Here is a 57,671-nt window from a genome sequence, read left to right on the forward strand (position 1 = left end):
GCCGGACGGCGTACTCGTTAACTCGCTTGACATGCGCTTCGCTAACCGGGACAGCAAACGACAGGATATTGCGAATGGACGCGATGAGCGGATTAGCCACCACAGGCTGTTCAGCGTTGACTAGCTCATGAAACAGGCCGTCTCGCAGACCCGCTCCACTGACCAAATACGCGGAGCCTTGAGCAGCTTCAAAGATCGTTTTCAATATAATGAGACCCGGTACGATAATGTCGGCTCTGTCTTTGGACAGGCCGGCTGTTTTTTTGCGTTTTTCATAGGGGAGATGAGGCAGACTACTATAAAAATAATCGACATCTTCTATTGTCATTTCGTAATGGTGTGTCACAGGAAGCGAGTAATCCTGCCGTTTCTGATTGATTTTAGCCAAAGTACGGAGGGTTCCACCCAGCCCGATAAACGGCAGACCCGGATTGGAGAAGATCCAATCATGGTTTTGCAGTGAAGAACGGACAAAGCTCTCCATTTCTTCAATCTGTCCAGGAGACCATTCGCCATTCTTGACCTCACGTCCAAAGCGCCAATTCATATTGACTGCGCCAAAGGGAAATGAAACTGTATGCAGCCGTGTTCGATCCCGGAACAGCGTAATTTCGGTACTGCCGCCCCCGATGTCAATAATAATGCCGTCACTCACATGCATTGTATTCACTACGCCTAGAAAACCGGCATAGCCCTCTTGCTCCCCGCTCAGGATTTCCAATGTTAAATTTGTCTCTTCCGCAATCCATTGAACAATTTCGTCCGAATTGGCCGCATTGCGGATGGCCGCTGTTGCTGCTGCACGCATACGAACAACCCCGTGCATACGGCAAACTTCCATAAATTGGCGTAGCAATGGAGCGATGCTGCGGATTGCTTCTCGTTCCATACGGCCGTTGGCCCCAACCTTTTCGCTCAGTCGGGCAGCTTCTTTGCATTCCTGCACAATTCGATAAGCACCTGTCTCTGTCATTTCATAGATCACGAGACGTATGGAGTTTGAGCCAATGTCCATGATGCCAATTTTGCTATTCATGAGTTGACCTCCTTGTTGAAAGAAACAATTTGCAGCAAATTTAACTGCTCCGTTCTAAATGGTATTCAGATTATTGTCATTGTACCAGTGTTGTCCGGTGCATGCTACCGTTCGTCATGATCTTGTCGAAATAGACACATGATCCTGACAATCACCCAAGAATAGCACACCTCTATTGAGTATGTATAAGTATAGCTGACGGCGAAAGGAGAGAATTAGATGAGACAACTTGCAAGCAAATGGCTAAAGACGAAGGCGCTCCTCCATCATCCACATACCGCCGTTTATATACCGGAAACCTGTCTATATAGTGAAGAACAATTGCGCATAATGCTACGGCGGCATGCTTTTGTGTTTATAAAACCCGTAAAAGGAGGCGGAGGTGTCGGAGTCATGCGCGTGGCAAAGGAGGGGAACGGCTACACCTGTACGCGTATGGAACAAACATATCGGTTCAGCCATTTTAGAGCGCTTGTGGCCGGAATCAATAAGCTCCGAATCCAACGTCCGTATCTCATTCAGCAAGGTATTCAACTAGCAAGTATCCAAGGTAGACCTGTTGACTATCGAGTCAAAGTCGTAAAGGAAGGGGAAAAATGGGAGTTTCGTGCAGTGGTGGCGCGTCATGCTCGTCCCGGACTGGTCATAACGAATCTGTGCAAAGGAGGAACTTTGCTGAAGGGAACAGAGGCACTTCGAATGATATATCCGCGACGGCTAGCTAGACGAAAGCGGCGGGAGATCGTTGAACTTACACAGCACTGTATTCCTATACTTGAAAGAAGATTTCCCGGGATCGGACAACTGGGATTTGATTACGGGCTTGATTGGAATGGACGGGTATGGATTTTAGAGGTAAACACAAGACCTCAATAAATTCAGGTTTTCTTCAAAAAGTTTCCATTATAATCTATTAACAAGATGCTAAATATAATATATTTGTATAAACATAAAAAAAATTTTTTTGCGTTTAATCGCCAAAATTCTGTGTATAAATATTGTCCACATTATCCCCTGTCACATATAAGGGTTAACGACACTTACCAACAATTTATACACAGGATTTCCACAATTGACTGTGGATAATAGAACGCTTGTTCCGTTTTTGGTATTTTGATAGAATAGATTTTGAAATAAAAGGAAAGGTTGTGTCGAGGATGGCTATGCTGACGGATGAAATGCTTTTGGATTCCTATCAGATGGCAATCGAGCTTAAACTTGAATGTGACTTCATTGCACTGTTGCTGGCTGAAATTCACAAAAGAAATCTAGAGATGAATACAGCCGTAGTCCTTCATTAGACCGGACAAGCTCTCGTACTGCGACTGTAAAGTCATTCAGGGTTCGGATGACTTTACGGACAATCACTGCAACGAATAGGCACACCGTGAAAAAGGGTATTTCACTCCAAAGGTTCAAATCTGGAGTAAAATACCCTTTTTTGTCATAGTCTAAATTAACTACAATTTCATGTTACTGCTGTGTCCGGGAGACAACTTGGCGTCTGGATCTACATAGACCTTGGCGTTGTTGACTGCTGTAGGAGCTTCACCAAAACCAACCGCGATCAGCTTAAGCTTGCCTGGATAGGTAGTGATGTCTCCTGCAGCGAAAATGCCAGGAATATTCGTCTCCTGACGAGAATCGACCACGATGGAGTTACTTTCGATTTCAATTCCCCATTCAGCAATTGGACCAAGTGTGGATACAAATCCAAAGTTAACGATGACATCGTCCACTTCGATTTCCTGAGTTTCTTTGGTTTTTACATGAGCAAGAGTGACCTTTGTAATCGTATCTTCCCCATGCAATTCTGCAATTTCCGTTGGTGTAATCACGTTTACTTTGGAAGCGAGGAGGTTCTCGACACTGTGTTCATGCGCGCGGAATTTGTCACGGCGGTGAATCAATGTAACCTGTTCTGCAATCGGTTCCAGCATAAGGGCCCAGTCTACAGCAGAGTCACCGCCGCCACTGATTAGCACCTTACGACCTGCAAATTTGCTCAGGTCGCTGACAAAGTAATGCAGGTTCGTTTTTTCAAAACGATCGGCACCTGGAAGCTCCAGTCTGCGTGGCTCGAAAGCACCCACGCCAGCGGTAATAATAACCGCTTTACCATGATACTCGCCACCTTTGTCTGTTTTGACAATGAAGTGGCGTTCTTCTTTCTTCTCTAACGATACGACTTTCTCTTCTAGCTGCACCTCTGGATTAAAATGGTTCATTTGTTGAACCAAATTGTTGACCAGTTCCTGTGCAGTCACTTTAGGAAAGCCAGCAACGTCATAAATATATTTTTCAGGATAAAGGGCTGCAAGCTGGCCGCCCAGTTGGGGCATACTTTCAATTAAGGTGACGGATGCCTGACGCATTCCTCCGTAAAAAGCGGCGAAAATACCGGCTGGACCGCCTCCAATTATGATCAGATCGCGGATCTCCGCACCTGTGGATTGAGCTGTCACTCTAAAAACACCTCCGAAAGGGATAGTATGAATTGTAGATATTGAATCAGCCGCATAGAGGTTCAGATAGCCGCCGAACGTATGATTCACTGCTTATCATTATAAACTGCTGGGTTCTTCTTGCAAAGTTAAAGCGATTAATATTTGATGAAGACTTTCCGGTGAGTATAAGTTAACCGTGTTAAGAGAAAAGCTGTGAATATTGAATGATTATGTATATCGGAAGGGGTAGAAGCATGAGCAGTATTCCCAAAATTGTCATTGTGGGCGCCGGATATGGCGGTATATTGACGGCTCAGCAATTGCAAAAAGAGCTCAAGCACAATGAGGCAACTGTCACGCTAATCAACCGTCATGATTACCACTATATTACGACACATCTTCACATGCCTGCGGCAGGCACGGATACGATTGAGCATTCGAGGATTCCGATTGCGCAGCTAATCGATGAGTTCAAGGTGGATTTAGTCAAAGGAACAGTGAAGGAAATCATACCAAATGAGAAAAAAGTCGTGCTGGAGGATGGCTCGCTATCCTACGATTATTTGGTCATCGGATTAGGTGGCGAGCCGGAAACATTCGGAATTCCAGGGATGGATCAATTCGCACTGACGATTCGTAGTATTAACTCTGTGCGCCTGATTCGAGAGCATATTGAATACCAGCTGGCCCTGTATAAAAATGACGGTAAGCCAGGTCGCCTAAATTTCGTCGTAGGGGGCGCTGGTTTTAGTGGCATTGAGTTTGTAGCGGAGTTGGCAGATCGTCTGCCACAGCTGGCTAAAGCTTACGACATCGATTTTAACCGAATTCAAATCATTAACGTCGAGGCAGCTCCTACAGCATTACCAGGGTTTGATCCTGAGCTGGTGGAATATGCGATGGATGTCCTCAAGCGTAAAGGGGTTAACTTCCGTATTGGAGTCCCGATTAAGGAATGCCAGCAGGATGGTGTAATCGTCGGTGAGGGTGAGAAAATTGAAGCCTGCACGGTCGTCTGGACAGGCGGAATCCGTGGAAACGGATTGATCGAGAAGGCCGGATTCGAAGTGATGCGCGGAAGGGTGAAAATCGACGATTTTCTGCGTGCACCGGGTCACGATGATATTTTCATTATCGGGGACAGCTCCCTGATGTTTAATCCCGAAGGCCGCCCTTATCCACCGACTGCCCAAATTGCAATGCAGCAAGGAGTACTTTGTGCCAAGAATCTGGCCGCTACGCTCCGCAAAAAGGAGCTGCACAAGTTCGTATTCTCCAACAAGGGTACAGTTGCATCTCTTGGAAAAGGTGAAGCTGTCGCCGTAGTAGGTAAACGCAAAATCAAAGGCTGGGTGGCTGCACAGTTGAAAAAAATTGTGGATCTACGCTATCTGTTCATCATTGGCGGCATTCCACTAGTAGTGAAAAAAGGGCGGTTTTTCTAACGTCAGAAGGTTTCCATGACTCCTTGAATGGAGCTTGGAGACCTTTTTTATTTAGGTGAACGAAAAAAAGATATTGACTCATAACTATTCGACGACATATAGTATGGTTACTAATTATAGAGGGGGAGCTTCACGTTGAATTCTGATTTTAAAATCAATGCCGATCCCAAGAGAATAAATTTATTGACTGAAAAGTTTCCAAATGTGGACTCCCAATCGTTGAATACGTTCGTACTTTTCGTGCAGGCAGCACATGAAGTGTACAATGGAGTGTCTTCCAGACTCTCGGAATATGGGTTATCTGTAGGCAACCTGAAAATTTTAGTGCCATTGTTTTTACATGAACGTGCATTGACTCCATCAGAGCTGGCTGAATATTCAGGGGTTACTCGTTCAACAGTAACCAGCGTAATTGATAAGCTGGAACGGGACGGCATCATCCGCAGAAGTACGCTGACGGATCGACGTATGACCGCGATCTCCTTGACTGACGAAGGAAAACAGTTAATGACGGAAAAAATTCCGATGTTCATCCAGCTTTTTTCGGATTTGTTGAATGAATTTACGCAGGAAGATCATGTTCTATTTGCTAGATTATTAAATAAGCTTTCCTCAGGTCTTGAACAGATAAAAAGGGAATGAACAAATTCCCGTCATAAATAGTTAGACGTCGTACTATCAGATGTCTTACTTGTTTTTCTATTAATTTTAACTATCACTGGCTAAATCATCATGTAGGAGGGTTTATTCTAATGAACAAAAAAATCATCGTGTACATGTTACTTGTTGTCGCGTTAGGTACCGGGGGTACGCTAATGGCAATGAGCGGTAAGGATGCTGTGAGCTTGGCAGCTACACAAAAAAATACACTGCTGGCCGCAGATACCGTAAATGTTGCTTTTCAGGGCGTAGGTGGAAGAGTAAAAACGATTGAGGTGCAGGAAGAACAACAGGTAAAAAAAGGGGATGTGCTCATGACTCTTGATCCTGTAGACCTTGATTTGCAAATTGAGAAATTAAAAACGGATATCGCACAGGCTGATGTGAAAATAAAACAGGCTAAAGAAGGGTTGCAAAATCAGTCTGAAAAAATTTCAAGTTCGGAAATACAAGGACAATTAGACATTCAAGCCGCGCAAGCGGGAGAGACCTTATTAAATCAAGGCGCACGTACAGAGGATATCGAAAGACAAAAGCTGGCCATTGAAGCAGCACGGCAATCGTTGGACGCAGCCCTCACAGGAGTGGAGACTGCCAAAGGAAATGCGGAAATTGCGAAAAAAACAGTGGCATCCAGACAGCAGGCTTTAGAATTGGCCAAAGTTAATTACAACCGACTCAAAGTGTTATATGATGCCGGAGCTGGAAGCAAGGCAGAACTGGATAACGCTAAAAACCAACTGGATAATGCTCAAATTGCGTTGGATACAGCTAAAGACCAGGTTGAAATAGCCAATAACCAGATTACAGCAGCTAGCAAACAATCGGACATTACTAAAAATGGAATCGCTCAGCAGCAGACCGTTTTGGATAAATTGGAGGCTGGAGCAACGGCTGAGGAACGTCAGCAGGCTCGGATCAAAACAGAAAAAGCCAAGGAAGCTCTGAATCAAACCTCGCAAACACGAAAAGATGTTAAGAATAGCCAATACAATGTCGATCTTCTGGCTCAACAAAAGCAGGCATTTATGGTTCAACTCAAAACTGTTGAGTTACAGCGCGGACGTATGGTGCTGAAGGCATCCACAGATGGTAAGGTTTCGCGTATTGTACCTAAACTGGGGGAGATTATTTCTACGGGAGCAACGGGTGTCGTCATTGAAACCAATCAGCTATACTACGATATTTATGTGGGCGAGGATTCCATATCGCAGTTTAAAGCTGGACAAAATGTGATTTCGCATGTCGTAGCTTTACATAAAGATGTTCAGGGCACGGTGAAGTACATTACTTCCGCCCCTCAGTATACCAACATGAGGATGAGTCGGGACAAAGGTCTAGCGGATATAAGCTCCTTCCAAGTACGGGTGAATGTCCAGCGAACATCTGAATTATTGCCTGGAATGACGGTAGAGGTTGTGACAAAATGAAGTCGTTTATAGAAGAGTGGAAGCTGTTGGTCAGCGGCAAAATGGTCTTCGTAATGCTACTTGTTCCGATTATAGTAGCTGTAGCCTTTGGATTTGTTTTTAAAAATAATCAGCTTAACGATGCTTCTGTAGCTGTAGTTGATTTAGATCATAGCAGTTATAGCCGACAGCTTATTAATAAGTTGGATGCATCACAATATATTGATGTACAACATGTGCAAGAGAATGAAACCGATCCGAATTTACTTTTATATAATGAAAAGTTTTTTGCAGTGATTTACCTTCCAGCTGGGTTGGAGGAAAATAGGATTAGAGGAGTTCAGAGCAATATTGGCTTTTATGTAGATAATACGGTAGGTCAGGCTACTGGAAACTTACGCTCGGCAGTCACAGAGATCATAGCGACGGAAAATGCAATGCTCGCTGGCGGTGGATTAAAGGGTATGGGAATGAGTGACAGCCAGGTTACAGGGCTTACTTCCAATATGCTGCTTCAGCAGCGCCTATTGTATAACCCTACCAATGCTACTTTAATGACTTCGGTAATGGGGTTCATCAATACGGTCATGATTTCACTGCTTGGTGCTGCTACACTGACAATTGTTCCACGATTGCGGGAGCAAGGAAGATTAAAAGAGGAGCTTCAGCATTCGTATGGTTTGATTCTTAGAGTGTTACCCTATACATTGGTAGGATGTGTGTCCTTTTACCTCTCCATTGGTTTGCTTAAGCAAATTGGTGGCTTACGCTTTGAAGCAAATGTATGGCAGCTCAGTATTCCATTTCTCCTGTACACCATTACGTTGAGTTTGTTTGCGATGGCTCTAGGGTGGAGTGCGGCCAATCCAGGAAAAGCTTCTTCACGCCTCATGCTAATTATATTGCCTTCGTTTTTACTGAGCGGTGCTCAATTGCCGGTGGCTATGCTGCCTCAATCGCTGCAATATGTAAGTAATATCCTTCCATTAACCTGGCATTTCAAGTTTCTGAGAGGTATGGGCTTTAAAGGTGGGAGCTTAAAATATTTTATTCCCGAGTTGGGAGGCTTTTTGGTCTTACTAAGTGGTTTGCTGCTTATTATCTTTATTTTGATTGCTCTGGAGAAAAGAAAGCTGGCGAAAAGTGAGAATACATCCGTAGTGGTGGAGCCGGTGATGCAATAATCTGAGCTATTATTCCTTGGTTTATTACCTGGGCAATCATAAAAAAATACATTGTATCAGGCGCCCGTGCGGGGGCCTTTTCTCTTCTATTATAGTTTTAGATCTTATAAAAAAAGGATTCCGTCGTCCCGAAAGTGGGAGTTCACGAAATCCTCGGTTTTTTTCAGTAAAGAGTTGATGTCTGCGTCTTACAGCTTCAGCATGTCTTCAAATGTTTCTTCATTCAAAACGCTGCCGACATAGAAGGAACCGAATTCACCGTATCGGGCACTAACTTCATCAAAACGCATTTCGTAAATTAGCTTCTTGAATTGAAGTGCGTCTTCGGAGAACAGGGTCACGCCCCACTCCCAATCGTCGAAGCCGATGGAGCCTGAAATGATTTGCTTTACTTTGCCAGCATAACTGCGTCCAATTAAACCGTGGCTGCGCATCAAGGTGCGACGCTCGTCCATCGAAAGCATGTACCAGTTGTCATCCAGATCACGTTTTTTGTTCATTGGATAGAAACAAATATAACGTGCCTTGTTTAATACAGGCTTCAGGCGCGCGACAATTTGTGGATTTTGCATTGGATCTTCTTCCTTGCTCAAATAATTACTCAGTTCCACCACACTTACATAAGAATAAGTTTTGGTCGTATATTTGGCGAAGGTTGTTTTGTTAAATTCATTTTCCAATTTATTGAGGTCTTCCAGCGTTTCACGCAGGTGTAGCATAACAAAATCAGCCTTTTGTCCGACTACAGTATAGACAGCTGAGCTGCCCAGACCTGCTTCCTCGGTAACGCTCCATTCCTTCATAAACTCTTGAAGCTCGTCCAGTGCTCCCGCGCGCTCTTCATCGTCTGCAGTTTTCCATGCCGTCCAGTTGATGGACCGGAAATCGTGAAGCGCGTACCAGCCTTCCAGTGTGGAGGTTACTTCGTTGGGTGTTGCTGGGGTTTGTTGAGGTTGATGTTGATTCACGATCTACACTCCTTTACGATCTGTAAATGTAATCGGCTTAGCCGAAATATGTGTACTTCCGTATATCGTTCCTGTATCCAATACGTGATGTTTAACCATTATATTGTAGCTCAATTTGGAGCTTTTCACCAATGAAAGAAGTGTGAAGAATATTATTTTTCCATGATGCAGGTCACAAAAGTCATAAAATAGTTAGTATTCTCGAAAAAAGAAGAACTCGGACGAATACGGCTGCCAAAAAGGAGGACAATTGCCCTTATTTTGTTGGTCCCACCCGAGGGCAAGTATGATAGAATAGAAAAACATCTTGGAGAACGTTATGTCAGGAAAGGAAGAATGTCGGAATGCGGATGAAAAACCTGCTGCACTATACTGAGAACCACCGCTACTGCGTTTATCGGGAATTTGGCTTGAGCGCACTGGATGAATTGATGCTGGGAAGTGTCTATCAGCCGATGGTAGGCGCATTTGCGGTCAGTCTATATCGACTGTTGTTCCAGCATGTGCCAGTCGGACAGATTGGTTATTCGCCGTTGGAACAGCAACGTCGACTTTTTCTGACACTGGGACTGGAGCCAAGTGAGAAGGGACGCAAGTATTTGATTGAACAGACCTCCAAGCTGGAGGCTGTCGGTCTGTTGCAGACGTCCAGGTTGTATGCGCCCGAAACGGACGATTATATGTATGAATATGAGATGCAACCACCGCTCGCACCTGCTGAATTTTTCAGAACGCAGCACCTTACCCTTTTGTTGAGAGATAAAATCGGTAAGTTTGCAGTGCTTTCTCTGAGAGAATCGTTGTGGAGCAGGGAATCTAGCGAATGGTCGCAATCTTCCCATAATAAAGAGAATATATCGGTTCCGTTTTATGAGCTGTTTGAGCTGAACACCCATGTTATAGATTATGAGTTGGAACAAGCGCTGTCCGAAGTATCCACGAGCCGCCAGACTGGAGCATTAGCGTCCGAATCGGAGGAAGCATTGAACTATGCAGATATTATTCTTCGTTTTCCGCGTGAATCCGCCAATCGCAAGCACGTGGAGCGTCTTCGATTTGAACACGAGCAACTGGGTATGGTCAATTACGTGGTCCGTAAATTTGATCTCTCTGTACAGGATATCAGTCGCTTGCTGGATGAGGACGGCATTTTTACCGAAGCAGGCGATTTATTGCTCGACGAGCTTCAGCTTCGGGCTAGCCAACACTCCAGGCAGGAACGGAAGCGTCAGGAGGAACAGCAGGTGCAGGCTGCCAAGGTGGTTGCCTTGCGCCAGAGGGAAACTTCCACACCTGAAGAGCCGCCTGCAGAGCAGGCTGTGGAAATGGAATTTTATGTAGAGGTTCCCCCACAATTCACAGCCAAGTGTGACATTCACCAATATAATATGATGCTGCGCAACGAGCCTTATCGCCGTTTGCTGCAAACCTTTTTCCCCGGCACGGTTCCCGGTAACCTGCTGGATATATTCGAGAAGATTGATATCAGCTATAAGTTGCCTGGTGAAGTCATCAATGTGCTGATCCATTATTTAATGTCACTGCTCGTATCGGGGAGCGATCAGCGGATTAACCGCAACTTTGTCGAGGCCGTTGCCTCCAACATGCTGCTGAAGCAGGTAAACACTTACGAAAAAGCTGTTCAATATATAAGGGATCAAGCCAAGGTAAAAGGAAAACAGTCTACTGCTTCTTCCTCCGGGGGCAGATCCCGCACGTATGCCAAAAACAATGGGCCTGCCAAGCCGTCTATTCCGATCGTACAAGATCAGCCTTCCGAGGAATCCGTATCCGAGGAGGAATTGGATGAACTGCTTCGCCTGGCCGAACGACTGCAATCCGGTAAACAGAAAAAGGTGTAATGGAAGCCAATTCAATAATGTGTCGACTTTATGGCGGTCGGCAGCGAAGCGTCAATCGCCCTCCATAACTCTGCACATTTTAGAAAGGAGGAGCATTCTTGGAATCACTCGGTGATTTGCTTCAGCAGATGCAGAACCCTTCGTTTCGCCAACGTACTCGCAGCGTAGCCGATCAGGTTCTAAATGATCCGCTGGTGAAAGAATTTTGTGCTGCACATCCTGATGTAGACGAAACGCAATTGCGACTTAATATGAGTATGCTCTTTCAGTATACCCGGGATCGCCGAAATTGCGACAACTGTCCGGGACTGGAACAGTGTCCTAACGATTTCCAGGGTCACTTTTGCAAGCTGGGCGTGGAGTATCCCAATGGAACAGCGGAAATGGTGGACATTCGGACCCCGTGCGCCAAGCTAGTTGCCTCCCAGCATGAACAACGAGTGCGTCAACGAATTAAAAGCTTTTATGTGGATGAGCGTGCGTTGTTGGAAGGATATAATGCCGTTGAGATTGCACGCAAGGATTTGCAACGCGTACCCGCAGTAAATCAGGTATTCCGCTATATTGAAGAAACCAAAAGTCAGGGTTTATTAAAAAAAGGGCTCTATCTGGAAGGTACGTTTGGTACGGGGAAAACCTTTTTGATGGGTTATCTGTTGCACGAGTTGGCTCTGTCGGGTTTCAACGGTGTGATTGTCTACATGCCTGATTTTGTGGAGGACTTAAAGTCCATGATACAGGATGGACAGAAGCTTAAGGAAACGACCGAAATGCTTAAAAATTGTGATCTGCTCGTATTTGACGATATTGGTGCTGAAAATTTGAGTCCATGGGTACGGGATCATGTAATGGGCTCCATTTTGAATTACCGAATGAACCGTAAACCGACCTTTTATACTTCTAATTACTCACTGCAAGGGCTAGAGAAGCATCTTAGCTTTACAAGCAAAGACGGAGAGGAAATGTACAAGGGACAACGCTTGATGGACCGGATTCGTCCTTTTGTGGATGTCATTACCGTCAAGGGGAAAAATCAGCGAGGGTAAGCGTTCATTCTTCTGCTCTTTTGATATCTTACAATTAAAAGACTATTGTGATATAATTAAAAGGTGTCGAAACAGACATTACAGGTTATAATAATCTTGACTTTTCTATAAAGGAGGAACATACAATGGCAATTGTTAACGTGTCCGATCAATCCTTCAACGCAGAAGTCGAAGGCACAGGAACCGTTTTGGTTGATTTTTGGGCGCCATGGTGCGGTCCTTGCAAAATGATCGCTCCAATTCTGGAGGATCTGTCTACAGAAGTTGGCGATAGTGTCAAAATCGCGAAGGTGAACGTGGATGAAAATCCAGAGTCTGCTTCTCGTTTCGGCGTGATGAGTATTCCTACCCTAATCGTCTTCAAAGACGGACAGCCTGTTGATAAAGTGGTAGGTTTGAACTCCAAAGAAGCATTGAAAAGCATGCTTACTAAACACCAATAATCATGGAATGTGACCCATGCTCCTGCGGGGGCTTGGTGGAGCGCCATGAACAGTCAATGCCCCCGGTTATATATACCGGGGGCGTTTTTGTGCATTATTCCTATATAATATAAGTAGTAAGTTGAGCAGTCATTAAGAATGGAAGGAGGAACCGGGCGAATGAAATCCTATGCGGAGGACTTGCAGAACCAGGAGAAGGCGCTGGAGAACATACGGCACAAATTAGCATTGTTGCCGGATGCATCAGGATGTTACCTGATGAAGAACAGCGAAGGCACCATCATTTATGTCGGCAAGGCCAAAGTGTTGAAAAACCGGGTCCGTTCCTATTTTACAGGTAGCCATAACGGCAAGACGCAGCGACTGGTTGCTGATATTCGTGATTTTGAATATATCGTTACAGGCAGCAATATGGAGGCGCTCATTCTGGAGTGCAACCTTATTAAAAAGCACCAACCGCGTTATAACGTGCTGTTGAAGGATGATAAAACCTTTCCGTACTTGAAAATTACGAACGAGGCACACCCCAAGCTGGAGGTAACCCGTCGCGTTCTGAAAGATAAAGCGAAATATTTTGGACCGTACCCCAATTCCTACGCGGCACATCAGACGAAAAAGCTGCTGGATCGTATGTATCCGTTACGCAAGTGCGGTGTAATGCCAAAAGAAGTGTGTCTGTATTATCACATGCATCAGTGCTTGGGACCTTGTGTGAAAGAGGTCGAGAAGGAAACATATGACCAGATCAGTCAGGAGATCGGTTCCTTTTTGAGCGGGGGACATGAGGAAATTAAAAAGGACCTCCAGCGTAAAATGCAGGAGGCCGCAGAGGAATTGTACTTTGAGCGTGCCAAGGAGCTGCGCGATCAGATTATAAGCATCGACGCGATGATGGAAAAGCAGAAAATCACCACATCTGATGCGAAGGACCGAGATGTATTCGGCTTTTCGGTAGATAAGGGCTGGATGTGTGTACAGATTTTATATGTCCGCAAGGGTAAAATGATCGAGCGCCATATGTCGACTTTCCCTTTCTACGGTGAAGCTTACAGTGATTTTATGTCCTATGTGACGCAATATTACAGTGACAACCCGGCAGTGCCGCAGGAGATATTGTTGCCGGATTCTCCTAAGCTGATGAAAGCAAAATCGACTGATGTCGATCAACCGATTGCAGCAGAAAGTGAACTTTACAGTGCGATCACAGCTGAGACTGCCAGCATTACAGATGAGGGAGCAGTGCAAACGGAGTCAGACCGTTCTGCTGACCCACTGCGGGTAGCCGAAGCACGAGCGTTATATGCAGAAGGAACGATTCAAGACCCAGTTGGTGACCAAGCAGCCGGGGAAAAAGAACCCGAAACAGAAACAGAAACAGAAACTCAACTATCCGGTGGATTAGAGGACCCAACGGCGGCAGCTCTCGCTTTGGCTGAATGGCTGGATGTAAAGGTACTTGTGCCGCAGCGTGGGCTGAAAAAGCAAATGACGGGGATGGCGACGGAAAATGCACGTGTTGCTTTGGATGAAAAGTTTAAACTGATCGAGCGGGATGAGGAACGGACCTCCAAAGCTGCAAGCAATCTGGGACGTGCCATTGGGCTGGATAGTCTGCATCGGGTAGAGGCGTTCGATAATTCCAACATTCAGGGTTCCGATCCAGTGTCGGCCATGATCGTCTTTATTGACGGTAAGTCTGCCAAAAAAGAGTATCGAAAATACAAGATCCGTTCTGTGCAGGGACCAGATGATTATGAAACGATGCGTGAGGTTATTCGGCGCCGATATGAACGTGTACTGAAGGAAAATCTAGAGCGTCCCGATTTGATCATTGTCGATGGTGGGCGTGGACAAATTAAAGCGGCAACCGATGTATTGGAAAATGAGTTGGGCTTGTTTATTCCTGTGTGTGGTTTGGTGAAAGATTCCAAACACAGAACTTCCCAATTACTGATGGGGGATACATTTGAGGCCGTAACACTTGCACGCAACAGCGAGGAATTTTATCTGCTGCAACGGATTCAGGATGAGGTTCACCGTTTTGCGATTACGTTCCACCGCGAGCAGCGCGGCAAATCGATGGTAACTTCCCAGTTGGACTCCATTCCGGGCATTGGAGAGAAACGGCGTAAGTTGCTGCTTAAGCATTTTGGATCGCTCAAAAAAATAAGAGAGGCCAGCGTCGAAGACTTCCGGCCTCTCTCTATTGGGGATAAACTTGCTCGTCAGATTATAGCTGCCCTTCGGGAGGAGGAGTCGTAGAATACGGCTCCTCTTTTTTCACGGGTTCAAACATGATTCGATTAGGTTTTTTAGGACTAAACCAGTAAATGATGTAGCCTACAATAGCCGGAAGTAAGATCCAGAATAGACCGGCGCTCACATTCACGGTGTCTCCCAAACTTATCACACTAAGTCCCATTAATATGCTGTCAAAAATAACGTGGCTGAACATGGCAGCGATAAAGCCGTAACGCAGGAACACGAAGCTAAACAGCAAACCAAGAAAAGTCAGCTCAATAGGTCTTGAAATCACTGGATAGATTGGATAAAGCGTATGTCCCAGTGCCCAAATAAGCGTAGTAATCAGACAAGCAACAAACGTATTTTTGACTATTTTTTTTACCATCGGAATACCAAATAGACGGTAAACAGTCTCTTCTCCAATACCTGCCATCCAGGCCATAATCGGTAGTAGCCATGGATAAGCCATATTGTAAGGGGATTGCGTGGCGTCTGTAGTGGAGAACGTATTAAATGTACGCTCCAGTACAAAGAACAAAATGGATTGTACGCCGAGTAAAATGAAGGCCCACAAGTAACCGACATACATACTGCGAAGCACATACAGCCCGTAGCCCGGCTCTTTGGCCCGTGGCCATGCATTGAGTCCAACCTGACGCATAAGCCCGTCACCACCAACCAAGGAGAAGTAGAGGGCTACAGCCATGAAGAAGGTAACACCGACCTGGAATACCATAAGAAATATAAGCATGCCCTTACTGCCTGCTTCAGCTTGTAATAAAGGCAGCATGTTCATGGTCCCAGCTATACTAGCAACAAAATAAACAATGGACAGAACAATACCGCGTACAAATGAAGTATGTCGTCGGGTGAGTGACGCATACACAATGGCAAGTACGCCCAGGACAAAGCTAAATAGGGCATAACCCGCATAAGTCATCCAATTCGCCCAGTATGTTTGATTTTTAACATAGTCGGTATAAGACGAAGGGGCTGAAAAGCTTTGGGTAAATGAGCGAACATCCCCATCTTCAAAGGTAAAAGCCAGCGTAAGTACCGAGGCGCCGATTTTCTTTTCGTCCACGGTATATTTTAATCCACCTTCCCCCTCAGTGGTCGCAAGCTTCAATTCCGATGGCTTAAAGCCAAAGCGTTTGATCCATTTTGCTGCAGCCTGTTCCTTGGCTTCAAGCGTCATGTCGCCCTCAGCTATACGTACAAGCTTGCTTCGTGCTTGTTCATCTGTAGAAACATCAGCCTGTGTGTAATTGGTGCTGGAGGTGATCCGCTTAAAGCTAACGACCTTCCCAGTGGATAAATCCACATGAATTTGCAGCTTGCCCTTCGCTGAGGAGTCAGGCAAATCAACCCGAAAGGTTTCATAAGGATAATTTTTTTTCCATGTACGATCGTACGCTTGAAGCAGTTTTTCTCTGGATAAATAACCGTACAAATCTGTTTCAGCCTGATAGGTCACGACAGGCTTCTCTGGCTGTGATTCCGTATAGCCCAGCTCGGAACGGGCAAAGTCCAGGGCGTGTACGATCGCTTCTTGTTTGCTGATGACCTTTGCATTCATCAATGATTCCGGACTTGGATTGCTAAGCGAGGGAATAAGCAATTGAAAGATAAAAAAGCAAATCAGGCCAACCCCGCCCAGCAAGCCTAATTTTTTGAAGTTGGCCGTGAGCACGACCGGTTTCCCGATAGGATTCATGAGTTTCCTCCTTAATCTGTAAATAAGAACATCCATTAAAGATATCATACTGCACAGGTTCCCGCCAACAGACCAGCGATATTCATGAAAACAGAGTGAAAGCACTTTAAAGTTTTAATAAAATTAGATAAGCTGTGATTAAGCGATGCCCAATCGCAAATTAAAGCCAATTTCACGTTTTTTCGGCGAAATCGGTTTTGTGATCTGGATAGAGAAGGATTATAATCTTGAGGCAATGCCTATGAAATATATGGGTAATGACATACATTTAAGCCGAATTTCTGTGAGAAAACGGGGGAACCATGTTACTGGGGTGAATTTTACAGCCGATCCTGATGGATCGGAAGTGTAAATAGGGCATACTGTGCTGCCCGAATCCGTCAGCTAACCTCGTAGGCTGTGGGCAGGAACCAAGTCAGGCACTCGGTTTTCCGGTGTCTTTTTTTGTGTGTATAAGTGTGAATAAAAGTTTGCTGAGTTAAGGACGCTGCGCGTTCCATTTGATCTTCCAATCGCTGTTGCCACTGAATTTTTTTGATTTTCTAGACCTTGATAAGGGTAAAATTCAGAGTCAAAGGCGAGCGCTATCGCTTCTCCAGATTCAAATGGACCGCTTCGCTGCTGCCCGCCTTAAAGTCATCAAACGTTCCATGAGGTAGTTACGTATAAAGTGTAGTGAGTATTGAAAGGCAAAAGTATCCCGCTTTGCGGATACTTTTCTGATTTATAAAAGAAACTGAAAAGAATTGGTGATTTTATGAGCTCAGCGATCTCCATGCTCATAGTTCACCAAGGAGGAGAAGTGATGAATAAATGAATCCCAATGCAAGCTGGCTTCGGCTTTCTCCACCGCAAATATTCGTTGCAGGCTTTGCCATTATCATTCTAATAGGTAGTTTATTGTTAATGCTGCCCATTTCTAATACAACAGGAAAACCACTTGCGTTTATAGACGCTTTGTTTACTGCCGCTTCCGCGACCTGTGTAACTGGGCTTGTCGTTAAGGATACAGGGCTCTTTTTTACAACCTTTGGTCAAATTGTCATCGTTGCGCTGATTCAGATTGGCGGACTTGGCTTTATGACTATGGCTACCTTGATCGCGCTGGTGTTCAAGCGTCGGATTTCCTTGCGGGAGCGCCTTATTTTGCAAGAAGCGATGAATCAGACCTCTGTCGAAGGAATTGTCGGATTGATCCGCAAGGTGCTATGGTACTCGCTGATGATTGAGGGCGTATGTGCAATCATTTTTTCGATTCGCTGGTCGTTTGATATGCCTGTAGGCAGGGCGATTTATTTTGGGATTTGGCATGCTATTTCCATGTTTAATAATGCTGGTTTTGATTTATTCGGTGAATTTCGCAGCCTGACAGGTTATGTATATGATCCGATTGTTAATTTTACAGCCATGTTCCTCATTATTTCGGGTGGCATTGGTTTTGTAGTGATGTCAGACCTGGCAGATTACCGCAAGCGTAAGAGACTATCCTTGCATACCAAGGTGGTACTCAGCATGACAGCTGCTCTGATTGTCGTCGGGACGCTTGTCATTTTTGTATTTGAGTTTACGAATCCGAAGACGCTTGGCTCGCTTGATTGGGGTGGTAAACTGCTGGGTTCTTTATTCCAGTCCGTTACCCCTCGCACCGCAGGTGCCAACACGCTGGACATTGCAGGCTTGCGGCAGGCTACGCAGTTTTTTATCATCATACTCATGTTTATTGGGGCTTCGCCTGGCTCTACTGGAGGCGGGATTAAGACCACTACATTTGCTCTGCTCATTGGAGCGGTGTTTTCGATGCTGCGGGGACGGGAAGACATTGTGCTGTTCCGGTACCGACTTGCGCAGGCACGCATTTATAAGGCTTTGACTATTACATTGCTGGGGTTGCTGTTCGTGATTGGGGTGACGATGATTCTGTCCGCAACCGAAGATCATCATTTTCTGATGATCTTGTTCGAGACGGTGTCTGCATTTGGGACAGTAGGACTGTCTATGGGGCTTACACCTGATTTGACAGTTGTAGGCAAGCTGGTGATTACTCTGACGATGTTTGCAGGCAGGCTGGGTCCACTCACGCTAGCTTATGCACTGGGACCGAAAAAGGGTAAGGAATTGTATCGTCATCCAGAAGGTAAAATAATTATAGGGTAAGGGAGTTTTCGAGTAGATATGAAAACGCAGCAGTTTGTAGTCATTGGCTTGGGACGGTTTGGCTCGAGCCTGGCTTTGCAATTGGTGGATATGGGGTGCGAGGTGCTGGGCATTGATCGGAATGAGGATGTTGTGGACAGTATGAGTGAGATCCTGACACATACTGTCGTGATGGACGCTACAGATGAGGATGCGTTGCGGTCACTCGGCATACGTAATTTCGATTGCGGCATTGTTGCGATTGGTGATGATATTCAGGTAAGCATCCTGACCGCCATTTTGCTGAAGGAGCTGGGTGTGAGAAAAGTCGTAGCCAAAGCCATATCTGTGCTGCATGGGCGTGCGTTAGAGAAGCTTGGGGTGGACCGAGTCATTTATCCGGAACGGGATATGGGTATTCGAGTAGCGCATCAGCTGGTCACGCCTAATCTGCTCGATTATTTGGAGCTGTCCAAGGAATACAGCATTGTAGAACTTAATGTGCCTGCATGTCTGAATGGCAAAACGTTGGCAGAATTAAATGCTCGCACCCGCTTTGGTTGCAGCATCGTGGCGCTTCATACGGCGAATGGTATCTTGATCGCACCGACAGCTATGGATCGGCTGAAAGCAGACGATATTATGGTCATTATCGGCTCCAATGATAATATCGGCCGCTTTGAGGATGAGGTCGTTAATGTCAATGAAGAGGGTTAAATCCTCTATACCATACGGTAGCCTGCAAACGATGCGCGTGTCTCGCTAATCCAGCGTCGTGCTGTTGGGCCGAGATCGGCCGTTTCTGAGTAGATCAGGGAGGTCGTTCGGCGTGTCTCCTTCAAATCAGGCAAGTACAATGCAGTAAGTCCATTATCTCGCAGCAGTTCGCTGCGCAAATAGGATTTGGGCAGCAAAGCGGATGCCTTGCAGGTGGGAAGCAGGCGTACAATCGCCTCGAAGGAGTCGATTTCCATGCGGATATCCGGCATAATGCCGCTACGCTGGAACAAGTCATCCGTCAGACTGCGGTACCAGGTTCCTTTGGAGAAAATAATCATCGGCAATCCTTGCAAGTCCTTCATTGAAGCCGTTCCTGTCTTGACAGTTAATTCATGTCCGATGGGGACGACTAGCTCCAAATGATCGTCAAATAACGGAATGCAACGCAGTCCAGCTTCATGAATGGCAGACCCGACAACGCCGGCGTCTGCTTTTTTGTCGCGTACAAAGGCAACGATTTCATGCGTCTTGCCAGTGAGCAGCTTTAGCTCAGTCTGAGGATGCTTGCTCATGAAAGCTTCGACGAGGGTAGGTAGCGTCGTTTGGAGTGTCGTGAGACTGGCGCCCAGTGTAAGCATGCTCTGAGCTTCATTTTTGTGCTGGGACAGCTTTTGTAAGAAGCGAAGCTGTCGTTGCCGTTGCTCCAGCGCGAAAGTATATACAAATCGGCCAGTCGATGTAATTTCGAGCCGTTTGCCCCGACGATCAAAGAGATGGACACCCAGCTCTTCCTCCAGCTTGGCAATTTTGCGAGACAGGGCGGGTTGGGACAAATTCAGCAGTTTGGAGGCTTTATTCAGGCTGGACTGCTCGACAATGACGGCAAAAGCGTTCAAATCCTCAAACAAATCTTCCACTTCCTCTCTATATGCAAAAAAGACATAATAATTAATACGTATATTGCAATTCCATTATAAGCCGAAAAGGAGTAACATGAAAGCGACACAAGATGTTCACACTTTTGTTTTTCCTTATAAGGGACACCTTGTTGAACATTCCCTGTCGGGAACTGTCATTTTATATGTTATATTACTATTGAAAACGCTATTATTGGGAGAAGGGAGCATGACCTAGATGAGAGGATTTTATTCCAGAAAGCTGCATTCGCTTCTTGGCGTCATTCCATTGGCTCTATTTTTTGTTGAGCATTTGGTGACGAACTTCACAGCGGTGGAGGGCGGCAAGGAAGGTTTTAATCGCAGCGTGGCCTTCCTGAATGGTTTGCCGCTGGTTATTGTGTTAGAAACGTTATTCATCTACTTGCCATTACTGTTCCACGGAATCTATGGCTTGTATATCGCTTATCAGGCTGACCCGAATGTCAAAAGGTTTGGCTATTCGCGTAACTGGCGCTTTTTGTTCCAGCGTATTTCCGGCGTCATTACGTTTGTATTTATTATCTGGCACGTATACGACACACGCTTTCAGGTGGCCCTGGGTAATGTAACTCATGAGGAGCTAGGCGGCGTAATGCATGGTATAGTGACGAACCCGGTCTATTTTATTTTGTATTTAATCAGTGTCGTTTCGGCATCATTTCACTTTGCTAATGGACTGTGGGCATTTATGGTCAGTTGGGGGATTACCGTGGGACCACGTGCCCAAAAAGTATCTTCCTATATCTGTATGACCCTGTTCGTGGTGGTGTCGATCGGCTTCGTTGCTTCCCTGCTTGCATTTCGCAGCGCGGAATTCCAGGAAACGGCAACAGCCTTGGTGCAATGCAGCGCCTTTAAACAGCTACTGTAAACGAGTTATTTAAATGATACATCGTGTTGAGATTCTATTCTGATTTGTAAAAGGGGATTTAGTACAAATCCTGAAAAGAAGGAGTGAGCAGAAATGGCAGCATCCAACATTATTGTTGTGGGCGGCGGTCTGGCAGGTCTAATGGCTACGATCAAGGCGGCAGAAGCGGGAGTCCACGTTCATCTATTTTCTTTGGTTCCGGTCAAAAGATCCCACTCTGTTTGTGCGCAGGGCGGCATCAACGGTGCGGTAAATACCAAAGGTGAGGGAGACTCACCCTGGATTCATTTTGATGATTCAGTCTATGGCGGTGACTTTCTGGCAAACCAGCCGCCGGTAAAAGCGATGTGCGAAGCGGCTCCGGGAATTATCCATCTCATGGACCGCATGGGTGTTATGTTCAATCGGACACCAGAAGGACTGCTAGATTTTCGCCGCTTTGGCGGTACCCAGCATCATCGGACAGCCTTCGCTGGCGCGACGACAGGACAGCAACTCCTGTATGCTCTCGATGAGCAGGTACGGCGCTGGGAATCTGCTGGTTTGGTGACCAAGTACGAGAACTGGGAGTTCTTACAGGCTGTACTGGATGATGAAGGCATCTGCCGAGGGATTTGCGGGCAGGATTTGCGTACGATGGAAGTGAAGACTTTTGCAGCGGACGCCGTTATTTTGGCATCCGGTGGTCCCGGAATTATTTTCGGCAAAACCACAAATTCCGTCATTAATACCGGTACAGCTGCCGGTGCAGTGTATCAGCAAGGCGTTCGCTACGCGAACGGTGAATTTATACAGATTCATCCAACGGCTATACCCGGTGACGATAAGTTGCGTCTCATGTCCGAGTCGGCACGGGGAGAGGGCGGTCGCATTTGGACGTATAAAGACGGGAAGCCATGGTATTTCCTTGAAGAAAAATATCCGGCTTATGGAAATCTGGTCCCTCGAGACATTGCGACACGTGAAATATTCAGCGTATGTGTTGATGATGGACTGGGTATTAATGGCGAGAACATGGTCTATCTGGATTTGTCCCACAAGGACCCAAAAGAGCTGGATGTAAAGCTGGGCGGCATTATTGAAATTTATGAAAAATTCGTCGGCGACGATCCGCGTAAAATCCCAATGAAAATATTCCCGGCTGTTCATTATTCAATGGGCGGCATGTGGGTCGATTATAATCAGATGACAAATATACCGGGTCTGTTCGCAGCTGGTGAATGTGAATTCCAGTATCACGGAGCGAACCGCTTGGGTGCAAACTCGTTGCTGTCGGCCATTTATGGTGGAATGGTGGCTGGACCAAAGGCTGTGGAATATATCAAGGGCTTGAAAAAGTCTGCCCAGGATGTAGCTTCTTCGGTATTTGATGCGGCAGTCCATCAGCAGACTGAGAAGTACGAGCATATTTTGCACATGGATGGAAAAGAAAATGCCTATGTTCTTCATAAAGAGCTGGGTGAGTGGATGACGAACAATATGACCGTGGTTCGTTATAATGACAAGCTGGAAGCTACGATTCACAAGATCAAGGAGCTGAAGGAGCGTTACTCAAACATTAACATTAATGACGCTTCGCGCTGGAATAATGCGGGTGCTGCGTTTACACGGCAGTTGTGGAACATGATGGAGCTGGCCGAAGCGATGACCAAAGGGGCGCTGCTGCGCAACGAAAGCCGCGGCGCCCATTACAAGCCGGACTTCCCGGACCGCAACGATGAAGATTATCTGAAAACAACGATTGCAGATTGGACACCGGAGGGACCACAAATTTCGTATGAAGAGGTCGACGTTTCACTGATCAAGCCGCGTGTTCGAGATTATTCCAAGAGCAAATAACAGAAGGGAGTGGATTTAGATGTCGGAGCAAGCAGTGAAGTCGAATAAAACAGTGAAGTTCGTGGTTACTCGTCAGGATGAGCCTAATGCTAGTTCCTATACGGAAGAATTCGAATTGGCCTACAGACCGGGAATGAACGTGATCAGCGCGCTGATGGAAATTCAGCGTAACCCGGTAGACAGCCAAGGTAAAGAGACGGCTCCGGTGTGCTGGGAGTCGAACTGCCTGGAGGAAGTGTGTGGAGCTTGCTCCATGGTGATTAACGGCAAACCGCGTCAGGCGTGTGCGGCGCTTGTCGATAAGCTGGAGCAGCCGATTACGATTGCGCCGATGAGCACATTCCCGGTAGTACGGGATTTGGTCATTGACCGCAGCCGGATGTTTAACGCGCTCAAGAAGGTCAAAGCGTGGATTCCGATTGACGGTACCTACGATCTGGGGCCGGGTCCTAGAATGGCAGAGAAAAAGCGTCAGTGGGCGTATGAGCTGTCCAAGTGCATGACCTGTGGTGTCTGTCTGGAAGCATGCCCGAACGTCAATGAGAAGACGACGTTCATCGGACCTGCGGCGATATCTCAGGTTCGCCTGTTTAACAGCCATCCGACAGGGGAAATGAATCAGGAGGAGCGCCTGGATGCATTGATGACGGACGACGGGCTGGAGGGCTGTGGTAATTCGCAAAACTGTGTACGCTCTTGCCCGAAAGGCATTCCATTGACAACTTCCATTGCCGAAATGAACAAGCAAACGACCAAGCATATGTTCAAGCGCTGGCTGACTGTGTAGCAGAGCCAGCCCATAGGTTGTACTCAAACAGGCTTCTTCCCAAACCGGAGAAAGCCTGTTTTTTTGCGCTCAGGAATGATGGAGGGTAACATGGAGGAAGGAGCGAGGGACTGCACTATGGTATAATTAGAGTATTGTGTATCGTTTTGGAGAAAAGGAGGCTGGACAGGTGACTGTGCAACCGATAACGAATCGACCTGTCACGCGGTCGGATGTAATGAAAGGATTAAGGGAACTGGGAGTTCGGAGCGGCATGACATTGCTTGTTCACTCGTCGATGCGCAGCTTTGGACGCTTTGTTCCAGGCGGGGCCTCCACCATTCTTGCCGCATTAACCGAAGCGATTGGCCGGGAAGGAACGCTGGTGATGCCAACACAGTCACACGACTTGACAGATCCGTCCACCTGGATGAACCCGCCTCTGGATGAGTCATGGTGGGAACTGGTCCGCGAGGAAATGCCCGCTTATGATCCGGCCTGGACGCTGACCGGAGGGATGGGCGTCATCGTAGAAACGTTCCGTGGCCTGCCGGGAACAGTGCGCAGCGGGCATCCGCACGTTTCTCTGGCGGGGCGTGGACCTGCTGCTTTAAGCTTGCTGGAAGCGCATGAGCTTGATTTTGGGCTGGGTGAGCATTCGCCCTTGGCAAAGCTGTATGAGGCAGATGCCTATGTACTGTTGCTGGGCTGCGGACATGACAGCAACACCTCCTTACATTTGGCAGAATATCGAACAGCCTATAATGGACGTGAAGTTGTCACGCATCAAGCCCCTATGATGGTGGATGGGACCAAAGCGTGGGTGTCTTTTCAGGATTATAATATTACCTCGGATGATTTTGAGCAGCTGGGACTTGATTTTGAGCGGGAATGTCCCACATCCTTTACGCGGGTGAACATTGGAGAGGCTTCATGTTTTTTCGCAAGGCAACGAGATTTGGTTGACTATGCAGAGCAGTGGTTATCCACTCATCGCTAGAGCTTCTGGACAGTAGGGAAATCTGAGAAATGAGATAGAAAGGACAGAACGCAAGGGGGAACGCATAATGAAGAAGACGCCGCAAATCCGCCGCGAGAGTCAGGATGGCCTACAACAGGAGGCCGCTATCCCTCCCGGTTCTTCGCGGCGTTCCTTATCAAATGAGCCAGCCAATCCTTCCCGCCGCCGTTTTTTGAAGAAAGCGGCTTTGGCCACTGCAGGAACTGCACTTCTGGCTGGAGGATATGCTTCCTTGTGGGAGCCTAATCATTTGGAGATTACACGCTTCAATTTGTCTCTCCCTCGTCTTCCGTCTGCATTTGACGGAATTAGGGTGGTGCATTTCAGTGATGTACACTTGGGGTTTCATATGGATGAGCAGGATCTGCGTGAGCTGGCGGACCAGATAGCAGGTCTGGAGCCGGATTTGCTCTGTTTTACAGGAGATATTGTAGATGATTATTCCGTATCTATGAAGGCTGCTGTTCCAGTTATGGCTTCCATGCACGCTACCCTTGGCAAGTTTGCTATTCTGGGCAATCATGATTATAGAGGCTTGCCAGCCGGCGTTCAGGAGCTATATCCCAAAACTGGGTTTACGCTGCTGAGAAACGAGCATACGGTTATAGAGCGCGCGGGACAACGTGTGGCCATTGTCGGTTTAGAGGATAACATCATGGGCAAGCCCAATCCGCAGCGTGCTATCCACGGACTGCCTGATGAGATGTGCAAGCTGCTGCTGATGCATGAGCCGGACTATGCAGATGTGGCGGCACAAATGTCCTTTGATCTTCAATTGTCAGGACATACACATGGGGGACAGGTACGTTTGCCGGTCATTGGAGCACCGATGCCGCCCCCAGGTGGACGCAAGTACATTCAGGGATTGTTTCATGTGGGGACGGATAGAATGCCACTGTATGTCAGCCGCGGCATTGGGATGACACATTTGCCGATACGGGTGCTGTGCAGACCGGAGCTTAGTGTGATTACGTTAAAATCTGGCCAATAGGCCATGATCTTTTTTTTCATCTTCATCATATATGTTGGAACTACATAATGTTGGCTTGAATGTAGTGTAGAGATGTAGTCGTTTCGGGACAAAGGAGTGAGATTCAGATGGATCGTGTTGCTGTCATTTCAGATATTCATGGCAATTGGCCTGCTTGTGAGGCGGTGCTGGAGGATATTGCTTCCCGAGGCATTAGCCGTGTGTTTTGTTTGGGGGATCTGATCGGCAAAGGGCCTAGCCCGTGCGAGGTGCTGGATGCTATCCGCCAACATTGTGAAGTCGTCGTTAGAGGCAATTGGGATGAGTTGGTTAGCATAACCGATGATCTCCATTTTAGCTGGCAAGCCGAACGTTTGGGTGCAGAGCGAGTACAGTATTTGGCACAGTTACCGTTTCATTATGATTTCAGAATGAGCGGACGTCGTATCCGCTTGGTGCATGCCTCGCCGCAAAGTGTGTATCACCGTGTGCAGCCATGGGATGAGCCGGCCAAAAGGCTTGCCATGTTCGATCCACTAGCAGAGGAAAGTGGAAAAGTACCTTTTGCTCCAGAGGTCGTGGGATATGGTGATGTGCATAATGCTTTTATTCAGCATTTTCAGGGGAAAACACTTTTTAACGTTGGGAGTGTCGGGAATCCGTTGGATATCACCCAGGCTTCCTACTGCATTTTAGAGGGGCAATGGGGAGAGGAGCAGCTCACGCCTTTTTCCATTCAGTTTGTACGTGTACCCTATGATATAGAATTGGCAGTAAAACAAGCAGAGGAGGCAGATGTTCCTTCCTTGGCATATTATATTCGAGAACTGCGTACCGGTATTTACCGCGGAATTCAGGACCTGGATTAAGTATGGAAATATGCATAGCTAAAAGCAGAATCCATCCGCAGGAGGGAACATTGTGCTGACCAGAGAAATGCTTCGTCTCGGATTGCCGGAGCTTTACACTCGCCGAGTCCGATTGCGCCAGCTAAGAGCGGAGGATTATCCTGCGCTGGAGCGGATCTTATCCGATCCATTGGTAATCCAATATGTGAATCGAATTCGCAAGCCAGTCTATGCCAGAATGAGGCGCCTGGTTGCGCAAATTAAAATATCTGCTGACTCCCTGGATTCTCTGCATTTCGCAGTGGAATGGCATCGGAGAAATACAGGAGAAAGCAATCTGCATGATGAATTCAACAAACGGACCTCCTCACCGTTGCTCGGTATCGTTTCTTTTCAGCAATGGAATGAAAGGACGGGTGAGGCACAACTGGGCTATATTCTGGATCGGCCTTTTTGGGGACAGGGATTGGCTACAGAAGTCGTGGGAGAAATGCTGAACTTTGGTTTCGAGTCTCTGAAGCTGAAGCGGATCGAAAGTCGTTGCCAAGAGAATAACCACGCTTCGATGCGTGTGCTTATGAAAAATAAGATGCGCCTGCTGCGGACCATTGGTGCCTATGATCCCTTAGGAGAGGTGCCGAGTGTATTGGTATTTTCGATGACCCAAGGGGATTATGCCTAGAAATGACATTGGAATATTTTGTTACAAAGATGAAATATAACTGCAAAGCAACTCTAACACAGGACGGGTACAATACAGACATGACCCCCTTTTGAATAATATATGTTGCTGGGACCCGATCATTCGGGTCCTCTTTTTTTGGTTCTTTAATTCGAGATAATATGGATTGGACAGATCCTGTCTATGTTTCATTTTGTAACAAAAATGAAATATAACTGCAAAACTACTTTAATATAGACTGGGTACAACATAGACATGACCCCCTTTGAATCATATATATTGCTGGGACCCGAAGCTTCGGGTCCCCTTTTTTTATGATTCATAGGTACGGTTCAGGCTGATTACCAGCTCTGGTAACCATTCGTTTAGGGAGAGGAATGAGTATCCCTCTGACTGGGCATTGGATGTATCCATGTACCACGACTGTGTAATACCGAATGGAGACATATGCTCGTCTGCTGTTTTTTCTTGGATCACAGCTTGTTTTCCCGTGACCTGCTCGATAATGGAAATGATATCTCCAATCCTTACTGTACCGTCGGAACAAGCATTTACAGGGCCTGTTAAATGAGCAGACCCAAGCCAAAGCAGAAAATCTGCAGCTTCATCGGAACGAATAAATGAGATATGGGCTGCGGGATTAGGTACTCCAATTTCTTGGCCTGCACGAACATGTTCAATATGAAAATGAAGTCTTTTCGTATAATCATCTGTTCCCAATACAATCGGAAAACGAACAGCCACTACAGGGAACGTAGCTTGCTGCGTAAAAACTGCTTCAGCCTGCCGTTTAGCCTCTTGATATGTAAAATCGTCCTTTCCGCCCTGGCGAACTGGATAAGCCTGAGGATCGAAGATATTCTCTGTCACCGCTTCCGGGCTTGGATCATAGACAGATAGGCTTGAGGTCATAATATACCTTTTGGCTTTAGCATCAAAAATACGACAGGCTTCGCTGGCTTCATCTGGGGAATAGCAAATATTATCATAAACAACGTCCCACACTTGCTCACCTACCGCCTCTGCGAGCGCTTGCGGGTCCGTACGGTCTGCACAGATCCGTTGAACACGGTCACCAAACGAATCGTTTGTGTGGCCCCGCGTGAGAATAGTAATGGAGTTCTCGGAACTGTCCAGCAGACGTTCCACCAGTCTCTTGCCGAAAAAGCGCGTTCCTCCCAAAACAAGTACCTTTTTCATACTTACATCACTCCTCATGGAATGGTTTTCATTTATATTAAGATAGACGGACTAAGGAATGTAAAAGATACAGGACGCAATAAAAAAGGGAGGATCACATGCCATACGTAAAAACTCGGGATTTAGAAATGTATTACGAAAAAATGGGTGTAGGAGACCCCGTCATATTTTTGCACAGTCATTATTCAAGGGGAATCCTGGCTTTTTCATCTCAATTACTTGATTTTCAGCAGAAGTATAGCAGAAGATGTGATTGATTTTATGCAGGCGTTACATATTTCTAAAGCTCATCTTATTGGGTACAGCTGCGGAGGCAATGTGGCTTTATACTGTGCGGTGAAGCACCCTCAAATGTTCGCAACCGTTACTACCATTGGGTGTAGTGGAGTCGCATGTCCTGAGGGGGCAGATGAGTTTGAGCCGGAGTGGCTCATTAAGAACGAACGCTATGAAATGATCCATCAAATGATGGAACGCCATGAGGAAGCACATCAAGGTAATTGGCAGGAATTTATGCGTCAGAGCGCTCAGGATTGGCGCCAATATCCGCAATTGACACGTAATGAGTTAAGCCGCATTACGTGCCCTGCATTATTTATCGCCGGTGAACATGACGACTTTGCCACAGAAGAGCAGCTTCAGGAATTATGCTCATGCGTCCAAGATTCACGTTATCAAGTTGCTCTGGGTTGTAGTCATCGACCGCATATGCTTAGAGAGCAGCCCATCTTAATCAATGATTCTATTCTTCAATTTTTGAATAATCACGCTATTAGTTGATTCAGATTATTCCCCTAGAAGCTTCAAAAAATTGGCTGGTACCGTAATCTGCTGATTATTAATCATAATCTTTCGAAGCTCTTCCATAGAGTCTTCTTCACCTCTGGCATCTTTAATCTCCTTGATTTCACGATGCAGACGTTCCATTTGCAGATCCAGCGCATTAGCGGAATCCGCTGCGTTCTTTAATTCACGTGTCAGACTCTCGGGAACAGACTGGTTGTATTTATAAAAGATTTTATGCTCCAGGCTCGCCCAAAAATCCATCGCAATGGTTCGAATCTGCACCTCTACGCAGACTAGTTCCTCACAGTCCGACATGAATACAGGAACTTGAATCAGCAAATGCAGGCTTTGATAACCGTTCGGCTTGGGATTCTTGATGTAATCCTTGATTTCCAGCACCTTGAGGTCACTCTGTCTCTGAAGCATGTTACTGACATCATAAATGTCAGAAATAAAAGAGCAAGTAATACGCAAGCCCGCGATATCCTTGATAGAATCTTTGATAGCATCCAGCGATAACTCGCTATTTTTACGAAGCATTTTGTTCATGATGCTCTCAGGAGATTTGAGGCGTGATTTGGTATGCTCAATAGGGCTGTAATCGTGCAACGCCTGAAACTCCTGCTTTAATATTTCAATCTTGGTTTCCATTTCATCGAGTGCAAATTTATAGATGAGCATAAAGCGCGTGATGTCATGCTTTAGCTTTTTGAGCTTGTCCATAGGATCTTCCAATTGCATATGTAATTCTCCTCACACAAAGATGTTATTTATTTAAGATAATGGAGCTGTACGGTTTAAGGCGATTGGTAGCAGAGCGAGGATTTGAATCTGGAGAAGCATAGCGTTCGCTATTGCAATGGGATTATTGCTATATAAAGAAATACCTAAACATCCCATTGCATCAGCGATCCCACCTTTCATGCCTTTTAAAGCGCCACAGGAATTTTACGTTTTTCTTTAAAATAAACCCATTCCCGGAAGCCGATATCCTTCAGCATCGCTTTTACGTCTTCCCAATCGTCGCCTACCCGCGAAGGCTTATGGGCATCCGAACCAAAAGTAACCTCCACACCAAAATGGTGCGCTCTTTCTAAAATAGAAGCAGACGGGTACCATCCGCCACTCAGCTTGGTTTTACCTGAAGTGTTAATTTCAATCGCTACATTGGATGCTGCAATCACTTGCAAGGTTTCGTCAATGGCTTCATCGGCAGGAATGTCTGAAAAGGCAGGGAAATTCCCTTTCATTGCGTCAATATGACCTAAAATCTGAAACATGCCGCTTCGCGCAGATTGCTGAATGAGCGCATAGTAGGCTTGTTTGACCTCGACTTTACGAGCGTCACTTAATTTTTTCCAACGATTGCGGTTAAAAATGCTGTCCCCTTCGACATTATGAATCGACCCGATAAGGTAATCAAATGGATAAGGAGCCAAAGTGGAACGATACAATTCAACAAAATCAGGGAAATAATCCGTTTCCAATCCAAGGAGCACGTCAATACGGCCCTCGTATTCCTTCTTAAGCTCCTGTACTTCTTTTACATATTCAGCAAGCTGTGACTTGGCCATATAAATTTTAGGAAAAGCCTGATCCTTTTCGCTACATAGGAAGGGGGAATGGTCGGAAATACCAATAGCTTGTAAGCCTGATTGAATACCTGCTTCGATGTAATCCCGAATGTTGCCGTCTGCATGACCGCAGCGGAAATGATGGGTGTGCAGATCAAATTTCATGGACTGTCTTCCTTTCGTAACCAAGGTTTATATTGTGTATGTTGTTCATAGCGAATTACGTTATTCGGAATTGGTGAAATTCGTCTCCGGCATCCCCTTCAGATCGCTCAAAAATTGCTGCATTGCTGAGTTTAGATAACGGCCGGACTTATAAATCACCCCTACCGGATGACTAACTTCCAGCTCGGGAATATGGATCATTTTTAATGTGCCTGTACGCAGTTCAGAAGTGACTGACAGTCTGGAAATTATGGCAGCTCCGAGATTGATTTCGACCATCCGTTTGACTTCCTCACTGCTGGACAACTCAATCACGACATGGGGCACAATTTGGTGCTTTTTAAAAACATCGTCCACGAATTTCCGTCCTACCGTATCGGGAGAGAGCAGAATGAGCGGAATTTCCCGAAGGGCTTCAATAGTAGCGTGTGGTTGCGAGGCCAGCGGATGTGTAGGAGACACGACAAGTTCAAAAGAATCATAATACAGGACTGAAGTGCTTAGATTGGGATTACGTTCGATCAGATACCCGATACCAACATCAATAAGTCCGTTCTCCACCTGTTGATAGATCATCGAGGAGGCCATGGATTGAATGGAGGTTTTGATGAGAGGGAACTGATCCTGAAAGTAGGAGAGCACACGCGGTAAAATTTGAATGGCGATGGATGTTGTGGTACCCAGCGCAATGTGACCCTGCGGTGTTTCGTTCAAGTCATACAATCTCTGTCTTAATTCCTCAACTACCTCTAATATGCGCTCGGCGTGTTCCAAAAAAACAACTCCCCGGTCGGTCAGGGTGACGGGCTGGTTGCGGTCAATCAGAATGGTTTTGAACTCATCTTCCAGACTTTTGATTTGGGCGGACACTGCCGGCTGCGTCAAATTGAGAAGTTCTCCGGCTTTACGGAAGCTCATCGTTTTGGAAATCATGATAAGCGTTTCAAGTTGACTGATGTTCATGAAGTTCCTCCTCTCTTTTCTTTAGCTTGTCGCAGCTGTATAGACTGAGTTTAGCCAATCTACTTGTTTATATGTAAAACCATCGTTATGCTTTATTTCATTAGATTATAGGTTATTCGAGCAGGAAGGGCAATGAATCGAAGCAGTACATCGTAAAGTGTGGTATATTGGGAAATAAAGACTAAAGTCCTGATATACTTTAAAATTAACCTGTCTAAATTCGGCATGGAGTAAAGATATAGGACATTATTCACATTTTTTGTGCTTTAGCTATAAAAAATTGCCGGACTGCTGTCGATAAGTGATAGAGAGAGCATTTTATTGCAGGTTGAGTCGTTATACAGCATTATTTGAATAAAAAACTCAAATTAAAATGGGACTTTTGTTGTGTGTCTAAAAGCCCATCGTAAAGGGGCGCAATGATCGTGAAGGCAGAAGTGATAAATCCTTTTTTGGAGTCGGCGAGACGGGTCATTGAACAATTGATCCAAGTATCTCCTTTACCCGGAAATCTCGGTGTGAAAAATGTCGAGCTGGTGGACGACCATATCTGGATTATGATCGGGATGACTGGACAGCTTAGCGGAAATATTGTGTTCGGCCTGAATGAACAGGTGGCGCTACGTATGGTATCGGCGATGATGGGCGGATTTGTGTTGACTGAAATTGATGAGATGGGAAAAAGCGCAATTTCGGAATTGGGCAATATGATTAGTGGCAATGCCAGTACAATTTTGTCCAGTCAAGGAATTGTCGTGGATATCACCCCTCCGCAGGTCATGAAATCAGAAAACTTGACCACTTTTGTGCCTCAGCGTGCCCTTTGTATTCCGCTTTCGGTGGAAGGAATCGGTGAGCTGGATATTCAGGTGATGATCTCTTAATATTAAAGGAGTAAGTTTCTTTAATGTGGAGGGATGTCCATGAGTACATTGCAGGATAAGGTAATTGTGATTACAGGTGCATCCAGTGGAATTGGCGCCCTTTGCGCTCAGTTGTTGAGCGCAAAGGGCGCGATTCCTATTTTAACAGCGCGCTCGCAGGAACGACTGAAGCAAGTATCTGCGGGAATCAGCGGCAGGCACGAGCTGATCCCACTGGACGTAACTTGCCAGGAGCAGGTAGAGGCTGTGGCTGCACGAGTATTGGAAGAATACGGACGGGTTGATATATTGCTCAACAATGCGGGGTACGGTAAGTTTGAGTATTTTAATGAGACCGACCTGACAGAGTTCGAACAAATGATGGACGTGAACTATATGGGGGTTATTCGCTGCATCAAGGCATTTCTGCCACAAATGACAGAGCGGAACTGTGGGCAGATTGTTAATGTAGCATCGATGGCTGGGAAAATCGGGACAGCCAAATCGGCTTCTTATACGGCCACGAAGCATGCGTTGCTCGGCTTCAGTAATGCGCTCCGGCAAGAACTGCGCGGAAGTGGAGTGACCGTAACGACGATTAACCCCGGGCCGATTGATACACCGTTTTTTGAACTGGCAGATCCCTCCGGGGGTTATGTGCGGAATGTTGGCTGGTTTATGCTAAAACCTGATAAGGTGGCACAGCATATCGTAAGGGCGATAGAGCTTGGTAAGGAGGAGGTTAATCTGCCACAGTGGGTATCTCCTTTTCTCAAGTTGTATCAATTAGCTCCCAGACTGATCGACAGGCTGGGGCATGGTGTGATGAATAAGAAATAATAGATGTCCCGTAGCCATTAGGTGTGGTGAGGGACATCTTTTATTTTTGTGATTTGGTAACAAGGCTATTTTCGCATATAATGGAGAGTAACGAATTTACGTATAGGGGTTGGACCTTTTCATGACATCGAATTTTGAAGCGCTCGGCGTTGAACAAGATCTGCTGGACAAACTGACCGAGCATGAAATTACACAGCCTTCGCCAGTTCAGGCAGAGGCTATACCGGAAATAATGAAGGGACAGCATGTATTGGCACGCTCGCAAACCGGCACAGGCAAAACACTGGCTTATTTGCTACCGCTGCTACAAGCCATTGACCCACAGAAAAAGGCTACGCAAAAGCTCATACTGGCTCCAAGCCAGGAATTGGCCATGCAAATTGTACGTGAGGGTCAGCGCTACGGAGAGCATCGTGGAATCCGTGTACTGGGTCTGATTGGTGGGGCAGCCATCAAGCGCCAAATCGAAAAGCTAAAGGATCACCCACAGCTTGTGGTAGGCACACCAGGCCGTGTACGGGAACTCATCGCTTCGAAAAAGCTGAAGATGCACAATATTACAACAATTGTCATCGATGAGGTGGATCAGATGTTCCAGCTCGGCGGAGCAGGCGATGTGACCAATATACTGGGCTCTGCCCAACGTGACCGTCAATTGGTATTCCTGTCCGCAACGCTGAATAATGAAATTCAGTCGCTGGCACAACGGGAGATGCCTGATTACGTAGAAATTGGGATTGATCCTGACCAGAAGACGGCCAGTGGACTGGAACATTACTACTTTGTATCCGAAGAACGGGATAAGGTGGATATGCTGCGCCGTCTGGTACGGCACTTTAATCCGAGAAAAGCGCTGGTGTTCGTGAATACAACCAATGCTATTGGGGAAATTGAAGCCAAGCTCAAGCATATGGGTCTAACTACGGCATCCTTGTATGGAGATGCAGATAAAGTCACGCGCAGCAACGTGTTGGCCCGATTCCGCGAGGACAAGCTCAAAGTGCTGGTCGCTTCCGATGTGGCAGCCCGTGGTCTGGATATTGAGGGCCTTGAAATGGTCATTCATTTTGACCCGGCTACGGATAGTCAAGCTTATGTTCACCGCGCAGGACGGACAGGACGTATGGGACGCAAAGGATTAGTAGTGTCGGTTGTGACTGACCGCGAAACGTTCATCATGCGTAAGTTTTCTCGTGAACTGGGAATCGATATTGCAGAGCGTGCGTTGTACGGAGGTCGAGTTGTGGTGCCGCGCCCGGCGGATGCCAAACGTGTCCCTGTAAGGCCATCTGAAACTAGATCCAATTCCAATGGAACAGTGACGGAAAATCGCAAGACACCTGTTCGGACTGAAGCAGGACGTCCAGGCAGGAATTCCGTGAGCGGTTCAGCTCCAGGCAAGAGCAAAGGAGCAGCCTTATCCAAAGCAGGAAAGGCACAGCGCGAGCGTGATCGTAAAAACAAGGGTGCGCCAAGATGGCTGAAGGAAAAAGGATCAAAACCGAACGAGTAAGGGAGAAGAGGGGAAGCCATGGAACAACAGCCTGTGTTGCAAATTAACGGACTGACTGGTGGATACAGCGCCAAACGCCCGGTGCTGCATCAGATTTCGCTCGATGTGAAACCGGGCGAAATGGTGGGACTGATCGGTCTGAACGGGGCCGGGAAAAGTACGACCATGAAGCATATTTTGGGTCTGATGACACCGCAGGCCGGAGAGATTCGCGTACAGGGGCATAAGCAGGATGAGAATCCCGAGGTATATCAGGGAGCTATTGCTTTTGTACCTGAAGCTCCAGAGCTGTATCCTGAAATGACAGTGATGGAGCATATGGAGTTCACGGCTAGAGCGTACGGAGTCAGCGAAGCAGATTTCCGCACGCGCAGTGATCAAATGCTGGATTTGTTCCGTATGCGGGATAAAAGCGGAAGTATGTCGATGCATCTCTCCAAAGGGATGCGCCAAAAAGTGATGATTATGTGCGCATTTTTAGCGGGGCCGCCGTTGTATGTCATAGATGAGCCTTTTTTGGGTTTGGACCCGCTCGGCATTCGTTCTCTGCTTGACTTTATGTTGGAGATGAAGCGTTCGGGCTCGTCTATTTTGCTCAGTTCTCATATTTTGTCCACGATTGAAAATTATTGCGATCGTTTCATTGTGCTTCATCAGGGTGCCATCATTGCTCAGGGTACGCTGAATGAAGTGACAGCACAGGCGGGTAAGCCGGGCATGCCGCTGGAAGATGCATTTTATGAGCTGGTACAGGGCAGGGAATGAGCATGGATTTGCAACGTTTGCATAAAGAAAGACGTCTAGCGTTCTGGGGACAGGTGCTGCCTTATCTGGGCTATGTCATTCAGAGCGGCCTTGCAGTGGTCTTCGGCTTTGCGCTGATTGCCTTTGCCGCATGGTACACGTCACTACTCATGCATATTCCGCCGGATTTGCCCATCCGCTGGATCATGCTTATTGTAGCTATTCCAATTGCGCATGCGAGCTTTCGAACGTATTTGAATGCGGCAGATATAGTCTTCCTTCGTCCCCAGGAGTACGCGATGCCACAATATTTTAAGGCCAGCCGGATTCGAGGTGTGGTGTACAAAATATTCGGTCTGCTGCTGCTGTCCATGATTTTGTGGGCGTTGTATATCCGCAGTGATGCTGCGCCTAAGCCGCTGCTACTGACTCTGCTGCTGTTCGTGCTACTGAAGGTGCTATTTAGCTACGGCGGCTGGCAGGAGCTTCGCATGGTATCGGTTGGCGGGAGCATAGGCTATCGTCTACTGCGGTGGGTGCTGGCTGTGCTGATGGTAGCCGCATGGCTATGGCAGCCTCCGTTACACAGCTTGCCGTTTATCGTATTGGTTGGCGTGGTGTACGTGCTTGTTCTGCGTTTGCCGGTCAAACTGCTAGTGGCTTGGGAAAAACTGATCCGCACAGAGGCTATGCAGGCTGCCCGCGTGATGCGTACGTTGGGCTGGTTTGTCGATGTGCCTGCCCTTACACAGAGAGTGACGCCGCGCCGCTGGCTGTCCTGGCTGGGTGGCAACATACCTTGGAACAGAAAGGGAGCGTATCGTTACCTGCTGTTTAAGACGTTCTTGCGTACAGAACCAGCAGGCATTGTCATTCGGTTAGGTATTCTGGGTCTGTTAATTATATATATCACCCATGCTAGCTGGATTGGTATTGCCGTATATTTATTTTTTATATTCCTCATAGGTGTTCAGATTACTTCATTAAGACAGTATCACAGGGATTCGTTGTGGCTTCAGTTATATCCGATTCCTGCGCATAGTCGCCGTGCGTCTTTTCTTGACTTTGTTGTTCGGTTGACGTTGCCGGCTGCGGTGGTGCTGTGGCTTCCTTTTCTGGCAAAAGGAACGGAGGATTTACTGTCTACATTGCTTATATTGGTTGGGGGAGTCCTTGTTGTGTTCCTGCTCCGTGGTACTCAAGCCAAAAAATGGCGTTTGGATGGACAGGATGAGGAAGAAGTGTGACCCATATCTGTCTGAATAAAGTAAAGGCTAATTCGCAAGCAGCAAAAGCTGAGCTGCCTGCGGATTAGCCTTTTTTTGTACGTTCGCTGCTATGGTAGTCGTGGGTGCAGATATCCGTCTGCTTAAACGAAGATCGTTTTGCTGATGATAACTAACAAAATGAACAGTACCAAAATTGTTCCTGTGCTTGTGAATGCGCCGTAACCACCGTAACCGCCTCTTGTTTCTTCTGCTCCCATGCTCATTCTCCTCTCGGTCATTGTGATAAAGGATACATCGTATCTTATGAAGTGGGTTTCCGGTTTGCGTGGGCCAATGTTCTGGTGTGTTGCCGAATCGCCCTATATTTTTCATCAGATGCAGGAGATGAGAGAGGAAAAGGTACGTATTATCGAGAATAGAAGAAGTATGTAATCATTATCACTTGGAAAGTGGGAAAGACGAGATGCTGGTAGATAAGCTGCTCGTGAACATATTTCTTGTGTTTGTACCGTTACTCGTATATAGCGCTTTGTCGGATCATCGGCATAGGAAGCATACCCTGCTGCTTATGGGAGGGGTGCTGGGTGTTTCTTCGGTGCTTTGCCTTATGTTTTCGTACATTTGGTACGGATTATATTGGGATCTTCGGTATGTTCCTTTGATTCTCTCTGTTTTATATTTTGGTCCCAAGGCAGGTCTAATGAATGTGACGCTAATGGTAATGGCTCGTATGTATGTAGGCCCCGAGTCTATGGTGGTGGGGCTTCCGAGCATGATGTTGTGTTATTTGGGACCTCTCTTGGTAAGAAAAAAATTTATGCAGCTCAAAAGCATGTTGCTTCGAGTGGGCATGAATATGGTAATGAGTATATGGATCACTGGAGTTATGCTGATTTTTCTTTTAATACATTCTTGGATCAATGGCAGACTGGATGAGGATGAGATTGAGCTGATTCGCTCAATACTCTGGTTCGGTGTGATTCAATTCCTAAGTATTGGAGCCTCTTCTTTCTGGATGGAATTTAGTTTGGAGCGGGAAGAAATGAGAAGAAAAATTAAATATGCCGAGCGTCTGAATACGTTGGGTGAACTGGCAGCCTCGATGGCTCATGAAGTACGGAATCCTTTAACCGTCGTAAAAGGGTTCCTGCAAATGGTTCAGTCAGGATTAGAAGGGAAAAATCGCAGATATGTTGCTTTGGCACTGGCAGAGGTGGATCGGGCTGAAAGAATTATTAGCGATTATCTGAATTTATCCAGACCGCAGATTGGGAACACAGAACGGATGGATCTGTCTGGCATGGTTCAACAGATCGTTTTGCTTCTGAAACCAATGGCGACCAAGCAAGGCGTAAGGCTGTATACAGAGCTAAGGAATGAAATTTATGTACATACAGATCGTAACCAGCTGCTACAGGCGTTAATACATGTGACGAAAAATGCGATTGAAGCTGCGGAAGATGGAGGCAGGGTATACATAAAGCTGGCGATACAGGAAGAGCAGGCATGTCTGAGTATCAGGGATACTGGAAAAGGCATGAGCCAGGAGCATCTCGAACGAGTGGGTACTTTGTTTTTTTCAACCAAAGAGGTAGGAACAGGACTGGGAACGGTCGTTTCCTTTCGAATTATTGAAGCCATGAACGGGAGTATACGCTATGAAAGTGAGCCCGGAGTGGGGACGGAGGTCGTCATCCTGCTGCCACTGGCACAGGAATCTCTGCTCGCTGCGGAAGGATAATTGTGCGGACGTATGATGGACAATAGTCAGCCGACCCAAAAAGCGGTATGCCCTAATATCTGGCATACCGCTAGTTATACTATATATTCTAACCTGATACAGACAGATTAGGCGTTCAACAAATCTTGTGCACCACGATACACAATGTCATATAGGTCTTCCAGATACTCCTCTTCGATACATGAGAACGCGATACGAAGATCGTATTCACCCAGTGCAATCGTGCCTACCCCATATTGTTCCAGCAAATGTGTGCGCAGTCGTTCAGCAGACAAGCCGTTCAGCTTGAGACACATAAAATAGCCTGAATTGAAAGGATAGTAGCTCCATACATCCCCGTATTTTCCGCTATCGAGCAACGCTTTGACTTTATTAGCCCGCCCCTTCATAATTTGGAACTTTTCATTCTTCTGTTGTTCAAATTCTGGTGATTTGAGAGCATCCAGTACGAAGGTTTGAGATGGGTGAGGACCGCTCGAAATCGTTGCCCGGATAATCCCTAGTGTTTTTTGTTCCAGTGCGCTCAGTACATCCTGATGCTCCGAAGCAAAGGTAATAAATCCGACACGGAAGCCCCAAACGAATTCTTCTTTGGTAGCTCCGTCAATTTTGACTGGTAAAATTCTCGGATGAAGCCCGGCTAGCTGACCGAATAGTGATTCATGCAGAGAGTCCTCGAAGAACAGGCCAAAATAAGCGTCATCTGTCACAACTACGACATTGATGCCTGCTTCCGCCGCTTCCTGAATGGCAGCGACAATTGCTTTACCTTCTTCAAGGCCTGGTGTATAGCCTGTCGGGTTGTTCGGGAAGTTCAGTACAACGATCGCTTTGCCGTATTCTTTCTGCGCCAGTAGCGCCTCGCGTAGTCCCTCACTATTAAAACGGTGATCCTCTGTGAACAACGGGAAATTCACCAAACGTCCATGACGGCGAATACCGAAAGTTAGTTCATAGTTCTCCCAGTTTTTATCTGGATAAATGACAGCATCTCCTTCATCCGTAAACAGGTCGGCAACGATGCTCAAACCGTGGGTCAGCGCGTTGGTAACTACAGGAAGGCCGTAGCCTTTTCCAGCCAGCGAAGGATTTTCTTTCAGCATTTTGTCACGCCATACGCTACGAAGTTCAGGCTTGCCCGCAGGGGGAGCGTAAGGATACAAATCCTTGGGACTGTAAGCGGACAGCTTCTCCTGAATAACCTCCAAATGCATAGGACCATTGCCTTCAGTAGCAATTCCGATCGTAGCATTATACTTTTTGGCAAGTTTCCCTGCCTCGGCGGATTGACTCAAAATACCTTCTTTTGGAAAATAAATCTCTTTACCTAAAAGAGAAAGCATTTGATATACATGCTCGTTGCCTGTCTGAATGTTTTGATTTAACTGCGCTGCCAGTGGATTCATTCCCGTTTCATCCTTCCAAGTCATTTTGATTACATATTATAGCATTACAGACGGTAAGCGTCACGCACAAGCATTAGGGGCCATAAGAGCGTATTTTTTGCTTAATCGTGGCGCTGCGCTTATATTATAAAATAACGGGATAACAGGACAACCAGAGATGAACCAAAGGAGGTACAGATTTTGCTGGATACATCTGCGTCATCGTTTATCCTGCTGCCGGCCTTTGCCAAAATTGTGTGCGAGCCGGGCTGGAAATGGCAGGTACGCGAGAAGCCGATGCCAAACTATGATTTATTTTATGTATGGAGTGGAGAAGGAACGGTTGTATTAAATGGGGAAGCCTATCCGGTGAGCAAGGGCAGTTGTTTTTTGTTCAAGCCGGGAGACGATACCCGTGCCACACATAATCCGCAAAAGCCGCTCATACTTACTTATATTCATTTTGATCTCACCGAACAACCCAAGCAAATTCCAGCCAGCTACCGCATGCTGGAGGAAACGTTCGAGGTGGAGCATATGCTTGCCAGATATGTCCGTCTGCGTCTGGAGCGTGCCTATGGGGCTGATGAGGAGGGCCGGCTGATCCTGAAGCAACTGATGATTCATCTGCTGCGTGCAGATCGGAAGGAACCGCAGGAGCAACAGGCCAGTAACCAGCTCACCGAGGTCATTCGAGAAACGGCCAACTACGTGCGCCAGCATCCGGGACTTCCTCATCGAGTCGAAGATTTGGCAGCACGTGCAGGGCTGTCACCGCGTTATTTTTCGATAAAATTCAAGGAGCTGCTAGGTGTTTCCGTGCAATCCCATATAATCAGCATGCGGATTGAGCGCGCGCAGCACCTACTGCTACATGCCGGAATGAATGTAACTGAGGTGGCGGAGGCTTTGGGGTACCGCGACATCTTTTTTTTCAGCCGTCAATTCAAGCAGTATACAGGAAAAAGTCCGTCTGAGATTCGATAAGGCTATTAACGCATGACGAATATAAAGGATAAATCAAAAAGGACCGAAGCAGTTACGCTGGGTCCTTTTTCGTATGAGTCATTTGAATCATTCGATCCCCATGCTCAAATGTGCAGCTATTTTTTTGTTACAATCCTTCATTTATGCTTTAGGATCGTGTCGAAAGCTACCAAGACGTTGTCCCATTTTCACCACGTCCCCAAGCTTCAATGCGGGGTCTGGCTCAAATGTGCCGTTTTCAGTCAGCAAAACTACGGTTGAGCCAAATTCGAAATAGGCGAGATCGTCACCTTTTGTCCAGGAAGTCGCTTGTTCATCCGTATATTTGATGCTGCTCACATTCATTGCGCCAACCTTGACGACCGCCACCTCACCATATTCGTGGGCCATGTACGTAATTTGTCGCTCATTGCGGCTAAGAACTCCTCTCATATGCTGCAAGCCAAAGTCATTCACTGGGTATACTTTGCCACGCAGATGTTCCTTTTCTACCAGTGTACCGGATACCGGTGCATGAATGCGATGGTATTCTGCCGGGCTGAGATAGAGCACAAAAGCATAGCCGTGTGTGTACTTCTCAAGACGCGGAGAGCGGTTAAGAAGCTCTTCCAGCGTATAGTCTTGCCCCTTGACATTCAAAAGAGTACCAGACGTAATTGGGCCGGTAAACGTAATCCGTGCATCCACCGGACTGGTCATCACCTCGGCGTTCGTATCAATCGGGCGCATGCCCGCTTTTAATGTGCGTGTAAAATAGGCGTTCAGGGAGCGGTATTCTTTCCAATCCTGTTCCGCCTCATGCGTCTGGATCTGGTACGTACGTATAAAGGTGGGGATAAAAAGTCGGCTTGCACCGCTTTGCGCGAAGGAGCCCACAATCCGGCACACCCACTTGCGCGATGATAGCTCCGTCATAAGCCGCAGCCACTGTTTTGCCATTACAGATCCCCCTTGTTCATTTCCGAGCCGTCTTGGCCGGAACCTGTCCGGCCGCTCTGAACTATATTGACACAGAATGTGACGTAAATCAATACAGGGGACGGCCAGGTGAACGTTCGATGCCTGACGAAGACATTCGTTCGAGAAGCCAACGAGCGTAAGCCATCGGCTGAGCATATGTTTCTTTCCAGACATTACTCATGCCTGCCTGGCTAAAGCCATAGCGCTGATCACGACCGTTGCATTCGATAAAAATAATCTTGCCTTCATGGGTAATTCCCAGATCCAGTCCGACATCGGCGAGACGGGGTAGGTGTTGTGCCAATCGGTGGACGATTTGCAATGAGAGTCTCTCTAGCTCATTCATCAGCCGGGCTATGTTTGAGTTTTGAACTGTCTCTGTTCGTGATAACACCTCTGGTAGGGAACGGGCCGTACCGCCCTGGGCTACATTCGAGACGAAAGTGTGGGATGGAGCAATTTTGGCAAACATGCCTGTCACGCCCCAGATTCCGCCATATCCGCGCTGAACGGTCACACGGATATCAAATGGACGATTATCGCATAAAGCAAGCGGAATGGTTTCCTGAATGATATGAGGTACACGCATCAGTCGCTTATGCAGAAATAAAGGGAGTTCTCCGACATTCAACCGTAGTGTGGACCAACGCCCAGGTATCGTTGGATGAGCACATTGCAATGTCCAGCTTCCGCTGGAATGCCTCAGCCGCATAATTCCTCTACCCACGCTGCCGCTACTGGGTTTAATTACAACATCCCCGGTTTGCTCCATCAAGGTACGGATGGAAGACAGGTTGCCTTGCAATGTTTTGGGCAGGTGGGAATGTAGCAGAGGGTCTTCCTGTAGAATTGCATGTATATGGTCTTTGCCGAAACGGTTTTGTTCATTAAAAATATAGAATCCCTTGTGTACCAGCCTGTTGATATCGCGGGCATTTTCATTTTGCCGATAGAGAGTCCGATTGTGGATGACTGGCGGCAACGGAAGAGTCATCTGCCGATACTCGTTACCGTTTTTAACAAAAGCCCGGCATGTTCCGGACGATATATGAATATCTTCCAGACGAAGAAAGCAGGGGATTAGCTCGTGGCTTAATCCGGCCTCTTCGTAATTGGCGATGGATTCATATCGCGTCTTCATGACGGGAATGCCCCGATAAGTTGCCGGGTTGAGCATGACGCCGACATGCAACATGAGTATGTCCGCCCTCCTTATCGTCATTCCAACTAATCATACTATGGTTCTAGTCCATCATATGTATCAAAGGTCGGCCAGGCATGGACGCTAGCCTTGCGGTATGCCCAAAGTAGTAAGTCAGGCACCTTTCAGAGCAGGGAACGATATGATACAAGATGAGTGTTGAAGGGTGAAGGAATAAGGTGAGGAAAGTAGGTGAGGTGATGCAGAGACTGAAGGTAGCAGTCATTACACCGGGCTCTTTTGTTATACCTTCGCCCCGCAGCAGTTCAGTGGAGCGGGTAATTGCTCGTATGGTACCACTGGCTAGCCATAAGCTTCAGGCACAGATCTATGGCATAAGAGGGGCAGAAACACCGGATCACGGCGATGTTGACGGAATTCCTTGTATGCGCTATACGCGGGGAGCGGGTTATATTCCCGAGGTAATTGCTGATTTGAAAAGATGGTTACCTGCGGTTATAGATGTACACAACCGCCCCGCAGTTGCTTATGCTATTCGCGAGGCTTTGCCCGATAGCAAAATTGTGCTGACTTTGCATTCCACCACGTTCATCCGGGAGCCTCACCTCAAACGGAAGGACATGGGTAGGCTGCTGTTGCCGATGGATCGTATTATTGTGAACAGTGCGTATTTAGGGGCTGTTGTGGCTTCTGACAGTCCCGATGCGGTCAGAGAACGCATCGTCATCAACAAGCTGGGTATTCATCCTGGCGATTTCCTGCCACGGTGGACTCCTGCAGCAGAAGCGATTAGGTCGGCACGATTGTACGATTTCGGCTGGTCAGGCCGCCGAATCGTGTTATATGCAGGCAGACTGATGCCAGGAAAGGGAGTTCATCGGCTGCTAAAGGCTCTGCGGCGTATCGTCCATACCTGTCCAGACGTGCTGCTGCTTATAGCAGGGAGTGCCTATTACGGTCACGACCGCCTCACGCCATACACCGCAGCATTGCATCGGCAGATACGTAAACTAAGGTTGGCGAGGCATGTGCACTTCCTGGGTTATGTGCCGCATCCGGCATTGGCCTCGTTATATCAGTTAGCCGATGTGGCGGTTGTTCCTTCAGTAGAAGCTGAAGCCTTCGGGCTGGTCAATCTGGAAGCCATGGCGGCAGGCGTGCCTGTGGTAGCCTCACGAATCGGTGGTATTCCGGAGGTTATACAACACGGCAAGACAGGCTGGTTGGTTTATCCGTCACACGGCGAGCAGGAAATGGCCGACGCCATCATCAGGTTGCTCCAGCAGCCTGACTTACGGCAACGGATGGGAGAAGCCGGGCTGGGTGAGGTGCGAAGCCAATTTTTATGGCAGCACTCTGCAGAACGCTGGGCTCAAATTGTAACAGACTGTGCAATTGAGTGACGTGGTCGTGGTTACGTGCATAGGCTATCGCATAGGCATTAGGCCATGATTCCCACCTGGGTGAATGAAGCGGAGCGACCGCTGTTTCACTCCTGTGTCAAAGGAGCGGTCATCATGAACCATCGCACGAACCATAACCCTAAGGATAAAAAAATAGCACGGCGTAACCATTCCAATACTGTCCCCTCTCCCCGTGTAAACAAGGAGAAAACGGTTTCGCCTGCTGGCGCTGGCAGTCACAGACCCACTCAGCGTGGAACGGCAAGTATACCTGTCCCCGTAGAGAAGAGTACCTCGCTTCAAGCTGTAGAGGAAGCGGCATGGAAAAAGCATAAGCTTCCCAAAACGCTAGAGGAAGCGATGCAGATGAATCGAGCATCTGTGCTGCTGTTGTCTGTGCCTGATTCAGATACCGAATGCGGAACGGAACACGACATGGCATCTATGAAGACGGGAGGTCAGACCGAGCAAGATTCGTTATTGGATTGTTCCATAACCAGTATTCACATTGCGGAAGGGAGACAGCGTCCAAAGCAGCGAATGCGCTTGCTAGAGCAAGAAAACCATCTAGCTTCTCAGACTGAAAAAGAATTAGGTCGGAATGCCATTCATGATGGCTCAGTGACCGATGACGGGACTACTGACAGTGAAGTGACTTCACCTCAATTTGGTAGCACTTCTTTTTATCTTCCTGCACAAGAAGTTACAAGCAAAGTGAACGTTGTGTTTGAGAAGCCTTTTATAGATACGCAATATGCAATCACCGCCAATGCGAGCTTACCAGGAATAACTGTATCTGTTACCCAGCGACAGAGGTATTCGGCAGTGCTTACAGTGGAACGCAGACAATCGGGTTCGACATGTGAGGGATGGGTTCATTGGATTGCAATGGGACACTAGTAAAAGGCCAGAATGTAAGTTGCAAATCAACTTCATAATGAAACAAGGCGTCCCATAATGGGACGCCTTATACATAAGGGTGGAGGCGGCAACGCGTGGAGAAGTTAGAAGGGACGTCAGATAATTGGTGAAGGCATTTTTTACTTCTGTTTAATAGGCAAAGCATGATAGCCAAAAGCCAAATCAAGCAAGGCGCTCGCTTCTTGACGCAGCAATAAATTCTTTGGACGGAAGGTAAAGGAGCCATCAGTATTGATGATGGTATCCGGATCTACGATTCCCTGTGAGGCAAGGGCTTGAATGGACTGGACCGCCCAGGCATCTGCAGCGTCGAGCAATTTCACCTGAGTGGCTTGGTCAGGTTGAATCTGCTTCAAGTTTTGAATCATGGTTGCTGCGACTTGTCTGGTAATCGGAGTTGCGCGATCATATTTTGGTATGCCTACTTTGAGTTGCTTCTTGATTTTTTCGATTTCGTCTGGGAAAATATAACCTCCATGTGCGAGCAACAAGGCGTCAGCAAATTCCCCTTGTGTCATCGTGCCCTTCGGGTTAAATAGATTACCTGTTTTAGCATTCATGATGTTTAAAGCATGAAGATTGTCTATATGGCTTCTATAGTTACTCTTTTGCGGGACATCTGCAAAAGGCGGTTTGAGATTGATTTTCTGAGATTGAGCTACAACGCCTAGACCTTTAGGACTGGTGTAATAAAAATACGCGATTTCTCCAGCTTTGTTTTTCTGGAAAGCGAGCTTGTTTCCTTCTGCATCTTCAAACAACAATGGGTGAATCATTTTGAGTACTTGCTTTCCCGCAGTTTCATCTTCCATGACCAACGCCCCATTCTCATAGGAAAAGTGAGTACGAATCGCGAATACACGTGTATTTTGATACATACCGACGTATTTTTGCGCTTCTTTTTCCGCTAACTGGTGGTACGTTGGTTTCTTCACAGTGATAGTTCGAGGGAAGTAATGATCCATGAACGCATCGTACACATCTAGACTCATCATGGAATCATTATTGTAGGACATGAAAAATGCGGTTTTTTGTTCAGGCACCAAAACCATCAATGAAGAATGTCCCGGCATGTTTCCGCCTTTTAAAACTACATGTTGACCGTTGGCAAAGTCGTTGAAATATGTCTCAAATCCAACTGTCGCAATAGGAATCGTCTTATCTGCGAAAACTTGGTAGGCATGCATCATATCTATGCTTTTTTTACTTACGATTTGTTTACCTCCAAACTTTCCATTCTGTAGCTGCATAATCATGTACTTTGACATGTCTTCTCCAGTAGACAAAATGCTTCCTTGTGGTCCATCAGTTGGAGCGTGCCCATATGTTGGATGAGGATCACCAGTGGGACTGTAATGTGTAGCCATTCTCTTGAGAAGGTCAGGCGTAAAGCGCACACTGGTAGACTTCATGCCTAAGGGTTTAAAAATATTCTTTTCCATATATCGTGAGAAAGGTATGCCCGTAACATTCTCTACCGCATATCCTGCGAGTAAAAATGAGAAGTTGTCATACGTATAAGCTTCACCGGGCGATCGTACCACTGTCGGCATATGTTTAGGAATAAACGCCTTCATAGATATATTTCGATTAACGTATTCGGGTCCGGTTATCGTGGTGATATCGGGATAATCTACGCCGCTGGTATAGGTCAACATATCAAACAAGGTGAGGGCTTTTCCTGTTTTATTGGGTATTTTCAATCCACCGAGATACCGTTGTACATCTTGATCTAGTTTAAGCTTTCCTTTATCGACTTGTTGCATCACGGCCAAGGCGGTAAAAGTTTTCGAGACTGAAGCGATTTGGAAGACCGTGTCCTTATTGACTGGAATCTTCTTCTCTTTATCTGCATAACCGTACCCTTTATTGACGACGACTTTTCCATCATGGACCACGACAAAACTTGAACCGTTCACATTGTACTTCTTCATTTTTTCCGCGAATAACGGATTAGCAAAAGATTCTACTTCTTTTGCATTATTGGGAGCTTTCGTCATTTGAATATTGGCCGTAGATGTCGATGGTTTTAATTCTCCAACTTCTAGTGATTGTTGGGAACAAGCAGAGATCATGCTGGTAGAAATGAGTAGCAGTGCAAGGCTTGCTTTATTTATTGCTTTTTTCATTTTCGAACTCTCCTTTTTTATTGCAATGTTCTTGTCAGCACACCGAGTTGTCGACTCACCCGTGTATGAACCGAGTGTAGCAAGCGGCAAGTCATAGTAGCTAGTGATCTTTCGTCTTCTAATGCATGACATCAAAAATAGAGCGTAGTACGGCTTGTTTTATAGTCATGACCTACAAATCATGACACTTTGACACTACCGTATGTGACAGACAACAAGTTAGGATTTGAAGGGCAATCATAACGTATTAGCAAATAAAATAAAGAGTAGGAGAGAATCAAATGACGAAAGAATCAGCTCGAAAAAGGTTGCAAGATTTCTACTTTTTGTTGTTTACCTTCGGATCTGGACTGTTTTATTTTTGCTTCTATTTGGCCAGCATTACATTTGCGTTAGCGATGACGGTTATCTTCGTGGGTATTCCCTTGTTGGCGCGTGTGTTGCGAACAACTCACACGTTTGTCCAATATGAACGCATTCAGACGAAGGTTTATACGGACATATCAATAGAGCCAATCCTGACAAGGACAAACAGTGGAAGGGATAAATGGATGAAAGCGAGAGAAGCAATTCTTAGTAGTAGCAATTGGAGGGCCGTTTTTTGGCTTATGCAGAAATTTTTTATTGGGGTGATTAGCCTCATATGTGCCGTTATATTGTACATAGCTCCGCTCGTATTTATCGTTACACCGATACTTTTTCAACATCTTGAGCTATACTTATTGGGATTCGCTGTGGATTCATGGGAAAAGGCTATAAGTGTCATGATCGCTGGGTGTATTCTCGTCTGGATCAATACCCGCATTGGAAAGAGCCTAGTTCAAATCGTTGGAATGTACACGCGTTTCATGTTCAAAGCTATTAAGGAGTGATAATTTGTTTACAGCCTGGAAACAATGGCTCTGGTATGACTGGTTATTGCTTTGTATACGTTTTGTCATCTGGTTCTCATTGATGATAACTACGATCCAACACCAAGACCATTTAACTGTGCCCCTTTGGATCATCGTTCTTTGGGAAATTGCCGCATTTTCAATACCTTGGATTTGTTTAATGTTCAGTTATCGCTACTATCTGCTTACTGAGATGGTTTTGTTTGGCGGAGTGTGCTTTTACTTAACCTTATTATTTCCGGCGGCATATCTTGCATTTTTAATGCCAACTTTCATGATCGCGGCAAATAGTGCTCATAAATCATTCCGTTGGTCGAGTTCTATCACGGTTGTTTTGTTTCCGTTGCTCGTTGCAATATTTTCCCCAGGAACAGATCTATGGGCGATTATCCCACAAATCGGTCTGGCTTTTGCGATAGGATTTTCCTTCCACTTACTAGTTTCTAATTACCGCCAAAATGAAATTATACGCAATCAGAAGCTTGTGCTGGAACAGTACCTATCTCAGATTGAGCAGATTACTTTGTTAGAGGAGCGCGACAGACTTTCCAAAGATTTGCATGATACGATGGGGCATTCCTATACCTCGATCATTATGGGGTTGGAAATATTGCGTACGGAATTAGCAACAAAAGATGGAGAGCAGAAAATTGACTCATTATTGCAATTAGCCCGTAACAGTATGGAGGAAGTGAGAGCCTATTTGCATCAAATAGATTCACCACAAGAATCGCTTCCCTTGACTGTTACTTTGCAACAATTAGCAGAGGAGTTCCAGAAACATGCAAAAGTAAATGTACGCACTCGAATAATAGGGGAAGAGTACATAGTCTCCAAACAAGCAAAAATAACGCTTTATCGGTGCTTGCAGGAATCGCTGACTAATGCCGTGCGCCATGGACAATCCACTGAAATCATTGTGTCACTGCATTTTGAACCGCAACAGACGAGATTGGATGTGCAGGATAATGGCGGCGGAGTGGAGGAGTGGAAGGATGGCTTCGGATTAACTGCAATGAAAGAACGTGCGACACAGTTACAAGGAAGAGTCACTGTATACTCCGAAAAAGGCGAAGGGACGTTCATTTCATGCGTGTTACCCAGACTGGTACAATTGTCCGATGAACGAATCCGCTTGTGTATCGTCGATGATCATTCGTTTATCCGAGACAGTCTCCATACCATCTTGGACGGACAGGAGGACCTAGAGGTGGTGGGGGTGGCCGAAGATGGGGAACAGGCTGTGGAATTGTGCAGAAGCCTGAATCCGGATTTAATATTAATGGATTTGGAGATGCCCAATCAGGATGGGATTCGTGCAACCCAAATAATCAAGGAGACATGGCCTGACATTCGCGTCCTTATCCTGTCAACGTTTCAGGATACAGAGAGGGCGAAGGAAATCATGCGAAGCGGCGCTGACGGCTATTTGCTGAAATCCATAGAATCGCGTGAACTGGCTGAAACGATTCGCCTCGTCTATCGGGGAGGCACGGTAATTAACCAAGATTTGTTCCATAGAATGTGGGACGGAAATGATGATGAAGAGTCAGTCGGACCGAGGTCAGATGGAGAAGAGTATGGCTTAACGAAACGTGAACTAGAGGTTTTGAATCTTTTATCTCAAGGAAACCGTTATAAAACAATTTCTGAGAAACTTTACCTATCCAACGGGACAGTAAGAAATTACGCCTCCACTCTCTATGACAAGCTGGGAGTCAACAATCGAGAAGAAGCTGTGCAAAAAGCAAGAGATACAGGATTACTTTTATAAGAGAAAAGGACGCCCCTTTGAGGGGGCGCCATAAATAAGGGGGGAAGGGGTGCAGACTTGTACACTGCACCCCTATTTTTCGTCCATGGTATGGGCAGAGCCAAGTGACAGTTGCACAATGGCAAAGGTCTATGGACGAAAAAATGAGGAGGATCGTGTATATGATTTAGTTTACGCCTACAGCGTCAAAAGACTTAGCAGCTGCAGTTGCTTCTGCTGAGTTCGCCCCGTACAGATCTTTTGCGGCTTGGATCACAGCAGCACGTGCGTTGGAGAAGTCGGAAGAAGAAGTCAGGTAGTTCGTAAAGGCACTATAATAAATTTGCACCGCAGCATCGCGGCCAATTCCATTTACAGTAACGCCATGGAAAGTACCGCCTTGTGCCAACAAGTAGTAGGCTTTATTGATAATACCGCTGTTTGTATGAACGCCGCCGTTATCGGAGCTGCCTTTATACAGGTTAGAATAGTGATCTGGTTGATCGTACAGAGTAGGATTGGACATTGAGCGAAGGGCATCGCCCGCAATGTTTGGCGTGTAAATATCATCGCCTACAAGCCAGTTTTTGCGTTGAATGTCATTACCGATAACGTCCGAGAAAGCCTCATTCAATGCGCCGGACTCTCCGTAATATTCCAAATTCGAAGTATACTCTGTGACACCATGTGTAAGTTCATGCCCTACTACATCGGGGTCCCCGCTGAAGGCGATAAATGTGCTACCGTCTCCATCTCCATAAGTCATTTGGGAGCCGTTCCAGAAAGCGTTGTTGTAGCGGCTGCCGTAATGGACTGTCGAACGGAGTTGCAGACCACGTCCGTCAATGCTGTTGCGTCCAAATTTGGATTTATAGTAATCATAGGTTTTGGCAGCATACGCATGGGCATCCACACCGGCTGGATCATTCCATACATTATCAGCATCTGTCAAAAGGGTGCCTGGGATGCTTTGGCGGTTGGAGGCCGTGTAAGTCACGATACCGTTACCGCGTGTGGTATCTTTTAACTGGTAGCTACTGCCGGAAGCGGTAGTAGTGAACGATTTGGAATCACCAAGCACACCTTTACCTGTGCCTGTCGCTTCATTAATGATGTCATACTGGAATACGATGCTGCCGTCATTGGCATCAATAATGTAGCGGGTACGCAGTGGGGCAGGTTCTAAAACATTAACTTCTGTCACATAAACTAGCAGCAGGTCATCCCCTTTAGGGTAGTAGTAGAGTTCTGCTTTAGGATCTACTTCAGGCTGTAGATTAGCGATTTTGGCAATGGAACTTTTTTCGGCCTCCACTGCTACAATTTTGCTATCTTTCAGGACAGATGCCTTATCAAGACTCAGCTCGTCCTTATCAATAGAAAGCGTTTTGTCGTTGTTAGCTGCTTCGGCGTAAGTATCTTTACTTACACTGCTTGGCTCCTCAGCGTCTTTAGAAATAGTATCGTCGGAGGTAGGGAGGGCTTCAATCCGTGCAGCTGCTTCTTTATATGCGGTGTAAACCGCTTCAGAAGCGCTGATTTTTGGAGTTGTACCTTGCGTAGCTTCTTCCTGCTGATCCTCATTAATCACCGCTCCTAAGTAAGAGGTGACTTCACCAGATTTGCCCACATGAATAGTTTGCTCAGCTCCATATACGGGAATCCCGTTTACATACTGCTTCAGTCGATAATGGCTCACACCGGACTTGTCGCTTGTGCGATCAACGATTCGGAATTGTTCACGTACACTGGAGCTATCCACACCCAGTAACGATTTCTTTTGTCGATTCAAATAGCTCCATACAATGTCGTCCCCTGATACCGAGGAAGGAGCTTTCCATTGCTCGGCGTGGAAGGTCGGTGTAAGCTGTGCTGGTCCCGAAACGGAACTCTCCGCAGATGCACCAGACGCCACAGACCCTAATAACATAGCTCCTCCAAGAAGCGAAAACCATACTTTTTTCATAAAAATTCACTCTCCTCGATTAATGTCAGGACGAATTATCCTGCTTTGAATAAGGCATTACGCCATTTATGTAGGTCGTGTTGTCGTCTGGAATAGAAGAATGGAACATGAAGAGAAATACCGAAGTGTTTTTCATGAAGCGTGCGTGAAAAGAGGGTACTGCATTTGAAGCAAGTAGCCTAAAAAGGTAACAAACTCCTCCCTTCCTGTCGTATAAAAAGATAGTGGAATAAAAGCGGATAATGGAAAAAAGTTGCCTTATGCAAAAAAAACAAAAGTTGATTTTTCGAACTCCCATCATCTGGCTCTGATATTAGCACAGAGAATGACGGACGAGAAGATCTATGTAACAAATTTATCCAAAATGATTCTTTAGACCCTAAAAACTCATTTATTTAATAGGAATAATAAGTTTTGTAAAATAAAGTCGAAAATTGCTGTGTCGAAAAGACTCCACGCTTGCCGTTACACACGGCTTTTGGACCGCATAGGTTATGTTGAACTGTCCTAATCATGCTGTTCATCTATACAGCAGCAAGGGAGGTGAGACGGGAGCATGAAAAAGCGTGGAAGAGCTGGATTCAAGATTAATCGGAGGCGGCATTCTAGGGCTTATTATCATTCTAAGATGTGGCTGCCGTACCGAATGCCGAACATGGATAAGAAGCCGATAGTCTCTGACAAGAGCGATGTACTCGAAACGGAGAGAGGGGCACAAATCGGCGAAGCGCGGCCATCTGAACCATCATCAGCGGGAAAGATTATCGTATCTGTCATTATTCCGGCCATGAATGAGCAAAGAACAATCGGAGCTGTGATTCGCGAAGCGCGCCATGTCCATCCACATACAGAGGTTATCGTCGTTGAGAACGGATCACACGATAGAACGGCGAAGGTGGCTGCGGCGGCGGGGGCTCGTGTACTTTCCTTCCCGGAACCGCTCGGACATGATGTTGGCCGTCGTATTGGAGCGGAAGCGGCATCCGGACAGATCCTGCTTTTTCTGGATGGTGATATCGTCATTCCCTGCGTCAGACTTCGGCCATTTATACAGGCCGTAAGTGCAGGAGCGGATGTGGTGCTGAATGATTACCATGGACCTGTGAATCGCACGCCCATACATCCTGTAGTTGAGGCAAAGCATGTATTGAATATCTTGTCGAATCGTGCTGATTTAGGGGGAGCCTCTATGACTGGTATTCCACACGCCATAAGTCAAAAGGCTTTAAAGGAAATAGGTCTAAAGTCCTTGGAGAAACCTCCCCTATTTCAAGTGATGTCCATCGTCTCCGGGTTGCGAGTGGTGACTGTACATGGAATAGCTGTCGGTAAAATGAACGCAACACGTAAAAAACAGAACGGCAAGGACCCGCTGGCAGATGTAATTGTCCAGGATCACCTGGATGCTATTGCCTGGCTTACATCACGTCTGGGAGCACGTGCGGGATATACAGATTTGGAGCGCAAACGGATCAGAGACGAGGTGAAAACGTGACTAGAGTATATCGTAGAAGAAAGCGTGAAGACCCGGGCTGGGGGCTAAGACGTATACAGCGAAAACGAGAAACGACGGCTTCGATGCATAGCCGCAGGGTGAGAAAACTCTCACCTCGGGCAAAAGAAATGCCCGAAGTCCATCTGACTGAGGAACGTGAAGCCTCCAGTGATATTGTATTGCAGGGGACCGCAGCAGCCGTGGTCAGCGTCTGTAATGAGGAGACTACGATTGACCGGGTACTGGGTGAGCTGGAAAAACTTCCGCTTGCGGATATCGTGGTCGTATTAAACGGCTGTACGGATGGTACGCGCTCCGCCGTAGCCAAACGTCATCCTGGCGCGACTCTCGTCGACGTACCGGGTCGTCTGGGGCATGATGTTGGCCGTGCGGTAGGCGCACGTCTGACGCAGGCTGATATTGTGCTGTTCGTGGACGGAGATTTGCCGATCCCAGCGTCTGATTTGCTGCCTTTTCTTCAAGCGGTGGATCAGGGAACGGATGTGGCGCTTAATGATCTGGGCAGACATTTGCCGCCTTATACCCAGCAGGACAGCGTAACACGGTGCAAAGGGTTTCTGAACCGCGTACTGCGCAGGTCGGATCTTGGAGCAAGCTCATTGACCGCTGTACCGCATGCATTATCTCGGCGTGTGCTGGATCAACTTGGGCCAGCCGTGCTTGCGGTACCGCCGAAGGCCCATGCGATGGCGATTCTGCATGGCATGATCGTGGCAGCCGTACATGCTGTCGATGTGATTAAAACAAACCGCAAGCGGACCTTCAATGTCGGGAAAGGGAACGCTATGGAGCAATTAATTATCGGCGATCATGCAGAGGCGCTGACGGCCGTGTTTCAGGTAGCCGGGTATTCTCCGTTAGGGCCTGTTCCAACACGGGTAGACGTTGCCAAAGGGAGGAATGCACGATGAGTCTGACGAGCATCATTATTCCGACTTATAATGGCCTGCATTTATTAAAACCGTGTATCGAGGCGATTCGAACACATACCATAGATGCACCGTATGAAATTATTGTTGTGGACAACGCTTCGAATGACGGGACGGATGATTTTTGCGCATCTGAGCGGCTAATTAGCATACGTCTTCCTGAAAACAGGGGCTTTCCGGCAGCTTGTAACAGAGGAATTCGTCTGGCTTCGGGTGACCAATTCGTCATTTTAAACAATGATGTGACGGTTACACGGGGATGGCTATCGAATATGTTGGCTGCTTTGCATAGTGAAAGCACAGTGGGATTGGTGGGACCGGTGACGAATTACGTCAGCGGTATTCAGCAGATTCACGGAATAGAAGGAGATATGGCCAGCTGTCTGAGGTATGCGGAGCAGAATAATGCAAGTAATCCCTCCAGATGGCAAGAGGTCAAGCGGTTGGTCGGGTTTTGCCTGTTATTCCGGCGTGAGCTGATGGAACGGATCGGATTGCTGGATGAACGGTTCAGCCCCGGACATTATGAGGATGACGACTATTGTCTGCGTGCACGCGTGCATGGCTACAAGCTGCTAATGTGCAATGACTGTTTTGTCTATCACCAGGGAAATGCGAGCTTTTCGCGCTCGGAATCTTCCTGGCTCAAAGAGCTGATCGAGCGGAATTATCGATTATTTATAGAAAAATGGAGCGTAGATCCCAGAGTGTTTATCGAAACGGGAATCCCATGCACTGAACATGCTGTCGAAGGAGGAAGGAAGATATGAAAGGGGTTATTCTCGCAGGAGGAACCGGGTCGCGCCTTCATCCGTTGACTACATTACTCAACAAGCATCTGCTTCCGGTCGGCAAGTATCCGATGATCGTATATGGTATTGAAAGGCTGCGACAAGCGGGGATTACCGATATGCTCATTATTATTGGTAAACAATCGGCCGGACTGTACACTGATTTTTTAGGCAGCGGCAGTAATTATGGTGTCCAATTGACATACCGGATTCAAGAAAAAGCGGGCGGCATTGCGGAAGCACTCGATTTGGCAAGAAGCTACATGCAGTCAGAGGAGAAGTTCACTGTTTTATTAGGTGATAATTTGTTCAAGGAAGACTTGGGACCTGTCATCGAACGCTTCAAACAACAGCCACCGGGGAGTGCCAGAGTCTTGCTGAAAAAGGTGGCAGATGCCCGTCGTTACGGGGTACCCGTGTTTGATCCCGAGCGCCCAGAGAGCATTACGCGGATTGAAGAGAAGCCGCAGCATCCCCAGTCCAAATATTGCGTTACGGGTATCTATATGTACGATACTGCCGTATTCGATAAGATCCGGGAAATAACGCCTTCAGCACGTGGTGAGCTTGAGATCACCGATGTTAATAACTGTTATGCTGCTGAAGGCAAGCTGGAATATGATATTTTACGGCGCTACTGGAGCGACGCAGGAACCTTCGATTCCCTTCAGGAAGCTGGAGTGAAAATGAAGGGACTTCTACCTTGATTTCAATGAAACACCATCCAGCCGGGCCAGGCATATAGTATAGGCATAATGCCACCCGGAGGAGTGAACGGCATGAAACGCCTGAGTACGCAAAGGAAACACAGCAAACGGCTCGGAAAGAAGGGCTATTGGTCAGGATATAACAGGGGCCAGGAGCAAGGCAGGAAGTTGGGGCAGGCTTCGTTCGGCAAGATTTTTGAAGGCGTAAGTATTATCATTGTGTCCTGCAATCAGCTTCAACAGCTCCGTGCTTGCATTCATCATATTGAGGAGAATACGAGCCATCCTCACGAAATTATTGTAGTGGACTGCGGCTCGACGGACGGGACACCTACCTATTTGCTCCGTAAAAGCATCGCTGTACGCTATGCGCTGCTAACAAAGGATGTTCAGATGATCGGCAGTCTGAATCAGGGACTGATGATGGCCAAAGGTACAACTATTGTTGTACTGGACCCAAACTCGATGGTGACTCCTGGCTGGCTGGACCGGTTGATGGGCTGTTTATACAGCGATTCGCGTATGGGAGTTGTCGGCCCTGTAACGAATGGTCCATTCGGAGAACAGCAGATTGAGGTTCCTGATATGAATGAAAATGAAGTACGTCCATTTGCCACGGCCCATAATATTCCCAACCCGGATGCATGGCGAGAGAATGAAAGCCTGGCCGCATTTTGTCTACTACTGCGCAGAGACACTTTGGTAAAGACGGGATATTGGGACGAAGGATGCCACAGTATTGAGGAAGCCTATGCAGATTGGCTGCTGCGTGTACGCTTGTTGGGGATACGTATGGCAATTGCCGGAGATGCGTTTATCCATTTTGCAGAAAGTGATCGGGATACGGTTTATGGTTTTCCTCAAACGGCCGAAAGCATCGGTTCAACGGAGGAAAGGAGCCGGAACCGATCCTTTTTTGTCCAAAAGTGGGGGGACGCGGATAAGCTGTTCCACGACCCGGAATTTGGAACAGCAGAGCCGCACGGCCAAGGATTATCAAGTAAGGAAGCCCACTTATCAGCAGCAAGTTTTTATCCCGTCGGAGCGCTTGTTCAGGGACCTTCCGGTGCAGTATTTCGGATAGAGCCGGGAAGTAGACGGCGGCTGCATGGAGCCAGTGATGCGGGAGATAAACATGTGCGTCTCGTTAGAGTGTCTCAGCTTGATTTGTTGGCGCTTCCCTTGGTAGGTGAGCCGGAGGCGACAGTCTCCGGCAGCGCTGACGCCCCCCCTGTAGCTGTGGCGCCTGAGGAACCCTTGCCCGTGCTGGCGGCTCCTGAGCTGGGGAACATGTCCATGTTG

At 46.8% G+C, this 57,671-nt stretch carries 51 protein-coding genes and 1 riboswitch (2 of these 52 running past the window's edge); of the genes, 36 read left to right on the forward strand and 15 right to left on the reverse strand.

Going from position 1 to position 57,671, the window contains the following annotated elements; genetic code table 11:
* A protein-coding gene (locus tag G9G57_RS13870) for a Ppx/GppA phosphatase family protein (RefSeq protein WP_164965085.1) crosses the window boundary here: on the reverse strand, positions 1–1,036 show its 5' portion. Its footprint begins 500 nt before the window's first position; the window shows 1,036 of its 1,536 coding nt (coding positions 1–1,036); it begins with the start codon at positions 1,034–1,036; its stop codon lies beyond the left edge, outside the window.
* A 219-nt stretch (positions 1,037–1,255) separates the two neighbouring features.
* On the opposite strand from G9G57_RS13870, the gene G9G57_RS13875 reads away from it, so the two are divergent.
* Complete coding sequence (locus tag G9G57_RS13875) at positions 1,256–1,912, forward strand: YheC/YheD family protein (protein WP_107734717.1); 657 nt, start codon at positions 1,256–1,258, stop codon at positions 1,910–1,912.
* Positions 1,913–2,193: 281 nt separating this feature from the next.
* The gene (gene sda / locus G9G57_RS13880) at positions 2,194–2,337 is read left to right on the forward strand and encodes a sporulation histidine kinase inhibitor Sda (protein ID WP_007431918.1); all 144 of its coding nucleotides are present in this window, start codon (positions 2,194–2,196) and stop codon (positions 2,335–2,337) included.
* A 159-nt stretch (positions 2,338–2,496) separates the two neighbouring features.
* On the opposite strand, the gene G9G57_RS13885 is transcribed toward sda, so the two are convergent.
* Positions 2,497–3,501: an NAD(P)/FAD-dependent oxidoreductase gene (locus G9G57_RS13885; RefSeq protein ID WP_016820026.1), complete on the reverse strand. Its 1,005-nt coding sequence runs from the start codon at positions 3,499–3,501 to the stop codon at positions 2,497–2,499.
* A 236-nt stretch (positions 3,502–3,737) separates the two neighbouring features.
* On the opposite strand from G9G57_RS13885, the gene G9G57_RS13890 reads away from it, so the two are divergent.
* From G9G57_RS13890 to G9G57_RS13905, 4 genes are all read left to right on the forward strand, one after another.
* Positions 3,738–4,928 (forward strand): NAD(P)/FAD-dependent oxidoreductase, encoded by a 1,191-nt coding sequence (locus tag G9G57_RS13890; RefSeq protein WP_164965086.1) that lies wholly within the window; start codon positions 3,738–3,740, stop codon positions 4,926–4,928.
* A gap of 135 nt (positions 4,929–5,063) precedes the next feature.
* Positions 5,064–5,570 carry a MarR family winged helix-turn-helix transcriptional regulator gene (locus G9G57_RS13895; protein ID WP_164965087.1) on the forward strand — a complete coding sequence of 169 codons (507 nt, stop codon included), beginning with the start codon at positions 5,064–5,066 and terminating at the stop codon, positions 5,568–5,570.
* Positions 5,571–5,680: 110 nt separating this feature from the next.
* Positions 5,681–7,018 (forward strand): HlyD family secretion protein, encoded by a 1,338-nt coding sequence (locus G9G57_RS13900; RefSeq protein ID WP_164965088.1) that lies wholly within the window; start codon positions 5,681–5,683, stop codon positions 7,016–7,018.
* On the forward strand, positions 7,015–8,181 hold the full coding sequence (locus G9G57_RS13905; protein ID WP_164965089.1) for an ABC transporter permease: 1,167 nt from the start codon (positions 7,015–7,017) through the stop codon (positions 8,179–8,181). The genes G9G57_RS13900 and G9G57_RS13905 overlap by 4 nt, the downstream gene beginning before the upstream one ends.
* 188 nt (positions 8,182–8,369) lie before the next feature.
* Here G9G57_RS13905 and hemQ read toward each other — a convergent pair whose 3' ends face one another.
* Positions 8,370–9,149: a hydrogen peroxide-dependent heme synthase gene (hemQ, locus tag G9G57_RS13910; protein ID WP_164965090.1), complete on the reverse strand. Its 780-nt coding sequence runs from the start codon at positions 9,147–9,149 to the stop codon at positions 8,370–8,372.
* A gap of 344 nt (positions 9,150–9,493) precedes the next feature.
* Here hemQ and G9G57_RS13915 point away from each other — a divergent pair, with 344 nt between their 5' ends.
* The 4 genes from G9G57_RS13915 (at position 9,494) to uvrC (ending at position 14,762) form a co-directional block, all read left to right on the forward strand.
* Positions 9,494–11,011, forward strand: a complete 1,518-nt coding sequence (locus G9G57_RS13915; protein WP_013372881.1) for a DnaD domain protein — start codon at positions 9,494–9,496, stop codon at positions 11,009–11,011.
* 98 nt (positions 11,012–11,109) lie between these two features.
* Entirely contained in the window at positions 11,110–12,057 is a 948-nt protein-coding gene (dnaI, locus tag G9G57_RS13920) for a primosomal protein DnaI (protein ID WP_016820033.1), read from the forward strand.
* Positions 12,058–12,182: 125 nt separating this feature from the next.
* Positions 12,183–12,500 carry a thioredoxin gene (trxA, locus tag G9G57_RS13925; RefSeq protein ID WP_010347861.1) on the forward strand — a complete coding sequence of 106 codons (318 nt, stop codon included), beginning with the start codon at positions 12,183–12,185 and terminating at the stop codon, positions 12,498–12,500.
* Between the two features lie 159 nt (positions 12,501–12,659).
* The gene (gene uvrC / locus G9G57_RS13930; protein ID WP_164965091.1) at positions 12,660–14,762 is read left to right on the forward strand and encodes an excinuclease ABC subunit UvrC; all 2,103 of its coding nucleotides are present in this window, start codon (positions 12,660–12,662) and stop codon (positions 14,760–14,762) included.
* Here the strand turns inward: uvrC and G9G57_RS13935 are convergent.
* Entirely contained in the window at positions 14,731–16,461 is a 1,731-nt protein-coding gene (locus tag G9G57_RS13935) for a CPBP family intramembrane glutamic endopeptidase (RefSeq protein WP_044788098.1), read from the reverse strand. The genes uvrC and G9G57_RS13935 overlap by 32 nt on opposite strands.
* A 261-nt stretch (positions 16,462–16,722) precedes the next feature.
* A riboswitch (cyclic di-AMP (ydaO/yuaA leader) is annotated at positions 16,723–16,875 on the forward strand.
* A 399-nt stretch (positions 16,876–17,274) separates the two neighbouring features.
* On the opposite strand from G9G57_RS13935, the gene G9G57_RS13940 reads away from it, so the two are divergent.
* Together G9G57_RS13940 and G9G57_RS13945 are read left to right on the forward strand one after the other, a co-directional pair.
* On the forward strand, positions 17,275–18,615 hold the full coding sequence (locus G9G57_RS13940; RefSeq protein ID WP_019688514.1) for a TrkH family potassium uptake protein: 1,341 nt from the start codon (positions 17,275–17,277) through the stop codon (positions 18,613–18,615).
* Positions 18,616–18,633: 18 nt separating this feature from the next.
* Positions 18,634–19,311 carry a potassium channel family protein gene (locus tag G9G57_RS13945; RefSeq protein ID WP_126666238.1) on the forward strand — a complete coding sequence of 226 codons (678 nt, stop codon included), beginning with the start codon at positions 18,634–18,636 and terminating at the stop codon, positions 19,309–19,311.
* 5 nt (positions 19,312–19,316) lie between these two features.
* Here the strand turns inward: G9G57_RS13945 and G9G57_RS13950 are convergent, their stop codons facing one another.
* Entirely contained in the window at positions 19,317–20,222 is a 906-nt protein-coding gene (locus G9G57_RS13950; protein ID WP_016820037.1) for a LysR family transcriptional regulator, read from the reverse strand.
* A 226-nt stretch (positions 20,223–20,448) separates the two neighbouring features.
* Between G9G57_RS13950 and G9G57_RS13955 the strand changes: the two genes are divergently transcribed.
* The 7 genes from G9G57_RS13955 (at position 20,449) to G9G57_RS13985 (ending at position 27,249) form a co-directional block, all read left to right on the forward strand.
* Positions 20,449–21,123 carry a succinate dehydrogenase cytochrome b558 subunit gene (locus G9G57_RS13955; RefSeq protein WP_016820038.1) on the forward strand — a complete coding sequence of 225 codons (675 nt, stop codon included), beginning with the start codon at positions 20,449–20,451 and terminating at the stop codon, positions 21,121–21,123.
* Between the two features lie 93 nt (positions 21,124–21,216).
* Positions 21,217–22,962 (forward strand): succinate dehydrogenase flavoprotein subunit, encoded by a 1,746-nt coding sequence (sdhA, locus tag G9G57_RS13960; RefSeq protein ID WP_016820039.1) that lies wholly within the window; start codon positions 21,217–21,219, stop codon positions 22,960–22,962.
* Positions 22,963–22,981: 19 nt separating this feature from the next.
* A complete protein-coding gene (sdhB, locus tag G9G57_RS13965; RefSeq protein WP_013372870.1) occupies positions 22,982–23,749 on the forward strand; it encodes a succinate dehydrogenase iron-sulfur subunit in 768 nt (255 codons plus the stop codon).
* Between the two features lie 169 nt (positions 23,750–23,918).
* Positions 23,919–24,728, forward strand: a complete 810-nt coding sequence (locus G9G57_RS13970; protein WP_117289212.1) for an aminoglycoside N(3)-acetyltransferase — start codon at positions 23,919–23,921, stop codon at positions 24,726–24,728.
* Positions 24,729–24,795: 67 nt separating this feature from the next.
* Positions 24,796–25,740 carry a metallophosphoesterase gene (locus tag G9G57_RS13975; protein ID WP_164965092.1) on the forward strand — a complete coding sequence of 315 codons (945 nt, stop codon included), beginning with the start codon at positions 24,796–24,798 and terminating at the stop codon, positions 25,738–25,740.
* 107 nt (positions 25,741–25,847) lie between these two features.
* Positions 25,848–26,588 carry a metallophosphoesterase family protein gene (locus tag G9G57_RS13980; RefSeq protein ID WP_017427302.1) on the forward strand — a complete coding sequence of 247 codons (741 nt, stop codon included), beginning with the start codon at positions 25,848–25,850 and terminating at the stop codon, positions 26,586–26,588.
* 52 nt (positions 26,589–26,640) lie between these two features.
* Positions 26,641–27,249, forward strand: a complete 609-nt coding sequence (locus tag G9G57_RS13985; RefSeq protein ID WP_017427303.1) for a GNAT family N-acetyltransferase — start codon at positions 26,641–26,643, stop codon at positions 27,247–27,249.
* Positions 27,250–27,561: 312 nt separating this feature from the next.
* Here G9G57_RS13985 and G9G57_RS13990 read toward each other — a convergent pair whose 3' ends face one another.
* Entirely contained in the window at positions 27,562–28,449 is an 888-nt protein-coding gene (locus tag G9G57_RS13990; RefSeq protein ID WP_017427304.1) for an NAD-dependent epimerase/dehydratase family protein, read from the reverse strand.
* A gap of 249 nt (positions 28,450–28,698) precedes the next feature.
* On the opposite strand from G9G57_RS13990, the gene G9G57_RS13995 reads away from it, so the two are divergent.
* Entirely contained in the window at positions 28,699–29,229 is a 531-nt protein-coding gene (locus G9G57_RS13995; protein WP_238799289.1) for an alpha/beta fold hydrolase, read from the forward strand.
* Between the two features lie 6 nt (positions 29,230–29,235).
* On the opposite strand, the gene G9G57_RS14000 is transcribed toward G9G57_RS13995, so the two are convergent.
* From G9G57_RS14000 to G9G57_RS14010, 3 genes are all read right to left on the reverse strand, one after another.
* Positions 29,236–29,976, reverse strand: a complete 741-nt coding sequence (locus G9G57_RS14000) for a GTP pyrophosphokinase (RefSeq protein ID WP_016820046.1) — start codon at positions 29,974–29,976, stop codon at positions 29,236–29,238.
* 188 nt (positions 29,977–30,164) lie between these two features.
* Complete coding sequence (locus G9G57_RS14005; protein ID WP_153794231.1) at positions 30,165–30,974, reverse strand: histidinol-phosphatase; 810 nt, start codon at positions 30,972–30,974, stop codon at positions 30,165–30,167.
* A 60-nt stretch (positions 30,975–31,034) separates the two neighbouring features.
* Positions 31,035–31,937: a LysR family transcriptional regulator gene (locus G9G57_RS14010; protein ID WP_013372859.1), complete on the reverse strand. Its 903-nt coding sequence runs from the start codon at positions 31,935–31,937 to the stop codon at positions 31,035–31,037.
* A gap of 425 nt (positions 31,938–32,362) precedes the next feature.
* Between G9G57_RS14010 and G9G57_RS14015 the strand changes: the two genes are divergently transcribed.
* The 5 genes from G9G57_RS14015 (at position 32,363) to G9G57_RS14035 (ending at position 37,144) form a co-directional block, all read left to right on the forward strand.
* Entirely contained in the window at positions 32,363–32,821 is a 459-nt protein-coding gene (locus G9G57_RS14015; RefSeq protein ID WP_025365744.1) for a chemotaxis protein CheX, read from the forward strand.
* A 39-nt stretch (positions 32,822–32,860) separates the two neighbouring features.
* Positions 32,861–33,640 carry an SDR family NAD(P)-dependent oxidoreductase gene (locus tag G9G57_RS14020; RefSeq protein ID WP_164965093.1) on the forward strand — a complete coding sequence of 260 codons (780 nt, stop codon included), beginning with the start codon at positions 32,861–32,863 and terminating at the stop codon, positions 33,638–33,640.
* 121 nt (positions 33,641–33,761) lie between these two features.
* On the forward strand, positions 33,762–35,153 hold the full coding sequence (locus G9G57_RS14025) for a DEAD/DEAH box helicase (RefSeq protein ID WP_164965094.1): 1,392 nt from the start codon (positions 33,762–33,764) through the stop codon (positions 35,151–35,153).
* 18 nt (positions 35,154–35,171) lie between these two features.
* A complete protein-coding gene (locus tag G9G57_RS14030) occupies positions 35,172–35,918 on the forward strand; it encodes an ABC transporter ATP-binding protein (RefSeq protein WP_017427308.1) in 747 nt (248 codons plus the stop codon).
* Between the two features lie 2 nt (positions 35,919–35,920).
* Positions 35,921–37,144, forward strand: a complete 1,224-nt coding sequence (locus G9G57_RS14035; RefSeq protein WP_164965095.1) for an ABC transporter permease — start codon at positions 35,921–35,923, stop codon at positions 37,142–37,144.
* 122 nt (positions 37,145–37,266) lie between these two features.
* Here G9G57_RS14035 and G9G57_RS25895 read toward each other — a convergent pair whose 3' ends face one another.
* The gene (locus tag G9G57_RS25895) at positions 37,267–37,383 is read right to left on the reverse strand and encodes a hypothetical protein (RefSeq protein WP_013372853.1); all 117 of its coding nucleotides are present in this window, start codon (positions 37,381–37,383) and stop codon (positions 37,267–37,269) included.
* A 206-nt stretch (positions 37,384–37,589) separates the two neighbouring features.
* Between G9G57_RS25895 and G9G57_RS14040 the strand changes: the two genes are divergently transcribed.
* Positions 37,590–38,867: an ATP-binding protein gene (locus G9G57_RS14040; protein ID WP_164965096.1), complete on the forward strand. Its 1,278-nt coding sequence runs from the start codon at positions 37,590–37,592 to the stop codon at positions 38,865–38,867.
* Positions 38,868–38,974: 107 nt separating this feature from the next.
* Here the strand turns inward: G9G57_RS14040 and G9G57_RS14045 are convergent, their stop codons facing one another.
* Positions 38,975–40,273, reverse strand: coding sequence for an aminotransferase class I/II-fold pyridoxal phosphate-dependent enzyme (locus tag G9G57_RS14045; RefSeq protein ID WP_016820054.1), 1,299 nt, complete (start codon positions 40,271–40,273; stop codon positions 38,975–38,977).
* 180 nt (positions 40,274–40,453) lie between these two features.
* Here G9G57_RS14045 and G9G57_RS14050 point away from each other — a divergent pair, with 180 nt between their 5' ends.
* A complete protein-coding gene (locus G9G57_RS14050; RefSeq protein ID WP_016820055.1) occupies positions 40,454–41,239 on the forward strand; it encodes a helix-turn-helix domain-containing protein in 786 nt (261 codons plus the stop codon).
* A 141-nt stretch (positions 41,240–41,380) separates the two neighbouring features.
* Here G9G57_RS14050 and asd read toward each other — a convergent pair whose 3' ends face one another.
* Positions 41,381–42,178 carry an archaetidylserine decarboxylase gene (gene asd / locus G9G57_RS14055; RefSeq protein WP_019688505.1) on the reverse strand — a complete coding sequence of 266 codons (798 nt, stop codon included), beginning with the start codon at positions 42,176–42,178 and terminating at the stop codon, positions 41,381–41,383.
* An 88-nt stretch (positions 42,179–42,266) separates the two neighbouring features.
* Positions 42,267–43,394 carry a YheC/YheD family endospore coat-associated protein gene (locus G9G57_RS14060; protein ID WP_019688504.1) on the reverse strand — a complete coding sequence of 376 codons (1,128 nt, stop codon included), beginning with the start codon at positions 43,392–43,394 and terminating at the stop codon, positions 42,267–42,269.
* Between the two features lie 206 nt (positions 43,395–43,600).
* On the opposite strand from G9G57_RS14060, the gene G9G57_RS14065 reads away from it, so the two are divergent.
* Together G9G57_RS14065 and G9G57_RS14070 are read left to right on the forward strand one after the other, a co-directional pair.
* Positions 43,601–44,764, forward strand: a complete 1,164-nt coding sequence (locus tag G9G57_RS14065; protein WP_164965104.1) for a glycosyltransferase family 4 protein — start codon at positions 43,601–43,603, stop codon at positions 44,762–44,764.
* Between the two features lie 114 nt (positions 44,765–44,878).
* Complete coding sequence (locus G9G57_RS14070; RefSeq protein ID WP_225164805.1) at positions 44,879–45,664, forward strand: WIAG-tail domain; 786 nt, start codon at positions 44,879–44,881, stop codon at positions 45,662–45,664.
* Positions 45,665–45,804: 140 nt separating this feature from the next.
* Here G9G57_RS14070 and G9G57_RS14075 read toward each other — a convergent pair whose 3' ends face one another.
* The gene (locus G9G57_RS14075) at positions 45,805–47,814 is read right to left on the reverse strand and encodes a serine hydrolase (protein ID WP_025365734.1); all 2,010 of its coding nucleotides are present in this window, start codon (positions 47,812–47,814) and stop codon (positions 45,805–45,807) included.
* A gap of 281 nt (positions 47,815–48,095) precedes the next feature.
* Here G9G57_RS14075 and G9G57_RS14080 point away from each other — a divergent pair, with 281 nt between their 5' ends.
* Positions 48,096–48,686 carry a sensor domain-containing protein gene (locus tag G9G57_RS14080; RefSeq protein WP_164965097.1) on the forward strand — a complete coding sequence of 197 codons (591 nt, stop codon included), beginning with the start codon at positions 48,096–48,098 and terminating at the stop codon, positions 48,684–48,686.
* Positions 48,687–48,867: 181 nt separating this feature from the next.
* Positions 48,868–50,481, forward strand: coding sequence for a helix-turn-helix transcriptional regulator (locus G9G57_RS14085; protein WP_238799291.1), 1,614 nt, complete (start codon positions 48,868–48,870; stop codon positions 50,479–50,481).
* A 166-nt stretch (positions 50,482–50,647) separates the two neighbouring features.
* On the opposite strand, the gene G9G57_RS14090 is transcribed toward G9G57_RS14085, so the two are convergent.
* On the reverse strand, positions 50,648–52,426 hold the full coding sequence (locus G9G57_RS14090) for a M4 family metallopeptidase (protein ID WP_019688499.1): 1,779 nt from the start codon (positions 52,424–52,426) through the stop codon (positions 50,648–50,650).
* A gap of 556 nt (positions 52,427–52,982) precedes the next feature.
* On the opposite strand from G9G57_RS14090, the gene G9G57_RS14095 reads away from it, so the two are divergent.
* From G9G57_RS14095 to G9G57_RS14115, 5 genes are all read left to right on the forward strand, one after another.
* Positions 52,983–53,921, forward strand: coding sequence for a glycosyltransferase family 2 protein (locus G9G57_RS14095; RefSeq protein ID WP_016820064.1), 939 nt, complete (start codon positions 52,983–52,985; stop codon positions 53,919–53,921).
* A complete protein-coding gene (locus tag G9G57_RS14100) occupies positions 53,918–54,853 on the forward strand; it encodes a glycosyltransferase family 2 protein (RefSeq protein ID WP_016820065.1) in 936 nt (311 codons plus the stop codon). Before G9G57_RS14095 ends, G9G57_RS14100 begins: the two co-directional genes overlap by 4 nt.
* Complete coding sequence (locus G9G57_RS14105) at positions 54,850–55,641, forward strand: glycosyltransferase family 2 protein (protein WP_016820066.1); 792 nt, start codon at positions 54,850–54,852, stop codon at positions 55,639–55,641. The genes G9G57_RS14100 and G9G57_RS14105 overlap by 4 nt, the downstream gene beginning before the upstream one ends.
* Positions 55,638–56,369: a sugar phosphate nucleotidyltransferase gene (locus G9G57_RS14110; RefSeq protein ID WP_016820067.1), complete on the forward strand. Its 732-nt coding sequence runs from the start codon at positions 55,638–55,640 to the stop codon at positions 56,367–56,369. Before G9G57_RS14105 ends, G9G57_RS14110 begins: the two co-directional genes overlap by 4 nt.
* Positions 56,370–56,441: 72 nt before the next feature.
* Positions 56,442–57,671: the 5' portion of a glycosyltransferase family 2 protein gene (locus G9G57_RS14115; protein ID WP_016820068.1), read on the forward strand. Its footprint extends 234 nt past the window's final position; only the first 1,230 of its 1,464 coding nucleotides appear in the window; the start codon lies at positions 56,442–56,444; its stop codon lies beyond the right edge, outside the window.

It is taken from the genome of Paenibacillus sp. EKM211P, assembly GCF_011066175.1.
GTDB classification, from domain to species: Bacteria; Bacillota; Bacilli; order Paenibacillales; family Paenibacillaceae; genus Paenibacillus; species Paenibacillus polymyxa.

Bases quoted from the DNA above. Each gene is read 5' to 3' on its own strand.
- G9G57_RS14005 (WP_153794231.1), bottom strand. From the start codon at position 30,974: ATGAAATTTGATCTGCACACCCATCATTTCCGCTGCGGTCATGCAGAC.
- sda (WP_007431918.1), top strand. From the start codon at position 2,194: ATGGCTATGCTGACGGATGAAATGCTTTTGGATTCCTATCAGATGGCA.
- G9G57_RS14030 (WP_017427308.1), top strand. From the start codon at position 35,172: ATGGAACAACAGCCTGTGTTGCAAATTAACGGACTGACTGGTGGATAC.
- G9G57_RS13900 (WP_164965088.1), top strand. From the start codon at position 5,681: ATGAACAAAAAAATCATCGTGTACATGTTACTTGTTGTCGCGTTAGGT.
- G9G57_RS13935 (WP_044788098.1), bottom strand. From the start codon at position 16,461: ATGAATCCTATCGGGAAACCGGTCGTGCTCACGGCCAACTTCAAAAAA.
- G9G57_RS13905 (WP_164965089.1), top strand. From the start codon at position 7,015: ATGAAGTCGTTTATAGAAGAGTGGAAGCTGTTGGTCAGCGGCAAAATG.
- sdhA (WP_016820039.1), top strand. From the start codon at position 21,217: ATGGCAGCATCCAACATTATTGTTGTGGGCGGCGGTCTGGCAGGTCTA.
- G9G57_RS13955 (WP_016820038.1), top strand. From the start codon at position 20,449: ATGAGAGGATTTTATTCCAGAAAGCTGCATTCGCTTCTTGGCGTCATT.
- G9G57_RS13915 (WP_013372881.1), top strand. From the start codon at position 9,494: ATGCGGATGAAAAACCTGCTGCACTATACTGAGAACCACCGCTACTGC.
- G9G57_RS14065 (WP_164965104.1), top strand. From the start codon at position 43,601: ATGCAGAGACTGAAGGTAGCAGTCATTACACCGGGCTCTTTTGTTATA.
- G9G57_RS14090 (WP_019688499.1), bottom strand. From the start codon at position 52,426: ATGAAAAAAGTATGGTTTTCGCTTCTTGGAGGAGCTATGTTATTAGGG.
- G9G57_RS13890 (WP_164965086.1), top strand. From the start codon at position 3,738: ATGAGCAGTATTCCCAAAATTGTCATTGTGGGCGCCGGATATGGCGGT.
- G9G57_RS13990 (WP_017427304.1), bottom strand. From the start codon at position 28,449: ATGAAAAAGGTACTTGTTTTGGGAGGAACGCGCTTTTTCGGCAAGAGA.
- G9G57_RS14105 (WP_016820066.1), top strand. From the start codon at position 54,850: ATGAGTCTGACGAGCATCATTATTCCGACTTATAATGGCCTGCATTTA.
- G9G57_RS14075 (WP_025365734.1), bottom strand. From the start codon at position 47,814: ATGAAAAAAGCAATAAATAAAGCAAGCCTTGCACTGCTACTCATTTCT.
- G9G57_RS14060 (WP_019688504.1), bottom strand. From the start codon at position 43,394: ATGTTGCATGTCGGCGTCATGCTCAACCCGGCAACTTATCGGGGCATT.
- G9G57_RS14010 (WP_013372859.1), bottom strand. From the start codon at position 31,937: ATGAACATCAGTCAACTTGAAACGCTTATCATGATTTCCAAAACGATG.
- G9G57_RS13980 (WP_017427302.1), top strand. From the start codon at position 25,848: ATGGATCGTGTTGCTGTCATTTCAGATATTCATGGCAATTGGCCTGCT.
- G9G57_RS14020 (WP_164965093.1), top strand. From the start codon at position 32,861: ATGAGTACATTGCAGGATAAGGTAATTGTGATTACAGGTGCATCCAGT.
- G9G57_RS14040 (WP_164965096.1), top strand. From the start codon at position 37,590: ATGCTGGTAGATAAGCTGCTCGTGAACATATTTCTTGTGTTTGTACCG.
- G9G57_RS14000 (WP_016820046.1), bottom strand. From the start codon at position 29,976: ATGCAATTGGAAGATCCTATGGACAAGCTCAAAAAGCTAAAGCATGAC.
- G9G57_RS25895 (WP_013372853.1), bottom strand. From the start codon at position 37,383: ATGGGAGCAGAAGAAACAAGAGGCGGTTACGGTGGTTACGGCGCATTC.
- asd (WP_019688505.1), bottom strand. From the start codon at position 42,178: ATGGCAAAACAGTGGCTGCGGCTTATGACGGAGCTATCATCGCGCAAG.
- sdhB (WP_013372870.1), top strand. From the start codon at position 22,982: ATGTCGGAGCAAGCAGTGAAGTCGAATAAAACAGTGAAGTTCGTGGTT.
- G9G57_RS14025 (WP_164965094.1), top strand. From the start codon at position 33,762: ATGACATCGAATTTTGAAGCGCTCGGCGTTGAACAAGATCTGCTGGAC.
- G9G57_RS14070 (WP_225164805.1), top strand. From the start codon at position 44,879: ATGAACCATCGCACGAACCATAACCCTAAGGATAAAAAAATAGCACGG.
- G9G57_RS14095 (WP_016820064.1), top strand. From the start codon at position 52,983: ATGAAAAAGCGTGGAAGAGCTGGATTCAAGATTAATCGGAGGCGGCAT.
- G9G57_RS14045 (WP_016820054.1), bottom strand. From the start codon at position 40,273: ATGAATCCACTGGCAGCGCAGTTAAATCAAAACATTCAGACAGGCAAC.
- G9G57_RS13875 (WP_107734717.1), top strand. From the start codon at position 1,256: ATGAGACAACTTGCAAGCAAATGGCTAAAGACGAAGGCGCTCCTCCAT.
- trxA (WP_010347861.1), top strand. From the start codon at position 12,183: ATGGCAATTGTTAACGTGTCCGATCAATCCTTCAACGCAGAAGTCGAA.
- G9G57_RS14085 (WP_238799291.1), top strand. From the start codon at position 48,868: ATGTTCAGTTATCGCTACTATCTGCTTACTGAGATGGTTTTGTTTGGC.
- G9G57_RS13945 (WP_126666238.1), top strand. From the start codon at position 18,634: ATGAAAACGCAGCAGTTTGTAGTCATTGGCTTGGGACGGTTTGGCTCG.
- G9G57_RS14110 (WP_016820067.1), top strand. From the start codon at position 55,638: ATGAAAGGGGTTATTCTCGCAGGAGGAACCGGGTCGCGCCTTCATCCG.
- G9G57_RS14080 (WP_164965097.1), top strand. From the start codon at position 48,096: ATGACGAAAGAATCAGCTCGAAAAAGGTTGCAAGATTTCTACTTTTTG.
- G9G57_RS13940 (WP_019688514.1), top strand. From the start codon at position 17,275: ATGAATCCCAATGCAAGCTGGCTTCGGCTTTCTCCACCGCAAATATTC.
- G9G57_RS14035 (WP_164965095.1), top strand. From the start codon at position 35,921: ATGGATTTGCAACGTTTGCATAAAGAAAGACGTCTAGCGTTCTGGGGA.
- uvrC (WP_164965091.1), top strand. From the start codon at position 12,660: ATGAAATCCTATGCGGAGGACTTGCAGAACCAGGAGAAGGCGCTGGAG.
- G9G57_RS13975 (WP_164965092.1), top strand. From the start codon at position 24,796: ATGAAGAAGACGCCGCAAATCCGCCGCGAGAGTCAGGATGGCCTACAA.